The organism is Chloroflexus sp. (assembly GCF_034431535.1).
GTDB lineage: Bacteria > Chloroflexota > Chloroflexia > Chloroflexales > Chloroflexaceae > Chloroflexus.
In genome coordinates, this window is sequence record NZ_DAOUDC010000012.1 from 230687 (window position 1) to 288357 (window position 57671).

Consider the following 57671-nt stretch of genomic DNA (forward strand, 5'->3'; position numbering starts at 1 on the left):
ACGCCGCCGATATCGATCTGCTCTTGGGCTTCGGCCATAGTGACGCCGGGCCGGGCGATCGTTGCCGCGAACGGGTAGAGATTGACCACCACCAAATCGATTGGTTTAAGGCCATGCGCAGCCAGTTCGTCGATATGCGCTGGCAGATCACGGCGGGCGAGCAGACCGGCGTGGATGGCCGGATGCAGCGTCTTGACACGACCATCGAGAATTTCGGGGAAACCAGTGACCTCGCTGACCGCTAGCGCCGGAATGCCGGCTTCGCGGAGCACACGCTGCGTTTGACCAGTGGAGATAATCTCAACACCTAATGCATGCAACGCCTGCGCAAACGCAACGATGCCCGACTTATCGTAGACGCTCATTAATGCGCGCACGATACGCTCCTCAATACACAACTGCGGCACCTAGAATCAAAAACCTGCCCGAAGCGACGGGCAGGGTCGCGCCTTGCCATTGTACCATAGATCAAACGAGCAACTCGCGAGCGCGCTCGCGGAGTTGGGCAGCGGCTTGACCTGCCCGATCGGCGCCGATCAACCGGCGCGCTTCAGCTTCAAACGCATCAGCGGCGGCGAGCATCTGGGCAGCCGAAGCGCGCAAGGGGTCAGTCACGCCGGCGATCCGGTACGCTTCTTGCAACAGCACATTCGCGCCGGCGCCGAGGTAGCCGGCAGCAATCTGCTCAAACTCCGGCGCCAACGACTCGCCGGCAGCCGCCTCGCGCCGCTCGATCAGTCCGCTCTGCATCAGCTTGGCGATAATCTCGCACGTGCGCACTTCGCCGAGGCCGCTACGCTGGGCGATTTGACCAACCGTCTGCTTGCCGTTGATCATCGTCAGCACTCGCCACTCTTCCGCGCCGAGGCTAATCTCAACGTTGCCGGAGGCCGGGTTCGGCACCAGCCGAGGCACCATCGCCAGCGTTGGCCCAGCCTCTTGTTGCTGAGACCACGTCTCTTGGCGATGCACCCCCTCCATAATGATCGACTCATTACTCGCGGTAATGGTGACCTGCGGCGACGTTACCCCTTCGTGGAAGCGGAAGGGGCCACTCGTGACCGTAAAGAAGGCATAGACAGCTTCGAGCGGCTCGAGACCGGGCAATTTCGCATCGACAATCTTGCCATCGCGAAAAAAGATCCAGCCGGTCAGTTTTTGCCCGCCACGGCGGCCATCAATCTCAACCCCGCCGGTCTTTTTGCTCAACTGTAACAACTGGATAATATCGGTGAGCGAGAACTCACTCAGATCGCCTGCCAGCGCCATAGCTGCGCCTCACCTCATCTACCGGCTGCCACACTGCTTTGGCCAGCGCTACAGCTTACTGATTACCACCCGGCTGATGGCGCGCAACGTCTCGAATACCCCCACCCCTTTGGTTGCGATCGCCTCAATTCGCGGCCAATTCATCTTGCTCACGCCGAGGAAATGATCCATCATCGCCACCGGAGCCAACACATCGGGCGGCAAATCACGCTTGTTGTATTGCAATACGATCGGGAAATCAGCAAATCGCTTATTTTGGCGCGTGATATTCTGCGCCAACTCGCGCAAGCTATTGATGTTCTCTTGCATCTTGCCCTTGTGCGAATCGGCCACAAACACCACGCCATCGGCGCCATTCAACACCGCGACGCGGGTTCGTTCATAAAGCACTTGCCCCGGCACCGTGTACAGGTGAAACCGGGTCTGAAACCCGCGCACCTTACCAAGGTCAAGCGGCAAGAAATCAAAGAAGAGCGTTCGTTCCGTTTCAGTCGCAATAGAAAGCAGATCGCCTTTCACTTCTTTCGGCACTTGGCTGTGGATGTACTGCAAGTTGGTGGTCTTGCCGCACATACCGGGGCCATAGTAGACGATCTTGCAGTGTATTTCACGCGCAGCGACATTAATCAGAGCCATACATTCTCTCGCGTAGCCGGTCGAACGCGAGCGCCGACACGGCCAATCGGCAGGGCAGGAGCGCGGCTAATCGCGGAACAGCAGATCGATCGTGTCTTCCATTGACGTGCGGAACGCCGAGCCAAGCACTTCATCGCGAGCCTTGTGCTGCTGGCGCACCCGCTCGAGCACGGCGGCCAACTCATCGGTCGCCTTCTTGGTCAAGACCTTCACCAAGCCAATATGCGTCCCTTTATTGAAGATGATGCACAGAATCCACTGCTCTTCGATCAGGGCGATAAAGATGTTTTCGCGCACGCCTTGTTGGAACGAGGCGCGAAAATCGCGTTCGCGCAACAGTTTGGCAACTTCGCGCGAGGAAGCGAACACGCCGGCAATCAACGCGCCGAGCGCGGTAATGTCTTGCCGGTCGCCATCACCCTTGGAAGAGATGACCTGACCGCTTTTGTCGAGCAAGAGGGCGTAATCGCTGCCGGTGTCTTCCACCAAACGGGCAAGACACTCTTCAATCTGAGCGATCTCTTCTGAGGGCACGATGATACTTGTCAACTGAGGATCCATCGCAGCCTACCTTCACGTCTGAGAGTGGCGAGAGTCGATGCGTCGCTTTTCAAAATTATAGCATACCCGTTGTCAGATTGCGCTCAGCGCATCGATCATCTCGTCGCGATATTTGGCGGCGAGAAACCGGAGCAAGCCAAGGTCATCGCGCGAGTTCGTCAGTAACAAGAGCATGGCGTCATCGCTGATCGGCTCGATCAAGACCAACCCGTCATCGTATTCCAACACTGCCTGCACGGTGCTGCCTTTGGCTACTTCACGACCTAACGCATCAGCCATGGCTAGCCCGTTGGAAGCCACGGCGCCAACGGCATCGATATCGACACCGGGGCGGGCCACGCTTTCGATCAATAACCCGTCGGTGGCGACCACGGCGGCTGCTTCTACGCTCTCGACCGCCCGGAACCGGGCGAGAAGCTCTTTCAGCCCACTGCTCATGCTGCCTCTCTCTCGCGCCGGGATACCTCCCTCTGCGCATCAATACCTATTATACACTGTCGTGGAACCATACCATTTCCAACGTGCCCTATCACTCGCTGAGCGGGCTTGTGCGCTCGCGATCTTTGGGTGGCCGGCCAGTGCGAATGTTGCGCAACGAGTCGATGGTGGCGGCCAGCGCCCGATCGGCCCAGCCGTAAATGGTCGGACGGCTCTTGCGCAATTCGTCGGCGATCTGGGTCACATTCGCCCGGTAGCCGGGATCAAAGGTGGCGAGGTTGATCCGGGCAGCCGCCACAATCTGCTGGATCTCCTCGGGGGTGAGATTGTGTTCGCGAATCAGCTTCTGTGCGCGCTTGCCGCTCAGGTCCAACTTCATGCCGCCTCTCCTCGTGTTAGGCGATGGCGCCCGTTTCGCGGCATCGCCACCGGATTCAGCTCAGCTTGGTACGGGTGGGTTGCACTATTGCTATAGCGATGGGGTAGGCAATCGCCTGCTGTGGTTCCCGATCGCCTGGCATTGTTCGCGCCATCAACGAACAGTGTGCGAAACCAAGTTTCCGTATTGGGGTGTAATTTTTTATTATCATATCATGCAGAACTAGGATTGTCGAGTCGGTGTGTAAATAGTAACAATGTCATATTGCTTCGCCGGCATAGCCTCTGCGTTGGGATAGCGCATGAGATCAAGCTCGCTGTCGTGTTCGAGGAAATCTGCGCTTGCTGGATTCTGAGTAATCCTTGACAGCCAACACGAACATGCATGCTGATGAGTGTAAAAGTTTACACTGGGTAGTGATTGCCCTAGCCCATGCCGGCTGTGGTACAATACCCAACGATGACTGATCTCCGCCTGCGCCAACGCGAATACCTGTTGCAGATTAGCCGCGCACTGACGGCCCAGCTCGATCTGGGCAGTGTGCTCAATCTGGTTATCACCTACGCCGTCGAGTTGCTGGCCGGCACGCTCGGTTTTATTGCCTTGTTCGACGAAGAAGATGGGATGTTGCGCATCCGGGCTTCCGCGCAACTGCCGCGCGAGAATTGGCCGGCGTTCACCCCCTTGCTGCGCATCCCCATCGCTGACCTTAGCCGCTTCGGCCCGCAGGCGCTGCGCGAAATCTCGCTCGACACCGGCATCCCCCTCCGCCAAATGATCGCGCTACCGCTGACGGTGCGCGAGACGCCGCTGGGCGTGATTTATGTCTTCCGCGCTGCGCTCAATGTCGCGTTTTCGGCTGATGATCGCCAGATATTGCAAGATTTCGCCGATCAGGCAGCGATTGCGGTCGGTAATGCCCGCCTCTTCCAGAGTGTGTTGCGCGAGAAGCAGCATCTCAATGCGCTGATCGAGCAGTCTGCCGATGGGGTGATGATTATCGATGGCCGCTGGCGGATTACCACCTTTAACCATACGATGGAGCAACTGACCGGCTGGTCGCGTGAAGAGGCGATTGGGCGTCCCTGCGCCGAGGTGCTCGGTATTCGCAATGCCCAAGGGGTGAATATTTGTCTCAATGAGTGCCCATTGCAACGCTACCCCGAACTGACGAACCCGGTGGTTGAGGGCCGCATTACCACGCGCGACAGGCGCGAGCTGTTTATTCAAAACCGCTACGCGCCGCAGCGCGGTGCGCATGGCTATTTGCTCAGCGCGATCGCCAATGTGCGCGATATTACGGCCCAGAAGGTTGAGGAGGAGCGCCAGAATACCTTTATTTCGGTGATTTCGCACGAGTTGCGCACACCGGTGAGTATCATCAAGGGTTTTGCCGAGACGATGCTGCGCCCTGACGGCCAGTTTACGATTGAACAGTACCGCGAGGCGTTGCAGGTGATCGGCGAAGAAGCCGACCGGCTCGCCCGCCAAATTCAAGACTTGCTTGACGTGTCGCGGATTGCCGCTGGCGGCTTGCGCCTCGAACGGAGTGATGTGTCGCTGCGCCTGCTGATCGAAGAGGTGGTACGCCGCTTTGCCGCACAGGTTGGCGAACGGATTGAGTTTGAGATCCGGGTGTCTGATGATCTGCCGCCGGTGTATGCCGATTACGAGCGGCTGCGGCAAGTGTTCACCAATTTGATCGAGAATGCGGCCAAGTATAGCCCTAACGGCGGCACGATCCGGATCGGCGCTCGCGCTGAGGGTGAGATGGCGATTGTCTATGTCTCTGATCAGGGGATCGGGATTCCACCCGAAGAGCAGGAGTTGATCTTCGAGCGGTTTTACCGCGTTGATACCCGCCTGCGCCGCGATCAGCCGGGCAGCGGGTTGGGTCTTTTTATTACTCGCGCCATTGTTGAGGCCCACGGTGGCCGGATCTGGGTCGAAAGCCAAGTCGGGCGCGGTTCGCGCTTTTTCTTTACCTTGCCGCTCAGCCGGCACCGTCTGCCGGGAGAGTAACGGATGGGAAATGGGACACGGATACCCACGGATGTAACGGATGCGCACGGTTTGAGAGTGGTGATAGGACGGAGGCCTTCATTTTTTTGCCCGATCCGTGCCAATCCATCGTACCCGTGTCTATCCGTGTCCTTTTCAATTGACTACGGAAACAAGCATGTGCAACGAGGCTGCCCGATCTGTGCCAATCCGTTACCCCCGTGTTTCGTCGTGTCATATTCTCTTGCTGCGCAGTCGTGCAATGATGTTATCGCACCATGATTCCTGCCCTTTTCGCTATTCTGATCCTCGCCGTGCTCGCGCGCCAAGCGGCATTGGCGCTGCTGGCCGTCACCTTATTAACTAGCCTCGGCGCGGCCCGCCTTTGGCAGCGATGGGCATTGCGCCGGGTCGACTATCGCCGTGAGCTGAGCCAGACCCGCGCCTTTCCCGGCGATGAGGTGATGCTGACTATCACCATCACGAACCGTAAGCCATTGCCGCTCGCCCAAATCCAAATCTTCGACGCTCTTCCCAACGGCTTGCACGCGCTCGATGCCCCGGTCATCTTCAGCGGCAGCCGCCAGACCAGCCTGCTCCGCCGCAGCACCGGCCTGCGCTGGTATGAGCGGGTGATCTGGCGTTACCGGCTACGGTGCGAGCGGCGCGGCGCGTTTCACTTGGGGCCGGCCCAAGCCCAGAGCGGTGATCCGTTTGGTCTTTATCGCAGCGACGCGACCTTCCCAGTCGATGCGACGCTGCTCGTCTACCCGCGTCTGTTGGCGCTGGCCGAACTCGGTCTGCCGGCCCGCGATCCGCTAGGGCTGATGCGCGCGCCGGCGTTGCTGCGCGACCCGCTGCGGGTAGTTGGCGTGCGCGACTATGCGCCCTCTGATCCGCTTAAGGATGTGCATTGGGCGGCGACGGCGCGCACCGGCACGTTGCAGACCCGCGTCTACGAGCCGACGACATCGCATACACTAGCCCTCGTGCTTGATCTCGACACCTTTGAGTTCTATTTTCAAGGTATCGATCCCGAACTGGTGGAGCATCTGATCAGCGTGACGGCAACTCTGGCCCGCAGCAGCCTTGCCGCCGGTCACGCGGTTGGTCTCTACGCCAACGGTGCGCCCGCCGCCGATGAACATCTCGTCCGACTGCCACCCGGTCGCAGCCCCAACCAACTGAGCCAGATCATGGAAACGCTAGCCCGGCTGACGGCCTACTCGGTGTTGCCCGGCGCGCGCTTGCTCCGCCTCATTACCCCCGAACTCCACCCCGGCGCGACGATTGTGTTGATCGGCGCCGTGGCCGCCGAGCCGATCCGAGCGACGCTCCTGCGCTTGCGGGAATTGGGCTTCCGGGTCGTGTGGATCTACTGCGGCGCTGCGCCGCCGCCGGCGGTGCCCGGTGTGCAGATGCATTGGGCGCCACGGAAGGGTGAAGGAGTGTAGGATACGGATGAACAGGGAGCGACGGAGGTCTGGCAACCATCCGCCTCTCTATTTGCCGGCAACTTTGCCAAGACCTATAATGATACAGGAATACATTAAAAACGCTGCGCTTTAGAAGCGCTTCTCACCCGCTCATATCGCCCTATGCGTATTCTCCTCGTTGAAGATGATGCGAGCTTGTTGCAGTGGTGCGGCAAGGTCTGGCCGAAGCTGGTTTCACCGTTGATGTCGCCGCTGATGGGCTAGAGGGCCTGGCGGCGCTACGGGTGGCGACCTACGATGTTGTGATCCTTGACGGGATGCTCCCCGGCCTTGATGGCTTACACGTGCTGGCTGAGCTGCGCCGTTGGAGCGTGCGGACGGCGGTGCTCTTCCTTACGGCGCGTGCAACTGTGGATGACCGCGTCGCTGGGTTAGAAGCCGGTGCTGATGACTATCTGACCAAACCGTTTGCCTTTGCCGAGCTGCTCGCGCGAGTGCGCGCACTGCTGCGCCGCCCGCCGTTGCAAGCGAATCAGGTGCTGCGGGTGGGGAATCTCGAACTCGATCCCTTGCGGCGCAGTGTTCGCCGGGATGGCGTTCCGATCGAACTGAGTGCGCGTGAGTTCGCGCTGCTCGCCTATCTGATGCGCCATGCCGGCCAAGCATTGACGCGCACCCAGATCGCCGAGCACATCTGGAGCCTTGATTATGCCGGCGACTCCAATGTCGTCGATGTGTTTGGCTACTTACGCCGCAAACTCGCGCTAGGCCAAGGTGATCTGCGCATCCAGACAGTGCGCGGCTTCGGTTACCGGCTTGTGGGGGAGGCTGATGATGCCTAATCGTCAGCCTCTGTTTGGCGTCCCGTTACGCTTCCGTCTCACCGCGTGGTATATTGCCCTGCTCGCGCTGACCCTCCTTGCCTTCTGCGGCTACCTCTACATCAGTCTTGAGCAAAGCTTGTTGGCGCAGCTTGATGCGGCCTTAGCCGTTGCCACCACTCAAGCGCCGCTGGCCTTTGACGGCGCTGGGCCGCGCTTTGATCGCTCGACCGATATTGCGCGGCAACTCGCCAACGCCGGTTTTGGGTTGCGTTTGATCAACGACAACGGCCAGATGCTTGATACGCTGGGGATTGCCGATGCTCCCATCCGACCAACACTGGGGGCCGGCTATGCAACGTTGGAAAGCGATGCGGCGCGCTGGCGAATCTATGCGCAGCCAATTGTTGGCGTTGATGGCACGATGGTGGCGTGGTTGCACGTGATCCAACCGCTCAGCCCGGTGCAAGCGGCGTTAGAACGGCTCAGCGCGCAGATGTTGTTCGGTTTTCCGTTAGTGCTGATCCTCGCCGCGGCCGGGGGTGGTTTCTGGCGCAGCGCGCGCTTGCCCCTGTTGATCGCATGACCAGCACTGCGGCTGCGCTCAGCGCGAGTGATCTGACCCATCGCATTGGCTATACCGGGCCTGCTGATGAGATAGGCCGCTTAACGACCACCTTTGATGCAATGCTTGATCGGATTGCGGCCGCTTTACCCGCGAACGGCGTTTCACAGCCGATGCCGCCCACGAGCTCCGGACACCGTTGGCTGCTTTGAAAGGCCGGATCGAAGTGGCCTTGCACCAGCCGCGTTCCACTGAGGAATACGTTACGTTTCTCCAAGCACTGGCAAGCGATGTTGACCGGCTTGTCCGATTGAGTAACGATTTGCTGCTGCTGGCCCGTCTCGACGATGGCGAGCTGCATACCGCTAAAGAAACTCTCCGGTTTGATGAACTGTTGGCTAGCGTTATCGAGAGCGTGGGCGATCTAGCCGGAGCGCGTGGGATAGAACTGCGCGCTGAAGCTATGGAGCCGTTGTTGGTGACCGGTGATCTCAGCCAGCTTGGACGGCTGTTTCTTAATCTGTTGGATAATGCGCTAAAGTTTACGGCGGCTGGCGGCAGCGTGACGGTGCGTCTCCGTCGTGAGGGGACATGGACGGTTGCCACTGTGACCGATACCGGTCAAGGCATTGCCCCAGAGCATCTGCCATTCCTTGGTCAGCGTTTCTACCGTGGTGCGGCTGATCGGTCGCGGAGCATGGGTGGTAGTGGGTTAGGTCTCGCGATCGCAAAGGAAATAGTCCGCACGCACGGTGGGACACTGGCGATCGATAGCGTCGCCGGCAAAGGAACAACGGTGACAGTCCGTCTCCCCTTGTTCACAACTGCACCCGAATCATGAGAGTGTTCTTACCATCTTCTTAACCGTGGTTCATGGAACAGCGATAGAGTGCCAACAAGAGGCTGGTTGGAGGAGGTTTATGATCACTCTATCGCGTGTTCCATCTGTTCCGTTCCTTGATATGCTGCGCCGGTACACCCCAGCGACGCTCGCGATCTATGCCTTGTGCGGCTATGTGGTATTGGTGTCGCTCTACAATGTGTGGCTGGCGATTGATGTGCGGATTGCCGACTCAACCCTCACGCTTCCCGGCAATACTGCCGACCCGCTCTATGAATTGGGCACCTCGCTCGGTTTTTGGGGTTTTCTGCTGTTTGGGCTGAACGTTGTGCTTGCCACGCGGTGGCGCTGGGTCGAACAGCTCTTCGGCGGTCTTGACCGCGTCTACGCCTTGCACGGATTACTAGGCCGTTGGACGCTCACCCTCATTCTGCTTCACCTCGGCATCCTGCTGGCGCAAGCGTTGCCTGATTGGGGCCTTGCCGCCACCTATATCATTCCCGGCCTTGACCTCTCATATACGCTCGGTGGCGCTGGGGTGGTGTTGCTGACTTTGCTGGTGGTAGCGACGTTTTGGGTACGCTTTCCGTATCAACGCTGGCTAGCCTCGCATCGCTGGATGGGGGTGCCATACCTCTTCGGCGGCACGCACGCGATTGTTGCTCAAGGCGACTGGTATCTGTGGCTGCTTACCATTATCGGCGGTTACGCTTGGATCTACCGGTTACCGGTCGTTCCTCTACCACCAGTGGGGGCCGCGGCGCCACGGGACGATTAGCTGGGTTACGCGCTTCCACAACGTCACCGAATTGACGCTGACACTCGATCAACCGCATCAGTTTCAGCCGGGCCAGTTCGTCTTCTTGGCGGTGACGCACTCGCAAGCTGGTCTGCCAGATGAACAGCATCCCTTCTCGATTCTCTGCGATCCATAATGAGCGAACGATCCGCCTATCGGCTAAGCGCCTTGGTGATTACACTGCTCGCTTGGGCGAACTCATGCCCGGCGATCAGGTCGTGGTGTTCGGTGGATACGGGACGTTCGGGGTGCGCGGCTTGGCGGCAGCCGGGCCTGCCATCTGGATCGCGGGCGGGATTGGCATTACGCCGTTCCTCAGCCTATTGCGCCACATTGCTGAGGGTCAAGCAGCTTATGCTGGCAACATGACCTTTATCTGGACAGTGCGCGAACCGGATGACGCAATCTATCTCGACGAAATTATGGCGCTGACTGCACGGACGCCGCAGATCCGGTTTCACCTGCATGTGGCGTCCAGCGATGGATGGCTCACAGCGGAACGGGTGGCGGTATTGGCCGGCGATCGGCTCGCAACAGCTCGTATCTTGCTCTGCGGACCGCCGGCGATGATGCATGCCCTCACCGATCAGTTCGTTGCGCAGGGGTTCAGCGCAGCCAGATCATCAGTGAAGAGTTCACGCTGCGTTAAGCACGTGGATTACTGTCCTGCGTCCGTTTGGAAATTGGCTACGGATACCCACGAAGCTGGCAATCGGAGACGGCTGTTGCACCCGCGCGAGTCTGTGATCTAGGTGAAGAGGACAGTGGGCGATGGATGCACACGAATTGGGTGATTGTGCGAATCCGTTCACCTCCACACCTTTGAAGGGTTGATAGAACGTTTGAATGCTCGCAATCGTTGATCACTGTGTGATGCCTCACAGCTTAGTTCTACACTCCCCTCTCCTACACCAGTGGCTTGAGGGGCGGATAGAACATCTGATTGAGTACAACGGTTGATCGCTGTGCAATGCCTCAATGCCCAGTGCTACACTTCCCGCTCCCGCGCCAGTGGGTGAGGAGCTGGGGGTGAGGGCAAAATGGCTCATCACAATGCCTCCAACCACATCTGTGCTCATGTATTCTGTCTGCTCTTGAACACCAGTGGAAGAGGGGTTAGGGGTGAGGACTATTAGCCCGCGCCGCGGGCTCCGTAACCCTAGCCCGGCCATCAGAACCGGGTGCCGGTCAAATGTTTCGTGCTCCCCGCTCCCGCTGGTGCGGGAGCGGGGCTAGGGGTGATGGTACACCAGTGCATCGCAATGCCATCAGCACATGTACGCTCGTGGGTTCTTTCTACCCTTGAACCCCCATACCCCTGGGGGGTAATCTAGATTACAGACAGACGATACCGGGGTATGGTATACTCCCTGTTGTGAGCGACGCGACGCCTGCCGCGCCGCTGGCTTGATCTGTGTGTGATTGCGCAAAGGCGAGGAGATTATTCGTTATGCATCACAAAGTTGTTATTATCGGTTCGGGGCCAGCCGGTCTGACGGCTGCCCTCTACGCGGCGCGCGCCAACCTTGAGCCGCTGGTGATCCGCGGGATGCAACCCGGTGGTTTGATTGCGACCACGAGCGAAGTCGAGAACTACCCCGGCTTCCCCGAAGGCATTGGCGGCTTTGAGCTGGCTGAGGCGATGGAGAAGCAAGCTGCTCGTTTCGGCGCTCAATATCTGGAAACGATGGTAACGAAGGTCGAGGTTGATCAACGCCCCTTCGTGATTCATACCGATAGCGGCCAGACCATCACGGCTGATACAATCATCGTCAGCACCGGCGCGTCGCCGCGCAAGCTGGGCGTCCCCGGCGAGGAAGAGCTAGCTAATCGTGGCGTCAGCTATTGCGCTACCTGTGATGGCTTCTTCTTCCGCGGCAAGAAGGTGGTGGTCGTTGGTGGCGGCAACAGCGCGCTCGATGAAGGGCTGTTCCTCACCCGCTACGTTGATGAGCTGTTCATCGTGCATCGCCGCGACAGCTTGCGGGCCGATCCGGTCTTGCAAGAGCGCGCCTTCAGCAACCCCAAGGTGCGTTTCATCTGGAATTCGGTGGTCGTGGCGATCAACGGCAAAGACAAGGTCGAGGCGGTGACGCTGCGCAACCTGCAAACCGGCGAGATCAGCGATCTGGCGGTTGATGGCGTCTTCCCGTACATTGGCCACGTGCCAAACACCGAGCTGTTCCGCGGGATCCTTGAGCTTGACGAGGGCGGCTATATTGTGACCGATGGGCGTACCCGCACCAATATCCCCGGCATCTTTGCCGCCGGCGATGTGGCCGATCACATTTACCGGCAGGCGATCACCGCGGCCGGTGATGGGTGCCGCGCTGCGATGGAAGCGACGTGGTACCTTGCCGAGCAGGAGCATGCCCGCGCCAAAGCGACTGCAACCGCTACATCGTAACGAGTGGGTAGCCAGTAACGGCGGGTTTGAAACCCGCCGTTACTTTACAGATAGTTGTGAACTTTTTTCTCAACGCAGCGCACCGGCATGTTATAGTAAAGACATCAACCCACACCAGGAGGTGCGCTATGGCAACGACGCCCCCCACAAATCCTGAACTGACCGACACCGGTGCTCGTGAAAGCTACGAACACCTCGAGCAAGCCTACATTCTGGAGTATCTGCGCAGCCAAGGGCTTACGCTCGAGCAAGTGCGTGCCATGCCAGCAGAGCAGGCGAAAGAGATTATGCGCGCTGCTTCACTTTACGCTTCGACCCAGATGGCCACGGTCGAGGCGCGCGCGCATCTGGTTGAAGAACTCCATGGCGGACCGCGCGCATTGTAAGGTGTGATTGCCGGTCCGCAGCGAAAGGGAGGGCACGTTTACTATTAATGCCCTCCCTTCGTGTTTTACCGCCAACTCATGCCCTTAGCCTAACACCGCCGCTAGCACGGCGTCAGTATTGCTCAGGTCGGGCAAGAGCGCATCAGGACGGTGATCGGCCAATTCGGCCACCGAGAAGGGGCCGGTGGCCACTGCGACCGTGCGCGCGCCAAACGCCTTGCCGCAGGCGATGTCGCGCGGCGTATCGCCGATAATCACCACTTCAGCGGGGGTAAAGGCGCGCCGGTAGCGAGATTCGGCGCGGCGCGCTGCGATGGGCGGCAAGGCCAACCGGTCGAAGTGGTCATCGCCATACGCGCCGGCGTCGATATCGAGCCATGGCAATAGGCCGGTGCATTCGAGCTTGATTCGGGCCGCGGCGGCGACATTGCCGGTGAGCGGGGCTTGGTACGCATAGTCGGTCAGCGTGCTGATTGCGGCTATCACGCCGGCAAAGACGGTCGAACGCGCGATCAATGCCTCGCGTTGCGCGGTGAGTTCGGAGACGTATAGGTCAATAAACTCGCGCAACCGGGCTTGAATCGTTGCTTCGTCCAACGAAGGTAGACTATCGCGCACGATTTGCCAATCGGTCTTGCCGGCATACGAGGTGCGCTCGATCCGAACCTCTGGCCCAACCAACTGCCGCAACGCGGCGCGCATCGCGTTCGCGGCGATCCCGTCGGTCGAGAGCAAGGTGCCGTCAACATCCCACAACACTAACCGCTTCATCATCACTCCTGCTGAGACGCAGCCTACCGTTCCGGCGCGCCTCCCAACAACTCAGTAATCGTCAGGATCAATTCATCAAGATCGGTCGGTTTGGTCAGAAAGCGATCGAAACCGGCCGCGATCGCCAATCGCCGATCGCTTTCGCCAAGGCCGCTGAGCGCGATGGCCGGGCAGTGGCGCAGCTCAGGGCGGGCGCGCAATTGGCGCAAGAGATCGTATCCATCACAATCGGGCAAGCGTAGGTCGATGAGAAAGAGCGCCGGTAATGAAACCGGTGCGGCCAATGCCGCCGCACCGGTGGCGGCGACCGTCACCTCAAAACCCTGCCCGCGCAGGAAGATCGCAAACAATTGTTGCATCAGCGGATTATCCTCAACGAGCACAATTTGCATACGGTCTCCTGCGCTATCAGCTCAAACCGCCACGATGCTCAGCGTCGTTGGCAACAACTTTGCGTGCCAGCGCCGGTCTTCGCTTAGTATCGCGGCGGCTTGGCATTCATCATGGATACACCCCACGGGTCGCATTTGCATCGGCCACCCGCTGCACAGCCAGCAGATAGGCCGCAAGGCGCAGCGGCACCCGACGCTGCTCGGCCATGGTTGTCACCTGCTGGAAGGCACCAACGATAATGCGTTCCAGCTTCTCGTTGATGTCTTGTTCATCCCAGAAAAACTCTTGCAGGCCCTGCACCCATTCAAAGTACGAGACGATCACGCCACCGGCATTGGCTAGAATATCAGGCACAATAACAATGCCGCGTTCACCCAAAATCGCATCTGCTTCTGGCGTCGTTGGCCCATTAGCGCCTTCGACAATCAGCTTGGCGCGGATGCGCTCAGCGTTCGCGCCGGTAAGCTGATTTTCCAGCGCCGCCGGAATCAAGACATCGCATTCGAGTTCTAGCAACTCACTGCCGCTGATCCGTTCAACGCCGGGTGCGCTATAGCCTTCCAGCAAGCGGAACGGATGGCGGTCGGCGTAGGTGCGCATGGCCGGAATATCAAGCCCATGTGCGCAGTAGTAGCCGCCTGACGCATCAGCTACGCCGATGATCGTACAACCGAGCTGATGGAGCAGATACGCCGCTGTGCTGCCGACATTACCGAACCCTTGCACCACAACGCGCAACCCCGCTAGCGGCTTATTGAGCTTACGCACCATCTCGCGCACCATCAGCATCACCCCGCGCCCGGTCGCCTCAACGCGGCCCAGTGATCCACCGACGTTCACCGGTTTGCCGGTGATCACCGCCGGCACCGTGTAGCCGCGGTGCATCGAGATGGTATCCATAATCCACGCCATCGTCTGGGCATTGGTACCGACATCAGGCGCGGGAATATCCTTTTCAGGGCCGAGCAGGATGCTTATTTCGGTGGCGAAGCGCCGCGTCAGCCGCTCAAGCTCGCCCGGCGAGAGCTGCTTGGGATCGACGATCACGCCGCCCTTGGCGCCGCCGTAGGGAATATTGACCAGTGCGCACTTCCACGTCATCCACATCGCCAGCGCGCGCACTTCGTCAATGTCAACGCTGGGATGATAGCGAATGCCGCCCTTCACCGGCCCCCGGCTGAGATTGTGCTGCACACGATAGCCGGTAAAGACGCGAGTCGAGCCGTCGTCCATCTGCACTGGAAAATTGACTGTCAATTCGCGTTGAGGCACGCGCAGAATCGCCCGCACATCATCGGGCAGGCGCAACATATCGGCAGCCTGATCGAACTGCTGTTGAGCGACGTGAAACGGGTTGATCTGGTGAGACGTCATTGTCTTCCCCTCTTCATTGATCTTCAAGCTGTATCTCCTCTCGATCAGGCCAGATTCTTGCGCATATAGATCCAACCGTCCTGACCGAAGAACAACCGGGCGAACAGTGAGCGGCGGATATACATTACCTGAAAGCCAAGCCGCTCGTAGAGCGCACGGGCACCGTGATTGCTCTCGCGCACGTACAACCCTAGATAGGCGAGGGAGCGGGCGCGGGCATCATCTTCGGCGCGTTGCAGCAGCGCGCGCGCGATGCCGCGCCGCCGCCAGTCCGGGGCAACGGCGACATCGGCGATAAACCCTTCACCACGTTCGATCTGATGGTCGAGCAGCGAGAGGGCAAAGAGCGAACGCAACGCTCCCCAGACGCCTAATGTCTCAAAAAAGGCCGACTCGGCAAAGCCGCCGCCATCGCCGATCATATCGCGGGTGCGCAAGCTGGTCGTACCGATAAGCTGGCCGGCGTATTCCGCCACCAGCATGCCACGCAGCGCCGCTGGCCCTTGCCGCCGCCAGCCGGTCGCCAACGCTTGCGCGCCGCGTTCCCGATCGCGCGGGCCAAACGCTGCGCCGAACGTGTCGGCAAATGCTTCGCGGTGGAGGGCGACGATCGCGTCAATATCGCTCAGGCGGGCCGGTCGAATCACTACATCATCGGACGGCGCGCCAATTGGAGGAGCTGCGACGGCGTACATTGCTACGCCTGCTTAGCGCGCCGTCAGCTCGGCCACGCGCAATTCCAGCCGGCTGGCAATATCGCGGTACATATCACCGCGCCGCTCGGCGACGGTCAACTTTCGCTGCAAAAAGACGATATAGCCAAGAGCTGCCAACAGCGCCACCAGTGTTACCCAACGCATAGTTCCTCCTTGCTCTACCGCACTGTATTCTAGCGCAGGCTCGGCGAGGCTTCAAGTATGAGTATGAAGTCCACGTCAGCCGGCTTCTGCGATCGCTGGCACGATTATTCTGCTACCGAACGGAAGCGTTGCCGCCATGCGTGGTACAGCGCAATGCTGCCGGCCACGGCGGCGTTGAGTGATCCCACTTGACCAACGATCGGCAACCGCACGAGAAAATCGCACCGTTCACGCACCAAGCGGGCCATGCCGGTGCCCTCGGCGCCAATGATGAGGGCGAGCGGCAGATCAAGATCAACCGTGTCGATATCTTTGGCCGCTTCATCTTGATCAAGTCCGGCCACCCAAATGCCGGTGCGCTGCAATTCTTCGATCGTTTGGGCCAAATTCGTCACCATCGCCACCCGCAGGTGTTCTACCGCGCCGCTGCTGGCATTGACCACTGCCGGCGTAATTTCGGCGGCGCGCCGCCCCGGAATGACGACACCGTGGCAGCCGACTGCTTCGGCAGTGCGTAACAGGGTACCGATGTTTTGCGGGTCTTGCAGATGATCCAGCAACAAGAGGAGCACAGGCTCGCGCCGGTCAGCCGCTGCTCGCAGGCAGTCGTCGAGTTCGACATACGGATAAGGGCCAGTTTCGAGCATAACCCCCTGATGGTTCGCATCGCGCAACTGGCGGTCGAGCGCCTGCCGCTCGATCCGCTCCACCGGCACGCCGGCCTGTTCGGCCAGCCGGATAATATCGGCGATAATGCCGCTCTCTTGCACACTGCGCGAGACAACTAAACGGCGCAACGCGCGGCGGCGAGCGCGGAGAGCCTCGCGCACCGCGTTGCGCCCATAGAGCAACTCGGTCGTCATAATCTACTCACTCGCTGTTACATACGGTCACAACCGTGGCTGGATCGTTTCCATCCGGCTACAATCCCAGCGCATCTTTGATATGGCCGAACAACCCTTTATCGCCGTGGTCGCCATCAGGCGAGAAGGTTTGCGCCAGTTCTTGGAACAGCCGGCGCTGTTGATCGGTGAGCTTGGTTGGCACCTCGATCCGGATGACCACGATCAGATCGCCGCGACCTTGTTGGCGCAGGTAAGGTACACCTTTGCCGCGGATGCGGAAGGTTTGGCCGTGCTGGGTGCCGGGCGGCAGGCGCAGCTTCTCGGTGCCTTCGAGGGTAGGAACGCTGACTTCGCTTCCTAAGGCCGCTTGGGCGACATTGATCGTCAACGGCAAGATAATGTCATTGCCGTCGCGCTCGAAGATCGGATGCGGTTGAATATCGAGCGCCACGTAGAGATTGCCGGGCGGCCCGCCGCGCGGGCCAGCTTCACCCTCGCCGCTGATCCGGATCTGTTGCGACCCGTCAACACCGGCGGGCACGCGGACGGTAATCTTACGCGACTTGCGCACCCGCCCCTCGCCGCGACATTCGCGGCAGGGAATGGGAATGACATAGCCGGTGCCGCCGCAGGTGTCGCATGTTGTCACCGTCACCATATTGAAAATCGGCGCGCGCTGGCGAATCTCGCCGGTGCCACCGCAGCGCGGGCAGCGCGCCGGCTCGGTGCCCGGTTCGGCGCCGGAACCGTGGCATGCGCTGCAGGTTTCCAATCGGCGGAACTCGATCTCCTTTTCGGTGCCGAACACCGCTTCTTCAAAGGTCAGGCGCAGCGTATAGCGCAGATCGGCGCCGCGCAATGGCCCGCGGGTGCTGCGCCCCGCACTGGCCCCGCCGAAGAATGCGTCGAAGATCGAGCTGAACGGATCAACGCCGCTAAATGGATCGCCACCCATCCCGCCAAAACCGGGCGGGTTGTGGCCGAAGCGGTCGTACATTGCCCGCTTTTGCTCGTCAGAGAGCACCTCGTAGGCTTCGTTGATCTCTTTAAATTTCGCCTCAGCCTCAGGCGATTTATTGACATCGGGGTGATACTGGCGGGCCAGCCGGCGAAATGCCTTCTTGATCTCGTCGGGCGTCGCACTGCGACTCACCCCGAGCACCTCGTAGTAGTCACGTTTGGCTCCCGCTGTCATACGGTTCCCTCGTTACGCACGCTGCCGGCCGGTGTCCCGATCGCTACCGGCCCGCCATCGGCTACTCTTCGACCTTTTCGCCATCAACGACGCCGGCAGGGCCATTGGGTGCGGCGGCCGTCACATGTTGCAATGCCACCGCCAATTCAGCAATCCGATTGCGAATCGCCTGCTCGTCATCGTCAGCGAGCACGCTGCGCAGGGCCATCGCCTTCTCTTCCACATTGCTGCGAAGCGCCGGATCAAGGTTTTCGCCGGCTTCACGCAGGGCTTTTTCGGCAGCGTACAACACGCTATCGGCCTGATTGCGGGCCGCGATCAACTCGCGCCGCCGGCGATCCTCTTCGGCGTGCAGCTCGGCATCGCGCACCATCTGCTCGATCTCGTCTTGCGAGAGGCCCGACGAAGCGGTGATCGTGATCCGCTGTTCTTTGCCGGTAGCCTTATCGCGCGCGCTCACGCTCACGATGCCATTGGCGTCAATATCGAACGTCACCTCGATCTGGGGCACGCCGCGCGGCACCGGTGGAATGCCTGACAGCTCGAAGCGGCCAAGGCTCTTGTTATAGCGCGCTTCGGCTCGCTCGCCTTGCAAGACGTGAATCTCAACGCTGCTCTGATTATCGCTGGCGGTCGAAAAGACTTGGCTCTTGCGGGTAGGGATGGTGGTATTGCGCTCGATGATCGGCGTCATCACGCCGCCGAGCGTCTCGATGCCGAGCGTTAGCGGCGTCACATCGAGCAGCAGCACATCCTTCACTTCGCCGCCGAGCACGCCGGCTTGGATGGCCGCGCCAATCGCGACCACCTCGTCGGGGTTGACGCTGCGGTTCGGTTCTTTGCCAAAGAAGTTGCGCACCGCCGCCTGAATGGCCGGCATACGGGTTTGGCCGCCGACCAGAATAATCTCATCGATCTGGCTCGGTTGCAGACCAGCATCGCGCAGGGCTTGCCGCACCGGCCCCATGCTGCGCTCGATCAGATCGGCGCAGAGCTGTTCGAGCTTGGCGCGGGTCAGGGTTGCGCTCAGGTGCTTGGGACCGCTGGAATCGGCGGTGATGAAGGGCAAACTAATCTCAGTCTGCATCAGCGAGCTGAGCTCCATCTTTGCCTTCTCAGCCGCTTCTTTCAAACGTTGCAGGGCTACCCGGTCGTCGCGCAAATCAATGCCGTGCTCTTTTTTAAATCCTTCGGCCAGCCAATCAATAATCCGCTGGTCGAAATCATCGCCGCCAAGATGGGTATCGCCACTGGTCGCCTTCACCTCAACGACGCCTTCGCTCAGCTCAAGAATGCTAACGTCGAAGGTGCCGCCACCCATATCATAGACGACCACCAATTCATCTTGGCCCTTCTTGTCAAGGCCGTAAGCTAGCGCGCTGGCAGTCGGCTCATTGACAATGCGCAGCACTTCAAGGCCGGCGATCTTGCCGGCATCTTTGGTGGCCTGCCGTTGGCTATCGTTAAAATAGGCCGGTACCGTAATCACTGCCTGCATGACCGGCTCACCCAGATAGGCTTCAGCATCAGCCTTGAGCTTTTGCAGCACCATCGCCGAAATCTCCGGCGGGGCATACTCGCGGCCTGCCATCAAGACCCGCACATCACCATTCGGCGCCGCGGTGAGCTGGTACGGCACCAGATCTTTATCGCGCTGCACCGACGGATCGGTGAATTTTCGCCCGATAAAGCGCTTGACTGAGAAGACCGTATTTTCGGGGTTGGTGACGGCCTGCCGGCGAGCGACTTGGCCGACCACCCGTTCACCTGACTTCGTGATCGCCACGACCGAGGGGGTGAGGCGCGCGCCTTCGGCGTTGGGGATGACCACTACATCGCCGCCTTCGACGACTGCTACGACTGAGTTGGTTGTGCCTAAATCAATCCCAATAACCTTCGGCATGGAAAAACCTTTTACAATATGCGATACCTCAGAGTGTTATCGTGATTCTCGTTACCACATAGGAAGCAGCGGGTTTCAAACCTGCCGGCACGGATGGGTGTACAGGCGGGAGTACGAGCGGGATGTACGGGCGGGTTTGAAACCCGCCCGTACCTATAGACCGCTATACCACCCCGCTCAGCCCAACACCACCATCACCCGCGCCCGACCTTGACCATACTCGGCCGGATCACGCGATCGTGCAGCAGGTAGCCGCGCTGCAATTCGGCGATCACCTTACCTTCTTGCCCTTCCGCCTCTTCGTAGATCACCGCCTCGTGCAGATTGGGGTCAAAATCTTGCCCCAACGCCTCGATCGGCTTCACCCCTTCGCTTTCCAGAATAGTACGCAACTTCTGGGCAATCAGTTGCGTTCCCTGCCACCACGGCGTGCCCGCGATCTCAGGCGGAATGTTGGCGATGGCGCGCTCGAAATCATCGAGCACCGGCAGCAGCTTGAGGATCAGGGCCGCGCCGGCGTTGCGGATCAGTTCGGCCCGTTCGGTATCGGTGCGGCGCTTGAAATTACGATAATCGGCCACCGCCCGCATCCACTGATCCTTATATTCAGCCGCCTGCGCCTCAGCCTGTGCCAATCGGTTTTGCAGATCGGCAATCACCGCCGTCGGATCAGCCGGCGTCTCAACGGTTGCCGTGTCTGGCGTCGTCGCAGCGGCACCATTGCCGGTCGTGGCGGTTGTGTCGGGGTTGACTTCTTCCGGGTTCGACATAGCTTCCTCGTTCATAGACAATCTGTTACGCGCGCTGATCACCGTTGGGATCGGTCTCGACATCAGAGGGACGCACATTGACGTTATAGAGTTCGGCCAGTAAATTGCTCATCAGTGACGCGATATAGCGTACAGTCGAGATCGAGCGTGGATAGGCCATCCGGGTGGGGCCAATCACGCCGAGCACGCCGGCAATCGCGCCTTCGACGCCATAGCGGGCAAGGATCACGCTGTAGTCACGCATCGCATCTTCGCCGTGCTCGCCACCGATAATCACCTGCACGCCGCCTGAAGCCAGCGCCTGCAGGATCAACGGGCTCAGGCCGCGCCCGCTCTTCAAGATTTCGAGGGTGCGGCGCATCCGCTCAATCGCGCGTTCAGCGTCATCACGCCCGCTCGCCGGCAAAAATTCCGGTTGGCTGAGCATTTCGAGCAAGCCATCGGAATAGATTTGCTCTTGCGCTTGCTCTTCAAACGCCTGCATGGCCCGCACTACCAGATCGACCAGCCCGCGCTCGAAATCGCTGAGCGTGATACCGTTAAAGGTCGCCGTCGCCGCGATCTCTTCGGCCCGGCTCAGGGTCGTGTCAGTCAGCAGATCGCTCACAATGCCGGCGGCGCGGCGCAAATCCTCTGGCGTGCGGCCCGGCTCGATCGGCAGCGTCTGCTGCTTGACAATCCCGCCGTGGAAGACCATCACCGCCAACGCCATCGTCTCGTGGATCGCGATCAGATCGAGGCTCTTGAAGCGGAGCTGCTCGGCGCGCGGCACAGTTGCCACCGAGGCGTTGTGCGCCGCGCGGGCCAGCACCGCACAAGCAAGTTGCACCCACTGATCCAGCTCGCCGCGCACTTGGTAAAATTGGTGGCGGATCATACGCTGCTCGGCGGATGACAGCGACGTGCGCTCCATGAGATTTTCGACAAAAAAGCGATAGCCAGCATCGGTCGGGATCCGCCCGCCCGACGTGTGCGGGTGGGTGAGAAAGCCCAACTCTTCGAGCGCGGCCATATCGTTGCGCACCGTCGCCGGTGAGACGGGCAGGCGATATTTGCGCACCAGCGTCTCGGATGCGACCGGCGTAGCCGTGTCAACAAACTCCTGAACGACCAGCTTGAGTATCGTCTGCCGGCGTTCGGTCAGAGGTCCGCTCATCGCTGTGTTCTGCCTCGCTGGTCGGTGGTTAGCACTCGTGAGGCGAGAGTGCTAAGGCTTCTAACGTAAAAGGTTGGCGTGCATCAGATGCACGCCGATAAAGAGTATACCATAAGTTATGGCGATTGTCACCCCCCTATGCGCCCCACTCCCGTGCCAGCGACCCCTCGTTATCACCAAGCAGATGGCAGGTAGCTGGCGCATGCCAAGCCGGCATCGTTCGTAACGCTAGCGCGAGCATCACCAGATCGTTTGGGTGTATGATCCGGAACCAGAGCGGCAATTGGATCACGCGCAAGTCGCGTTGGCGCATCTGTTCCATCCACGGCAGTAATTCGCCGCCGCTGAGCGGGATGTAGGCCGCCAAGCTCGCTTGGCGCAGGCCCAAGATGTACCAACTGCCCCGATCACATGGCCCGACCACCACATCATATCCGCTCTCGAGCAAGGTAAAAGCATCGCGAATCCGCGTTTCTGGAATGTGCGGCGTGTCGCCGCTGATGATGACAAATGGCACCTCGATGGTCTCGGCGGTGATGTGGATGGTTGAAGTGACCTTTGCGACAACGCCGGTGATGCGCATCACTAATGCCTGTGTATCGGCCAGAAACGCGCTTGACCACCAACTCGCTTCAATGCCGAATGTTTCCCGCAGAGCGGCGGTTCGCTCGAGGATCAGGGTTGTGCGCTGCATGCGCTGCTCCATCTTTGCAGTGCGCGAAATCGTACCTATTATAAAACGTCGTATTGGGTTGAACTACAGAAATAACGCCCTAAAGTTAAACATTCGATGGATCTTTTCCGGGCAGAATGGTCTCAGAATGAAGCAATTATTACTGAAGGTTGCCTGAGTTGCATCTGAAGCGTTGCCGCTCTACTTCTATACTGAGTGAAGCAGGCAGTGTTTTTTCCTGCATACAGCCAAGGAGGCAGCGATGGGATCACGGCGTGTAACGCTTGATGGCAATGAAGCGGTTGCTAACGTTGCCTATCAACTGAGTGAAGTGATAGCGATCTATCCAATTACCCCTTCGACCCCAATGGGCGAGCAGTCCGATGCGATGGCCGCCGCCGGCAAGACCAATCTGTGGGGAGTCGTGCCAACCGTATATGAGATGCAGTCAGAAGGCGGCGCCGCCGGTGCGTTGCACGGCGCGATGCAGACGGGCACGCTGATCACGACGTTTACCGCCTCACAAGGGCTACTGTTGATGATTCCGAACTGGTTTAAGATGGCCGCCGAGTTGAACCCCGGCGTGTTTCATGTGGCCGCTCGCGCCCTTGCCACGCAGGGTCTGTCGATCTTCGGCGATCACTCGGATGTCATGGCGGCCCGCGCAACTGGCCTTGGTATGCTAGCCTCAGCTTCGGTGCAAGAGGCGCAAGATTTGGCGCTGATAGCGCACGCCAGCTCGCTGGCTGGCAAGTTACCGGTGATCCACTTCTTCGACGGCTTCCGCACCTCGCACGAGGTCAACTCGATTACGCTGCTCGAAGAAGAAGAGATTCGGGCGATGATCAAAGACGAATGGGTGCATGAGCACCGCGCCCATGCCCTCTCGCCCGAACATCCGGTGATCCGCGGCACGGCCCAGAACCCCGATGTCGCTTTTCAAGCCCGTGAGCGCATCCAGCCGATTATTGACGCTTTCCCCAGCGTGGTGCAGGCGCAAATGGATCGCTTCGCCGAAATCACTGGCCGCCGCTACCACCTGTTCGACTACTTCGGCGCGCCCGATGCCGAGCGGGTGATTGTGATCATGGGTTCGGGCGGCGAAACCGCGCGCGAGACGGCTTTCTATCTCAACCAGCAGGGCGAGAAGGTAGGTGTGGTGCAGGTGCGCCTCTTCCGGCCCTTCGCCGCCGAGGCGTTCTGCGCCGTGTTGCCGCCGAGCTTGAAGGCGATTGCCGTTCTTGACCGTACCAAAGAACCCGGCGCTTCCGGCGAGCCGCTCTTCCTTGATGTGGTGCATGCGCTGCGGGGGCAACCGATCACAATTATCGGCGGACGGTACGGGTTGTCGTCGAAGGAATTTACACCGGGCATGGCAGCCGCCGTCTTCGCCGAGCTGGCCAAAGATCATCCCAAAGAGCACTTTACCGTTGGCATCAACGATGATGTGACCAACAGCAGCCTCAGCTACGATCCCGACCTCTGCATCGATCCACCCGGTACGATGCGCTGTGTCTTCTGGGGGCTTGGCGCTGATGGCACCGTCGGCGCGAACAAGAATAGCATCAAGATTATCGGCGATAGCAGCGAAGGCGAGGCTGAACGCCACGCCCAAGGCTACTTCGTTTACGACTCGAAAAAGTCGGGGTCGGTGACGATCTCGCATCTGCGCTTCGGCCCATCGCCGCTAGCGACGCCGTACCTGATCGGCAAGGGTCAAGCCCAATTTGTCGCTTGCCACCACTTTAGCTTCCTCGAACGGTTCGATGTCTTGCAGTACGCTGCGCCCAACGGCGTCTTCTTGCTCAATAGCCCCTACGGCCCCGATCAGGTCTGGCATCAGTTGCCAACCGTCGTGCAGCGCAAGATCCGCGAACTCAATCTGCGCCTCTATGTGATCGACGCTACCGCGGTGGCGAATGAAGTTGGCATGCGCGGGCGCATTAATACCGTGATGCAGACCTGCTTCTTCGCGATCAGCGGTGTGTTGCCGCGCGAAGACGCGATTGCGGCGATCAAGCAGTCGATTAAGAAGACGTATGGCCGCCGTGGTGAAGCCGTGGTCAAGCAGAATTGGGCCGCCGTCGATCGCACCCTCGACCGGCTCTACGAGGTGCCGATCCCGCCGCCGAGCGAAGACAACGGCTTGTCGATGCGTCCGCCGGTTGCGCCCAACGCACCGGAGTTTGTGTGTGACGTGCTCGGCATGATGATCGCCGGTCGCGGCGATGATGTGCCGGTGAGCGCCATCCCGCTCGACGGCTCCTTCCCCACAGGCACCACCAAGTGGGAGAAGCGCAATATCGCCCTTGAGATACCGGTCTGGGATCCGAATATCTGCATCCAATGCAATAAGTGTGTCTTCGTCTGCCCGCACGCCACCATCCGGGCCAAGGTCTATCCCGAAGAGGCGCTGGCTGGCGCGCCCGAAGGCTTCCGCAGCGCGACGGCTCGCTTCAAAGAGTTTCCTGAGCAGCGGTATACGTTGCAAGTCGCACCCGAAGACTGCACCGGCTGCGGTCTCTGCGTTGAGGCTTGCCCGGTCAAAGACAAACGCGCGGTAGGGCGCAAGGCGATCAATATGCAGCCGCAACCGCCCATCCGCGCCCGCGAAGCCGAGTACTGGGACTTCTTCCTCAGCCTGCCCGATGTCGATCGTACCCTCATCCCGGCAGGAAGCGTCAAACATACGCAGTTGTACGTGCCGCTGATGGAATTTTCGGGTGCATGCGCCGGGTGTGGCGAAACACCCTACCTCAAGCTGCTCAGCCAACTGTTTGGCGACCGTGCGATCATTGCCAACGCCACCGGTTGTTCGTCCATTTACGGTGGCAACCTACCGACTACCCCGTGGACGACCAACGCCGAGGGACGTGGGCCGGCATGGTGCAATTCACTGTTTGAAGATAATGCCGAGTTTGGTCTTGGTATGCGGCTGAGCATCGACCAGCAACTCGCCCATGCCCACATGCTCCTCAACCAACTCCGTCCTGTCCTTGGTGCTGAGTTTGTCGAAGACCTGCTCAACGCCGATCAGCACACCGAAGTTGGCATTCGCGAACAGCGTGAACGAGTAGCCATCCTCAAGCAGCGGCTCCGTGAATTGATCGACAGCAACCCGCCAGAGGTGAACGCGATGCGTGACCTGCTGGCACTGGCCGATGTGCTGATCAAACGCAGCATCTGGATTGTTGGTGGCGACGGCTGGGCCTACGACATCGGCTTTGGCGGTCTCGATCACGTCTTCGCCTCAGGGCGCGATGTCAACATTCTCGTGCTCGACACCGAAGTCTACTCCAATACCGGCGGGCAGGCGAGCAAGTCAACCCCAACCGGCGCCGTTGCCAAGTTCGCTACAAGTGGCAAGGGTGGGGTGAAGAAAGATCTGGCCCAAATCGCCATGACCTACGGTGATGTCTACGTGGCGCGCGTTGCCTTCGGTGCCGACGACGTGCAAACCTTGCGCGCCTTCCAAGAGGCCGAAGCCTACCCCGGCGTTTCACTGATTATTGCCTACAGCCACTGCATTGCCCATGGCTATGACCTGCGCCGCGGGCTTGAGCAGCAGCGGTTGGCGGTTGAATCGGGGATCTGGCCGCTCTACCGCTACAATCCGGCGATTCACGAAGGTTCGCCGCTGATCATCGACTCGAAAGCCCCCAGCATCGATCCCGAAGTCTATGTGCGCGGCGAGGGTCGCTTCCAGATGCTGCAACAGGCCAACCCGGCCCGCTACGAGCAATTGCTCAATAGCTTGCGCCGGCAAGTGGCGTTGAAGTGGGCGCATTTGCAATGGATGGCCAATGAGCTGACTGCCGAGACGAAGGAGGGGCTGCGATGATCGATCTGAGTACCACGTATCTGGGAATGCGGCTCCGATCGCCGCTGGTTGCTGCCGCATCACCCATTAGCCGTAATGTCGAACTAGCCCACCAGCTCGAAGAGGCCGGGTTGGGCGCGATCGTGATGTACTCGCTCTTTGAAGAGCAGATCATTCACAACAGTCTCGAACTCGATCGGATGCTCAGCCATGGGGCCGAGAGCTTCGCCGAGGCGCTCAGCTATTTGCCCGAACACGGCGCATATAGCGTTGGCCCCGAACGCTATCTCGAGCAGGTCACGGCTTTGAAGAAGGCGCTGAGCATTCCGGTGATCGGCAGTCTCAACGGCGTCTCGGCTGGCGGTTGGGTGCATTACGCGCGCCTCATCCAAGACGCCGGCGCTGATGCCATCGAACTGAATATCTATTTTGTGCCGATTGATACCAACCTCACCAGCGCCGAACTCGAAAACATCTACGTCGAGCTGGTGCGCGCCGTACGCGCCGAAATCAGTATCCCGCTGGCGGTGAAGATTGGCCCTTACTTCACCGCCCTGCCCAATTTTGCGTGGCGCTTGATGGAGGCCGGGGCAAACGCGCTAGTGCTGTTCAACCGCTTTTACCAGCCTGATCTTGACCTCGAACAGCTCTCGGTGCGGCCCAACCTGCAACTAAGCACCTCGGCTGATCTGCGCTTGCCGTTGCGCTGGATTGCGCTGCTCTATGGGCGCATTCCGGTCGAGTTCGCCATCAGCAGCGGCGTGCATAGCGCCATCGATGCGCTCAAAGGGTTGATGGCGGGGGCAAGCGTCGCGACAATGGCCTCGGCGCTGCTGCGCGGGCGCGCTCCCGATATTGTGCGCAACGTGCTGCGCGATATGGAGTCGTGGCTGACCGAACACGAATACGAATCGATCGAGCAGTTGCGCGGCAGTATGAGCCAGCGCGCCGTCGCCGAACCGGCAGCCTTCGAGCGGGCGAACTACATTCGCGTCCTCGACGATTACCGGCCACCTTACGCCATCGGTAGCCATAACGACCTGACCGGGCGCATGTTGTACCCCTTCCTTGGTGATGAGGCGTAACGCGGTGCTGATCCGATAAGTTGGGCAGAGTGCAACGCCACGGATAACCTCCGTGGCGTCTGTTCTTATCTTTGCCCTCTGTCTGCCCTCTGTCAGTGTGCGTCTCCGCTCCCCCGTATGTCATTGCGAGCGAAGGCGCAGCGACACGCTCCGCCCCATGTCATTGCTTCGCTGCGGGGCAGCACGTAGCACTGACCCGTAGCGAAGCAATCCCCCACGAGGACGAAATGGCTGTTGGACACGCCCCGTCACTCGCCAGTTGTTACGACATGAAACTATTTCAATATATCCGGATATTTATATACTCAGATGACACTTGACAATATCGAAGGATTCGGGTATATTCATCTTATCGGTTCCCAATCAATAGAGATAGATGTATTTTGCGATCGAAGAGAGATAGCTTATTCCGATCGGTGAAGAACATTGATCTTCACCTGACTCGGCATTCGATGGAACTCTGCCTCTATCGCAAGGAGGATCAAGGCTCTGTATCGTGAGGGTTGGCCGGCCCTTGCTCGTTGTTGCATGCGCTCCAACGGTTTGCCGCCCTGCGTTATGAGCCCGTTCTTGTCGATATCTGGTATTCACCGACGAAGGGAGAGGCTTATGAAGTATTGGTTGCTGTTGCTCGTGCTGTCGCTCGCGTTGTTTCCGCTCACTGCCTGTAGCCGCCGCCAAACGCCGGCGACCGTGATCGATGTTGTGATGAAAGATTATCAATACGAACCAAAAGAAATCCTGATCCCACCGGGTCAAGAAATAACGCTCAATATTACAAACAAAGGCGCTGTCGAACACGAATTTGTGATCATGAAATATGGTACGACGATCGGTGAAAGTTTTGGCAGTGAAGATGAAGATAATATTTATTGGGAGATCGAAGTTAAACCGGGCGAGACGGTGAGTGTCACTTTTACTGCCCCTGAGCAACCCGGCCAGTACCAATTTGTGTGTGGCATCTTAGGTCACTACACCGCCGGCATGGCGGGCAAATTGCAAGTCGTGCAGCCGTAACCAGAGGGGTACCACGCCGCTGTGTCACTCAGGTACAGCGGCGCGGCATTGCTACCGGTGTACCTCTTGACATGGGTAGCCTAACCTCACTATACTAGCCATATTCCACCAAACGATTGATGACATGCGATGACGCAATGACGAGCTACATTCCGGTCAGCAGCCAATTTGAGCGCACCCGGCGCCGCTCCATAGGCAAAGAGCGGGCGCCAGCATAATGTTGCGCTGGGCGATCTACATCCTCCACTTGGCGCTGTGGGTGTAAACGCCATTCTATGTTGGAAATCTAGCGTTATGGAACAACCCGCTGACACGACACCAAGCGCCAGACGCATGTTGGCTGCGGCAACGGCGCTGTTTGCCGGCTATGGCTATCACGGTATGTCGATGCGGGCGTTGGCTGCTGCGACTGGTCGCAATGTTGCTACGATCCATTACCATTTTGGCAATAAGCTCGATCGCTACCGCGTCGTCTTTCGCCGCTTGGCCGAGCGTAAATATGCGCTGATCGCGGCTCATATCGGTCATCTGCCGGCACAGAAGGTTTCGCTGCCGCTCGATACGCTGGCACTCGATCGGTTGCAACAAGCGCAGACCGCCGGTGCAATCGCGCCGGCGGTACCCGATCTGCGCCTCATCCTCCCTAGCTTTACGTGGATCCACTGCAGCTACGTTGCCGGTGGCCCGTTCGATCCAACCGGAACCCGGCTGGCCCTCGCTGATCCGGCCCGCATGGCTGACTTGAAGCAGTTTTTGCACCTTTACATTGCCCGGCTGCTCGGTCTGTCCGATCCGCCGGCTGCTGATGACCGCGATCGCGCCTGATGGAAAGGGGACGGAGGCATGAACCGGCTGCTGCGCTATATCACCTATTCGATGGGCAATTTCGCGAACACTATTGCCTATCAGGTCTTTGGCAATCGCATCCAGTTTTACTATGTCGATATTCTTGGCTTGAATGCGGCGGTGGCCGGGATTATTTGGACGATCTATGGTCTATGGAATGCGATCAACGATCCGCTGATGGGCCAGTTGTCTGACCGCACCCGCACGCCGATGGGTCGCCGGGTGCCGTATGTGGTGTTTGGCGCTGTACCGCTAGGTCTAGCGTTTTTCTTTCTCTGGACGCCGCCGGGCCAGTCGCCGTGGCTGCTGGCTGCCTATTTTCTGGTCATTCTCTTTATGTTCGATACGCTCTACAGTTTGACCATTATTGCCTACAATGCGCTCTTTCCCGAAGTTGCGCCCACCTTGCGCGCGCGGATCGATCTGTCGGCGACCCGCGAAATTTTAGCAACGATTGCGTTGCTGCTGTCGTTTATTCTTGCCCCCATCCTAGCCGAACAGGTGGGTTATGTTTGGATGGGTGCGATCATGGGAGGATTAGTTGGCGCCGGTTATCTGATTGCAATGATCGGTGTGCGCGAGGATCCAAGCAAGATCGGGAATGATCAGGTCAATTTATTGGCGGCGCTGCGCATCACGCTCGCCAGCCGGCCCTTTCGCTGGTTTATCGGCGCTAATATCGCTAAAGAGTATATCTGGCTGGCACTGGCGGCGATGTTGCCTTTTTGGCGCAAATATGCCCTCGGCATTCAAGGACCGGTCGAGGTGGCCGGCATTCGGCTCAGCGGCGGTGATGCCGAGGCACTCTTGCTCGGCATTCCGATTGTGTTGACCATTCCGATGCTGTTGGTGTGGCGGCCCATGGTGGCCCGCATCGGCCCGCGCCGGTCATGGATCATCACCAGCCTCTGTTTTATTCCCGGTTTTGTCGCCATGATGCTGGCGACCGATTTTCTCACTGGCTTGATCGGTACGCTGCTGGCTGTGCCGGGGTTGGCCGGCTCAATGCTGATGCCGTTCCCGCTGATCGCCGAGGTAATCGATGACGATGCCGCTCGTCACGGTGCTCGCCGCGAAGGGATCTTTTTCGGTATGAATGGCGGCATCACCAAGTTGGCGTTTTCAGCCCAAGGCGTGCTCTTCACCACAGTGCTCTCGCTGGCCGGTTATGTCGCCGGTAGTGACCTCCAAACCGAGAGCGCCATTTGGGGGATCCGGTTTCTGATCGGCGGCACGACGATCATTGCTGCGCTGGTGATCGTCGTTTGTATGTGGAAGTATCCGTTGCAACGCGCAGCGAAGGTTGAATTGGCGCCGGAAAGGATTGTGCCGTGAGTTTTCCTGCCGAGGGGTTGCCTCCTGCCGAGATTCTGGCTGCGTTGCGCAGCTTCAAGACTGCCGATCTCGATTGGCAGCGGGGCCGGGTGTGGGCGTATATCTATCAGCCTGATGCAGCGGCCACTACGTTGATCGAACAAGCCTATCTGCTCTATTTGAGCGAGAATTGTCTCGATCCGACCACCTTCCCTAGCACGGCTCGCCTTGAACAAGAGGTGGTGCGGATGGTGGCCGATCTGCTCGGCGGCGACGAGCAGGTGTGCGGCAATGTGACATCAGGCGGCACCGAGAGTATTTTGCTGGCGGTGAAGACGGCCCGCGATTGGGCACGGTTGCACCAGCCTGCGCTCGATCAGCCTGAGATGGTGTTATCACGCACCGCTCACGCTGCATTCCACAAAGCTGCCCACTATTTGGGGCTAAAGCCGGTGTTAGTTGATTTCGACCCGGCGACCTTCACGGCTGATGTGCAAGCGATGCGATCGGCGATAACCGATCGCACCATCTTGTTAGTGGCGTCGGCTCCGTCGTATGCCCAAGGCGCGCTCGATCCGGTGCCGGCTATTGCTGCGCTGGCCCAAGAATACGGCGTGCTCTGCCATGTTGACGCTTGTGTCGGCGGGATGTATCTGCCCTTTTTGCGCCAGCTTGGTCGCCCGATCACGCCGTTCGATCTGAGTGTGCCGGGGGTAACGTCGCTTTCGGTTGATCTGCACAAATACGGTTACGCTGCCAAAGGCGCGTCGGTCATTCTCTACCGCAATCGCGAGCTGCGCCGCTGCCAGTTGTTCGCTTCGACCGATACCACCGCTTATACCCTGATTAATCCCACCGCGCTCAGTTCGCGTTCGGCAGGGCCGCTGGCGGCGGCGTGGGCCTTGTTGCGCTATCTTGGCGTAGCCGGTTATCGCCAGATGGTGGCGACGGTGCAGGCCGCAACCGAACGTCTGATCGCCGGTATTGCTGCTATTCCCGGCTTGGAAGTGCTTGGCCAGCCGGTGATGAGTATGCTAGCGGTGGCTTCGCCTACGATCAATGTCTTCCAACTGGCCGATGCGCTACGCCGGCGGGGGTGGTATGTGCAGCCGCAATTGTCTACACCGCATTCGCCGCGCAATATCCATATTTCAGTCTCGTATGGCGTGGCCGGGCAGGTTGAGGCGCTGCTGGCCGATCTGGCCACCTGCGTCGCCGCAGCGCCCCAGTGGCCGCCTGTCAATCGCGAGTTGGTCGAGATGGCAGTGACTATGCTGATGAACGACCGTTCACCGGCGGCGTTGCAGCAGCTTTGGCAGGCGATTGGATTGCGCACCGGCGAGCTGCCCGCTGAGATGGCCCTGATCAACGAGGTGCTTGATGCGCTGCCCGATGCTATCGCCAACGAGCTCGTGATCGATGTGTTCAATACCTTGTTTTAGGGTGCAACCAACCTCAAAGAGTCGCCTATTGTCGAGCACCTGAGAGGAGAAGTGCCATGAACTCAGCCACGACCGCTCTTGCCTATCTGGCCGAACACCGCGCTCGTCATCTTGATGACCTGTGCGAATTCCTCAGCATTCCCAGCGTGAGCATAGATCCGGCTCATCGCGCTGACATGAACCACGCCGCTGAATGGCTGGACACCTATCTCCGCCAGATCGGTATGCTCCATACCGAAATCATTACCGAGGGCGGTCTTCCCATCGTCTACAGCGAATGGCTCGGCGCTGCGGCAGCGCCTACCCTGCTCATCTACGGCCATTACGACGTTCAACCTGCCGATCCGCTCGCCGAATGGCGCACACCGCCCTTTACCCCAACTATCATAGGCGACAACCTCTACGCGCGCGGCGCTTCTGACGATAAAGGGCAGGTGATGGCCGTGATTGCCGCCCTCGCCGCGTGGTTGCAAACCAGTGGCCGGCTGCCAGTCAACGTCAAGCTGCTGATCGAAGGCGAAGAGGAAGTCTCTAGCACTGCGCTTCACCGCTTTGTCGCCACGGCTGCCGAGCGGCTGCGTTGCGATGCTGTGCTGTTAGTCGACTCGATGATGCTCAGTCCGCAACAGCCGCTCATCCTCTACGGCACGCGCGGCAACTGCTACCTCGAAGTGACGGTGCGCGGCCCGGCGACCGACCTCCATTCGGGCACCTTTGGCGGGGTGGTAGACAATCCATTCAATGTGCTGGTGCGCCTACTGGCTGCCCTGCAAGACGGCGACACGCGGCGTGTGTTAGTGCCCGGCTTCTACCACAAGGTGCGCGAAGTTGATGACGCCGAGCACGCATTGATCAACCAACTGCCGGTGAGCGAGCAGGCATGGCTAGCGTTGACCGGCGCACCGGCATTGGCTGGCGAGAGCGGGTTCACCGCACTCGAACGGGCCAGCATCCGCCCGACCCTCGACATTCACGGCATCGGCGGCGGCTTTACCGGGCCGGGGAAGAAAACGGTGATTCCGGCCCAAGCGGCCGCCAAGCTCTCAATGCGACTGGCGCCCAATCAGGACCCGCATGAGATTGCTGAACTCGTACAGGCGTTTTTGCAACGGCTCGCGCCGCCTAGCGTCACGCTCACGGTCGCGGTGCTGAGCGCCTCGCATCCGGTGCTGGTTGATTATCGCCAACCAGCCGTGCAAGCCGCTTCGGCAGCCTTCGCCGCTGCCTTTGGCAAGCCGGCGACCTTCTCGATCGGCGGCGGCACGTTACCGATTGCGGCGACGTTTCAGACATGCCTGCGCGCGCCGTTGATCATTACTGGTTTTGGTTTGCCCGACGACAACCTGCATGCCCCCAATGAAAAAATCTCGCTACCATGCCTGTTCGGCGGTAGCGAGATGGTAGCGCACTATCTGGTTGAATTAGCTGCTATCACCTAATCAGCCGCCATGACCCGTTCTTTTTCAACCACCGTCAAACCGAGCTGTTCGCGCAACGGTGTGCGCGGGCGGGCGTAATTGCGTACCTCGCTGGCAATAATCTCGGCAGTCATGCGCAACTGGGACAGCCACGGCGCCGGGGCCATCTTTTTGTGCATGTAGCTGTCGAAGGTGAGCCGCTGCACATCGTAGTTGCGGCACATTTCGGTAAAGACCTCCATCTGCCGCTCGTTGCCATAGCCCCAGATCTGCAAGAAGCGCAGGAAGCGGTACATCGTGCCGTACTGCTTCCACCAGCGCCGTTCGTAGTGGCGCAAATTAGCCGCACTCGGCGCGTCGAGATACTCGGCCAGCGTTTGCGCCGCCATCTGGCCGCTCTTCATCGCCCAATAGATGCCTTCACCCGACGTATGCACCACCAGTCCAGCCGCATCGCCGATCAGCATTGCCCGGTCAAACGCCATGTGCGGGCGCGGTTCCATCGGCAGGGCGTGAGCTTCGCGTAGAATCACCTGCCCACCATCGAGTGCCGGGCCAAGCCGCCGTTTGAGATTGGCCAGCAACTGCTTGGCTGCCGAGCCATGGCCGGGGCCGGCGCCAATCCCGACCGCGATATGGTCGCGTTTGGGGAAGGCCCATGCGTATAGGTCAGGGCTGACTTCACGGCCAAGGTACAGGTCAGCCGTCTCTTCCCAGCGCGCCATCTTATTGGGCGGCAACTTGATCCGCTCTTGCAGCGCCACTGCCCGCGGCAAGTTGGGCAGGCCGAGGAATTTGGCTGTTGGCGAGTAGGCGCCGTCGGCTCCGATTACCACATCGGCCCACACCGACCCTTCGTGGCCGGAGGGCGTGCGGTACGTCGCCTCAACACCACGCCGATCAACCCGCAGGCCGATCAGTTGGGCGTGGATCAGCTCAGCGCCGCGTTCTTGGGCGCGCCGGCGCAAAAAGCTATCGAACACCTCGCGCCGCACCATCGCCACATAATCATCATCGCTCGGAACCGTCCCCGCCACCGGGACGTGGGTCTCTTGACCAGAGGGGGATACGATCAGACACTGGCGCACCTTGCGGTCGATCAAGCTGGTTGGCAAATCAAATTCGCGGAAGGCCGCCGGAGGCACCGCACCACCGCATGGTTTGGCCTTCACCAACTCTTTCTCGATCATGATGGTCTCAATGCCAAACGACCGCAGCGTGATTGCTGCGGTCGCCCCGCCCACCGATGCGCCAACGACGAGAACTCGTGGTGCCATTCACATCACACTTCTAGGGGCTTACGCCCATCAGGCCGCCAGACCGATCGCCGCCGCCAGCATACCCCAGACGTAGAGCATAATGGCGGTCGCGTTGAAGAAGACCTCGTTGTTTTCCGGGTCGCGGATGAAGCGCGCGTTAGGAATGCTCTGCACCGCCAGCAAGATCAAGACCACAGTGGCTGCAACCGGGTGGCCCCAATGGTAGAGCAACCCAATCACTGCGATTTGGGCTACACCCATGGTCGTCACCACCATGCGCGCCGCCATCACCTTGCCGTACTGCACCGGGATCGAGCGGATGCCCATCAGGGTATCACCCTTGATGCTCTTGAAATCATTGACCGTCATAATCCCATGCGCGCCGAGCGAATAGAGCAGCGCAACCGTCACGCTCTCGCCGGTCAGCGGGGCAAACGCGGCATGCCCGGCCATCCACGCCAATCCTTCGTACGAAATCGCCACCAGCGCATTCCCGATCCAGCCATTGCGCTTGCCGCGCACCGGACGCAGGCTATAGGCCAGCGCGAAGACTAGGCCAAGAGCGACAAAGAACGCGACGTTCCGGCCAAGGAAGAGCGCGATACTCGCACCAATCCACGTCAAGACGGCGGTCAAAATATAGACGTGGCGCAGCGAGACTTTACCCGAAGGAATCAGCCGGTGCGGTTCGTTAATCGCATCAACCTCACGGTCGGCGTAATCATTCACGACCTGCGACAAGCCGCACAACACCGGCCCAGCCATAAACATACCGAGCAGCAAGCGTCCGATTGACTCATCCCATCCGAGCGCACCGCTCGCGATCGCGCCGCACAGAAATGCCCACGTCGGTGCGAACCACGTGACCGGCTTCATCAATTGGATCGAGTTACGAAGCCACGACCAGCGTGATTGGGATCGATCGGTTACCGGCAGTGACGAAGGTGCAGTTACGCTGGTGCGGTCGCTCGTATCGCTCATAGTGCGTACTCTCTAGCTTAGCAAGAATCGTTGCCTGACACTCCACGACAAACGGGCCAGCGTCCAGATTGGCTACCGCCTAGATGGGGGCAATCCGTTCATGCGGTAGAAACGGGAGGGGCTAGTACCCCTAGCCCCTCTATGCAACGACCGTCGTGTCGCTAATTCCCACGAATCTGCGGCGGCAACACCACAACACCGGCATCACCGGCCGGGATATTGGCCTGATTAATCGAGGCGAGTGGGATATTATTACCACGGTGACACGTATAGCAACCGGGGATGTTGTAAACTTGCCCATCACCGAGGCGGCGATACGAGTAAGGGCTTGCCGCATCCTTACCGGTCGGCACTTCTGCCTTACCAATCGCACCATAGCGCGGCCAATTCTCGGCCAGCCACGTTGTCAGTAACAACATCCGTTGTGCCTTCAACTTATTGTAGGCATACGCCGGATTGAGCACATTGTCACCGGCAGGGTTCAGCTCATAGGCAACAAAGTTACGCGAGTTGTGGCAGAAGGTGCAACCGACCCCAAGCGACCACGACTGGTAATTCATCACATTCTGATTGATCGTCACCTGATCTTGCGTGCGTCCCCCCTCGTAGGTCAGTGCCAGCGAACCACGCCCACTTGCCGGATCGGCCGGATCGAACGGTTTCCAGACCTGATAGTTATAGACGTAGTACAAGATAGCATCCTTGAGCAGTACCTGCCCGCGGATCGCTTCCGGCTTCTGGGCCGGATCGAGAATCGGCTGCCCGTTGGCATCGAGCGGATCGACGGTCACCTTAATCGGCGGCACCGAATTGATAAACTGCGATCCCACTGCCTCCATATTCACCGGTGCATTGTTATGACAGGTCGCGCACTGGACGTAATTCCCCTTCCACGCCGGCAGGTTAACGATAAATTGCGCGTTAATATCACGCACAAGGCGCAACATATTACGCGCTGCGATCTTCTGGGGATACTCATCGCTGGCGAAATTGTTGATATTATGGCAATACTGACAGCCAACCCCCAACCCACCAGAGACGTACTGCTGCATGTACGTCCAGATCTGGGCCGAACTCATCCCAACGAGCACCTGCACATTAACGGTATTCGGAAATTGCTGGACCCACGCTTGTCCGGCTTGTACGCCTTCATTCCAAGCTTGCTGGCCCAACCAATTCTGCCGGCCATCGGTGGGCGTGATCGGTTGTGACTCGGTTATCACTTTGATACCGTCACTTGAGCTCCAACGGGCGCCGGCCGTCTGTGCCGCCGCCCGTTGCGCGCGGCCCAACGTCAGATCGTAGACCCACCAGAAGGTGGCTGTGGTAACGACTGCGACAATAATTCCCACCGCCACCGAGACAACGATCGCCAATTGTCGATCACTTGGTCGTGACGATTGCATGGGTCTCTCCTGCTCCAGATCGGCTGCCCGACGATACCGGCGCCGATGCAAACGTGAGATCGCGGCGGAAGGGCTACGCCGCCCATCACTTCAATCCTGACCTTTAGTATACACGAATTGGTTTAAAAGGTCAATTTTTTATCTATGTGCAAAAAGCGTAGATTCCCTCCCGCTTGCGAACAACAACCGCCAGCAGCGTCTCTGCTGGCGGTTGCCGTCTCACGCGAGCCGTGGCCGGCCCGCCATCGATCAGATCCCGAACAGCGACCGCGCTGTGCTCAGCAACAGAGCGCCGCCCGAATCCGACAGCCAGTTGTACTCGGGGCTGCTCAGCACGATGAAGTGAATGAGCAACGCCACCACGAAACCGAGAATGGTAAAAATGACGATATTCGTCCGCACCGGGCTGCGAGGCTGCATGAATTGTCCCTCCTCACACTATACGGCCATTGCTTAGGGGAGCCACGGCTTCCACAGATAGACCAGCAAGTGCGCGATCACCGCGATGACGCCGAAGCCGTAGAACGACTTCACCACGATGTCATGCAGCAGCCAGTCCTGATTGTTGAACAGAGAACGCCATTTCGGTGGAACCAGATCGTCATCGTCGCGCATGGGCGAACCTCCACTCTTCTGCTACCAACACGACTTCCTTTGACACCCGGCTAGTCTTCCACAAAGCTTCCGCTCTCCTCTGCGCCCTTCAGCGGCGTTTGGTGAAGACCATGCATCAGTGGTGTGTTGTCTGAATTATATAGAAGTCAACGAAAAATGTCAATCCGTTGCTTTTAAGAAAAAAGACAATTGTAGGTTGCGATTTGCGTGGCTTATCGCAACTCGCTTCCGCCTTGCGACTGACGACACCCGGTTGGCAATCTTTATATACTGAAAGGACGATATTTGCTTTGTCAGGAGTTGCTATGCCTCACCTGCGCCTGCTGGTTCCTTATCTGCGCCGTTACCGCCGCCGGCTGCTGCTCGGTGTGCTGGTCGCTGCGCTTGGCGCAGCGGTTAGCGCCCTTGCCCCGCTCGTCTTGCGCATAGCGGTGGATAGTGTCGCTAACGACCATATCTCCCCGCCGCAGTTGCTTTGGTTTGGCGGCGCGTTGATTGGTTTGGCTGTTGCCGATGGGGTGATGAAATTCGCCCAACGGATGTTGATTGCCGTCACTTCGTACTATATCGAGAACGATTTGCGCGCTGATCTGTTTGACCGCTTGCTGAGTCTTGATCAGGCGTTTTATCAGCAGCATTACACCGGTGATTTGATGGCTCGCATGACCAACGATCTCAGCGCCGTGCGCCAGTTTCTTGGCCCCGGTCTCAATGGTGCGGCGACCGCCTTGCTGACCTTTCTGGCCGCGGCGGTGCTGATGCTGGTTGTTCAACCGTTGCTGGCCCTGATTGTCATCTTGCTGTTGCCGCTCGCGACCGTGGTCTTCGTCGCGATTGGCAGCCGGATGCGCCAGATTTTTCACCGCGTGCAAGATCAGTTTGGGGTGCTGTCAACCCGCGCCCAAGAGAATTTTGCCGGCATTCGCACGATTAAAGCCTTTACCCAAGAAGAGGCCGAAGTTGCTGTCTTTACCGCCGATAACGAACGCTACCGCGATCTTAATCTGCGCTATGTGCTGCTCTCTGGCTTGTTGTGGCCGGCGATGACCCTCTGTCTCGGCCTGATTGCCGCGCTGATCTTGCTGGCCGGCGGGCGGATGGTGGCTGCCGGGACGCTGACGATCGGCGAGTTGGTGCAGTTTAATGCCTACTTGGCGCTGCTAGCCTTCCCGATGATCATTCTGGGGTGGATGGTCAATCTGTCGCAGCAGGCAATTGCCTCGCTCGAACGGCTCGGTGAGGTGTTGCGCCGCCAGCCGGCGATTGCGTCGCCGCCTGCGCCACGCCAGCCTGCCGGCCACGGCGCGATCGAGTTTCGCAATGTGGGCATCCGCGCCGATCATTCCGCCGATCGCTGGTTGCTGCACGATCTGTCATTTACCTTGCCCGCCGGCCAAACGCTGGCGATTGTTGGCGCTACCGGTGCCGGCAAGACAACGCTGGTGCATCTGTTGGGGCGGGTGCGCGACCCTGATGAGGGGCAGGTGTTGGTCGATGGCGTTGATGTGCGGGAGTTGGATCTAGCTGCGTTGCGCCGCATGATTGGCTATGTGCCGCAAGAGAGTTTTCTGTTTAGTATTCCGCTGCGCGACAATGTCGGCTTCGGCGTCGAGACGATCGATCCTGCCCGGTTGGAACACGTGATAGCCGTGTCGCGCCTTGTGAACGATCTCGACCAGTTTCCCGGCGGGTTGGAGACGATGGTTGGAGAACGTGGCGTGACGTTGTCGGGCGGCCAAAAACAGCGGGTGGCGATTGCCCGCGCGCTGATGCGCGATCCGCGCATTCTCATTCTCGACGATGCGCTGAGCAGTGTTGACACCCATACCGCGGCCCAGATTCTGGCCGGCTTGCGCGCTGAAATGGCCGGACACACGACAATGATCATCGCACAACGGATCGCCACCGTGCGCGACGCCGATCAGATTATCGTGCTCGATGAGGGCCGGATCGTCGAACAAGGGTCGCATCAGGCGCTGTTGGCGCTGAATGGTCGCTACGCCGCGATGTATCGCCGTGAGTTGCTCGCCGCTGAACTCGAACGCGAGGAATCGTAGGGATACAGCGGTGCTGTATCCCTACGAATACGAAACACATATCGGAGTTACTCATGTCACACGGGTTTGATGACGATACCATCCTTGGCAAAGCCTACGATGTCCGGCTGGTGCGCCGGTTGGCCGGCTACGTGATCCCGTACTGGGGCCGGTTGAGCGTTGCCATTGTGCTGTTAATCGGCGCGATCTTGACCGATCTGCTGCCGCCGTTGCTCATCCAGCAGGCGATCGACGGCCCGATCAGCGCCGGTGCGGTTGATGGCGTCTGGCCCTATTTCGTCGCGTTTCTCGGCGCGCTGGCGGCTAACTTCGCTTTTCGTTACAGCCATTCCTATTTCATCAACAGCGTTGGCCAGCAGGTGATGAAAGACTTGCGGGTGGCGATCTTCCGCCACATTCAGCACATGAGCCTGTCGTTCTTTAACCGCAACCCGGTGGGGCGCTTAATTACCCGCATCACCAACGATGTCGATGCGCTCAACGAGTTTCTCACCCAAGGGGTGGTTATGATCGTGGCCGATCTACTCACTCTGATCGGGATTATCGTGGTGATGTTTGCGCTCAACTGGCGGCTGGCTTTGATCAGCATCGCCACCTTGCCGGTGCTGGTGGTGATCGTTGCGATCTACCAGCAGTTTATGCGCTCGGCGTACCGGCTGGTGCGGCAACGGCTGGCCCGCATCAACGCCTTCCTGAGCGAGCAGATCAGCGGCATTCTGGTGACGCAGCTCTTTAACGGCGAAGGGCGCAGCCGCGCCGCGTTTGCCCGCCTGAGCGACGATTATATGCAGGCCAACATTCGCTCGGTCTTGATCTTTGCCATCTTTATCCCGTCGGTCAACCTCTTGGCGGCGATCGGCACCGCGGCGCTGCTGTGGGGTGGCGGCAACGGGGTGCTGGCCGGTTGGGCTTCGCTCGGTATGCTGGTGGCCTTTATCCAGTACCTTGAGCGGGCATTTCAGCCGATTCGCAACCTCGCCGAGCGCTATACCGTGCTGCAATCGGCGATGGCTTCCGCCGAGCGAATCTTTGCCGTGCTCGACACCCAAGCCGAGGTGCGCGATCCGGCCCATCCCCGCGCGCTGCCTACGCCGGTGCGCGGCGAAATCGAACTGCGCAATGTGGTGTTCGGCTACGATCCGGCGGAACCGGTGCTGCGCGGGATTACCTTACATATTCCTGCTGGCCAATCGGTCGCAATTATCGGTGCGACCGGCGCCGGCAAGAGTTCGCTGGTCGGCCTGCTGGCGCGTTTCTACGATGTACAAGCAGGGAGCATTACGCTCGACGGCATCGACATCCGTGAGCTTGCGCAAGCCGAGTTGCGCCGTCACATCGCCGCCGTGCCCCAAGACCCGATTTGTTTCAGCGGGACGATTACCAGCAATATTCGCCTGCACAACCATGCGATTAGCGATGAGCAGGTGCGCGCCGCTGCCGAACTGGTCGGCGCGCACCGTTTCATCGAGCGACTGCCCGGCGGGTACGAGCACGAAGTGCGCGAACGCGGCGCGAATCTCTCGATCGGCCAGCGCCAGTTGCTGGCCTTTGCGCGGGCGATTGCCTTTAACCCTGAAGTGTTGCTGATTCTCGATGAAGCGACCAGCAGTGTCGATACCGAAACCGAGGCGTTGATCCAAGAGGCCTTAGCTCGCTTGATGCGCAACCGCACCAGCATCATCATTGCCCATCGCCTCAGCACCATCCGCCATGTGGATCGGATCATCGTGCTGCACAAGGGGCGGGTGGTCGAAGACGGTGCCCACGACGAGCTATTGGCCCGGCGCGGTTACTACTACCGGCTCTACCAATTGCAATTTGCCGACGTCGGGGTATAACACCGTTATGCCCGTAGGCATAGCACTGCTATGCCCCGACCGACCGGCGCGGGATGGCAACGGTAAACGCGCTGCCTTCACCCGGTGCGCTACGCAACGCGATTTGGCCGCCGTGCGCCTCGACGATATGGCGCACGATCGCTAGCCCAAGCCCGCTGCCGGGGTAGCCGCGGGCCAGCGAATGGTCAACCTGATAGAAAGGGAGAAAGATCTTTTCATGCTCAGCGGGCGCGATCCCAATGCCAGTGTCCTCTACCCGAACAATCAAGCGGGTTGGCTCATCGCGCACCATCAAGCGCACCTTCCCGCCCGGCTTGGTGTACTGGAAGGCATTATCGAGCAAGTTGCGCACTAAATGCTCAAAAGCTGAACGATCAACCTCAATCGGTTGAGTCTCTGTCAATACCGCCTCGAACTGCAACTGCGCTTGCGCTGCTCGTTCACGGAACATTGCAATCAGTGGCCGCAACACATCAAGCGGCTGCAAGGCCACAAAGTTGAGCGAGCGGCTGCGGATCTCTTGAAAGTAGAGCAGATTGTTGAGCTGGCGCGCCAAAATCTCGCCGCTGCGCCGCATCACGCGCACCGCCTCTTCTTGTTGTGGATTGAGCGGGCCGAGCATGCCGCGATCAAAGAGTTCGAGATAGCCAAGCAGCGAGGTAAGCGGGGTGCGCAATTCGTGCGAGAGGGTGGCGAGGAACTGATCTTTGAGCCGGTCGAGGTCTTGCAATTGGGCATTGGCGATTGTCAACTCCCGCACCCGCGCTTCTAGCCGCTCAACCAGTTTTTGGTTATACGACCGCAGCAGCTCGGTCTCCATCGTTTCCGGCAACCGCTCACGTCTGCCATCGATGAATTCGGCGATTTGGGCTGGCAATGCACGGGCATCAATCGGCTTGCTCAAATACCCGTCACACCCTGCCACCAAGGCCCGCTCACGCGAACCCGGCGACGCATCGGCGGTCAAGGCAATAATCGGTACGCCGTGCATATGCGGCAGCGAGCGCAGGCGCGTCGTTGTTTCGTAGCCATCGAGGCCGGGAATGCCAAGATCAACTAACACAAGCGCCGGATGACTCGTGCGGGCTAGCGCCAACCCGTTTGGACCATCTTCGGCAATCACTACCTGATAGCCGCGGGCGCTGAGCACGCGCTGCACGAGACGTTGATTATCTGGATTGTCTTCGATGTAGAGGATCTGTGCTGGCTGGTTCATGGCATTGCGACATGGGCCCAACCGGCGCAGCAAGCAACGCTGATTGGGCGACGGGTAAGGTGAAGGTAAATGTTGAACCGATGCCCGGTGTGCTGTCAACCCAGATCCGTCCGCCTTGCGCCAGCACCAGCTTGCGGGTAATCGCCAACCCAAGCCCTGTGCCGCCGAGGCGTGAACGCCGACCATGGAGCTGCACAAACTCGCCAAAGATATCTTGTTGCCGTTCGAGCGAAATGCCGATACCGGTATCAGAGACGCTCACCGCCACATACCGCTCAATTTTACCATCGCCGTTGACCTCATCGTACAGTTGCGCGCTTACTGTAATCGTACCACGTTCGGTAAATTTGATCGCATTCGAGAGCAAATTAAACAGAATCTGGCGCAACCGGTCACTATCAGCCGCTACCACGGGTAGCATCGCCGGTAAGGCGTTGCGCAGCGTGACCGGACGGTTGCGCAACAGCGTCTGCACCGTGTCGCACACTTCGCTAGCCACCTGTTGCAGATCAATCGTGCTAATCTCCAGATTCAGGTGACCGGCCTCAATCCGGGCCAAATCAAGCAATTCATTGATCAAGTGGAGCAAGAAGCGCCCGTTGCGATTGATGCTCTGCACGTCTTCGCGCTGGGTCGGCGTCAGCGGCTGGTCGGTATCGTCGAGCAAGACGGTCGAAAAGCCAATGATCGCGTTCAGCGGCGTGCGCAATTCATGGCTGATGCTGGCGAGGAAATCGCTCTTGCGCCGGTCGGCGAGTTGGGCCCGTTCGAGCGCAGCGCGCAGCTCTTCGGTACGCTGCGCTACTTGTTGTTCGAGTTCGTTGTACAGTTGCACGTTCTCAATCGTCAAACCGACCATGCTGGCAAAGGTCAGCAATTGGGCGGCGTCGCGAGCCTGCACCGGGCGCTGGCTCAGTTTGTAATCGGCGGAAATAATCCCGATCACCGCATCGTTGCGCCCAAAGATAGGGGCTTGCACATACGACCGGCTGGCCGAAGCAGCCTGCTTGGTCTTATCAACCCGTGGATTATTCCATGGGTTATCGATAATTATCGCCTTCCGGCTGCGCACCACATCCGCTTCGACGCTGCTGCCATCGAGCCGCAGCGGTTGCGCGTTTGCCACTGCCAGAAACTGCTGCGCTTGCAACTCGTCGCCGGGGCCAAATGAGGCGCTGACCGCGCGCAAAACATCGCCATCAACCAGGTAGAGTACGGCCTGATCGAAGCCAAATCGTTCGCATACGGCCTTGGGAATCGTTTCGAGCAAGACTGGCCACGAGAGAATGCCCTTCAATTCGTTCGAGACGGCATTGAGGGTGGCTAATTGGCGGGCGTTTTCTTCGAGTTCGGCAATCTTGCTTTGCAAGGTGTCGGTCATGCGGTTAAAAGCATCGACCAACTGCCCAATCTCGTCGCTGCCGGCAGCGGGCAGGCGCTGGGTCAGATCGCCGCCGGCCACCGCTTGCACACCTTCGCGCAAGACGCTGATCCGGTTGGTGAACGAGAGCGAGAGCAAGAGGCCAAGCATACTGATGGTGATGATGATCATCAGCAGCACCGCCACCAATTGGTTCCACAGCCGGCTCTGGCTCTCGCTGAGGCGCTGGCCGGTGGCAAGAGCAGGGGCGTCAATTTCATTCGCCGGAACGATCAGAGCCACACTCCAGCCGGCAGTGGTGATTGGCGCAAAGGCAACGTAGCTCGCCTGATCCTGCTCTTGGATCAATTGCACCCCTGATTGGCGGCTAACCATCAGTTCCGCCACGGCGCGCAGATCGGCATTGGTTGACTCGAGCAGACTCTCGGTGCGGTATGGTTGATCCCACCGCACATCAGCTTGCATATCCGGGCGCACAATCACATCACCATTGGTGTTGATCAGCAGCGCATACCCGCTCGAACCAACATCAACCGTGAGGAGATCTTGCTGGATGGTCTTGAGTAAGAGATCAAATGCGACGACCCCGATAAACCGACCCTGCCGGTCGTAGAGCGGGCTGGCGCAGGTTGTGGCGAGCAACCCGGTATTGGCATCAACGTATGGTTCCGTCCACACCGTTGCGCCGGCGTCACGCGCTTTGAGATACCACGGGCGAACCCGCGGATCAAAGGCTTCGAGCGTCAATAATTGGTCAATGACTGCTTCGTTGTCAAACGCAAGGATGCCGCCCTCTTCCAGTGCAATGTACCCAATGTTGACGAGCGGATTCTTCGCAACCATCTCGCGCAGGATGGGGATGATCTGGCGCACGTAGGCCGCTTGATTGGCGTATTGGCGCAGCAGGTCATCGGCGGGGCGCGGCGCGATCCACACCCGATCGCTACTGAAGACCGTGACCGGCATGTTGTAGCGATCAAGCGCGTACCCGGCCACCGTCTCGACTTGCTGCTGTACGCTCATCAACGCTGTATCGTACAACTGCGCTTTGTCAGCGGCGCGCTGGCGCAAGTTGACGGTGGCTTGTTGGCGGAGACCGTTCGTGCCTTCGATCACTGCCGTTTCGCGAGCAATATTCAAACTGCTCAGTCCGAGCCAGCCGACGATAATCAGCGGGGGTAAGGCAAGACCGAGCAGCAACAGCAGGATTTTGAGTTGAATACTTGAGCGAATGGCGTTCATAAACGCTGGCAGGTATGGCGACGAAGCTCAGAGCACGGTTTGGTGGACTGGTTACTTAAACCGTTATGTATGGTAACAGAAGTTGCCCCAATCAGCAATTGGGTGCAGATGACGGATGGCTTACAGGGTGGCTGTCATCGATTCGTCACCCTAGCCTATCGACTGTACGACACCATATCGTTAGAATCAGGTCGGATATAGATCATAGTCACCGAGGTGTGCGATAATTATGCGCATTCGTCTTCTCCTCTCCATCGGCCTCCTCTGGGCGCTGCTTCTGCCGTTGACGCCGGCGCCGGCAGCTCCGGCTGCCACTGCTGATGGCCGGCCCGATACCCAGCTCTTTGCCACCGATATGACCACCGCACCAGCAGATGCGCTGCCTCTGTTGGCTGCCACTGCCGGTTATCAAACCGCTCCTAGCCGCGCGCCACGCCCATTTACCCATGTACTGCTGAGCTGGACGGCTGATCCGGCTACGGCTCCGGTCGTGGCAGTGCGGGTGAGCGGCGATGGCGTGACGTGGAGCGATTGGGCGCCAGTGGCAGATGATGAGGAACTCTGGCAGGCCGGTGATGGCGCTGATCGGCGCTGGAGCGAGATTGTCTATGCCGGTGAAGACCGGAACTGGTATCAGGTGCGGGTTGAAACCAGTGATCCTGCCGCGTTCCGCTCGGTTGCGGTCAACACGGTTGATAGCCGGTTTGGCCCGGCTTCTCCCGTGGCTGAGCCGTCAGCCGGCTTAACCGCCGTCTCACGCCCGCCGGTGGTGAGCCGCACAGCGTGGGGCAATCCCCAAGGCCAGACCAGCCCGCAAGCGCCGCCGGCCTATTACCCGGTGCGCCATTTGGTGGTTCACCATACCGCCGGTTCAAATACCTTGGCCGAAGGCCAGACATGGGCTGATGTGGTGCGTTCGATCTGGTCGTTTCACACCTACACCCGCGGCTGGGGCGACATCGGCTATAATTATTTGATCGACCCCAATGGCGTGATCTACGAAGGGCGGGCCGGCGGCGACGATGTGGTTGGCTTTCACGATACGGCCAATTACGGTTCGATGGGGGTTTCGCTGATCGGCTCTTATAGCACGGTTGAGCCAACCGCGGCTGCGATTGATTCACTTGTGGCGTTGTTGGCGTGGAAAGCCGACCAGAAGCGGATCGATCCGACGGGGCGCACCTTCTACTACGGCTGCTCGATTTCGCACTACTGCGCTCCCTTCAATCCCGGCGCCGTGATTGATCACATCAGCGGCCACCGGCAGGTCACTCCCAACGGCTACACCACCTGCCCCGGCGACCGGTTATTCAACCTGTTGCCGCTGGTTCGCCAGCGGGTGCAGGCCCGTCTTGCCGGCGAAAGTCAACCCGACAACGGCGATCTGGTGATCGAAGAGCACGAGAGCGGCTTTACCCGCAGCAACGCTACGTGGTATCCGAGCGCCTGCGGCTACGGCGGCAGCGCGCTCTATACCTACGCTACCGATCGACAGGCCGAAAGCACCAACTGGGTAACGTGGCGGCCCAATCTGCCAGCCTCTGGCATCTACCGGGTGCTGGTGCATATCCCGGCCAACTGCACTGGTTTAAATCCTAGCCGGCAAGCGCGCTACCGGATTACCACCGCTAGCGGGGTCGTCGAACGGGTGGTTGATCAGACGGCCCAACAAGGTTGGGTTGATCTTGGATCGTACAACTTTGCCGCCAGCACTGCGAGCGTATCTCTTTCCGATCTGACCGGCGAACCGTTGAGTACACGGCGGGCCGTGCTGTTTGACGCCGTGCAATGGCAACCGGTTGATACTGCTAACCAACGTCTCGAACTGGTATCGGTGGAGTATGGCGCTACAACAATTGCCGCCGGTGAGGTATTGCCGGTGCGCTTTACGGTGCGCAATGCCGGCACCGTGCCGATCTACGGCCAAGACCCGCCGGGAGGCAGCGTATTTGATCTTAGCGCCGGCCCGTTCGAGCGCGAAGGGTACGTCTACGATGAAGGCGAGTGTCTCCTTGGCGCCGTTAATCAGAGTTACCCGACCTTTCCCAAAGAAGCGGGACGCTTCCGGGTGATGTTGGGGCCGGCGGATCGCGAAGTAAGCTGCGCCGGCGCTACCGGCGGCTACCCGTGGCGGTGGGGAATCAGCGGGAGGCTCGACCCCGGCCAAACCCAGACTATTGTTGGCTACGTGCGGTTCCAGGCGCCGGGAACGGTCACACTGCGGGCCGGCGCGATCCACGAGTATGTGGCCTATGTGGCCACTGTGCAGGCCGAGCAGCAGATCACGATCACGCCGGAACGGCAACCGCCGCAACCGGCCCGCTACAACGAGGGCTTGCAACCGCTAGCGATGGTGTATGAGCTGGCAAATACGCCCGAGTCACTCTTGGCCCGCACCCACAACCCGCTCAGCATCCGGCGCGGCGCCTTGATCGGTAGTTTCGTCTGGCACGGCGACTTGCGCGATTGGGGTGGCGGTGGGCCGTTGCCCGGCCTAAGCAACCATTTCCTGATCGAACAGACCCGCACCTTTATCGCCCCGGTCAGCGGCGAATATACCTTTGAGCTAAGTAGCGACGACGGGGCATGGCTGTGGGTGAACGAGCAACTAGTGGTTGCGAACGCCGGTATCCACCCCTTTACGACCGTGACCGGCACGATCTCGCTTACTGCCGGCTTGCATACGCTTGCGATTAAATATTTTGAGCTGGAAGGCGGCGCGGTTGCTGGCTACCGGGTTAAAGCGCCGGGAGCTGACGATTTCGAGCTGGTGCGCGATGGCTTGGCCCAAGGCGAGGGGGTTGGATCACAGTTCCGCACGCTTACCAGTCTGCGGCTGAGCGCATCGGATCTAGGCGGCGGCAGCGCGCGACTGCGCTACTCGTGGGATGGCGAGACGTGGATCACCTCGACCGATAACGTGATCGAAATCGGGGCGTTGGCCGATGGCGAATACCGCTTACGCTATCAGGCCCTAGATAGCAACGGCAACGAGAGCGAAATGCTCTCGTTGCCATTGCGGGTCGATAGCGCGATGACGATCTACCGCACAATGTTGCCACTTCTAACAAGATAGTACGAGCACAGCAACTTATAGCGAGATACGTACGGGCACAGCGCTGCTGCGCCCTTCGCACCGCTGTGCCCCTCGCAGCACAGCGGTGCTGTGCTGCTACGGATGGCTCTCGCGCACATCAATGACCTTCGCCACCACTGACGTAATCACTTCGCGCACCTGATCCATCGTTATCCCGCTGACCTTGAAGGTCACTTCCGACATAGCCGCCGTTTCACCGGCGAAGGTGCCGAGCGCAATGATATTGCCGCCACTATTGGCGATCGCCGCCGTGAGTTTGGCGAGCGATCCCGGCTCATCGGTCATGCTCACCGTCACCCGGATGCCGGGGTTGCGCGCCCCCATCAGCTCAAGGAAGATCTTGAACAGATCGGTCTCGGTGATGATGCCGACCAGCTCATTCCCGCGCATCACCGGCAACCCGCCTACCCGCCGGTCGGCCATAATCCGCGCCGCTTCCTCGATCGGCGTGTCAACTGAAACCGTATAGACATCGCGGGTCATCACGCGGTCAACTGTCAGTTTGCTCAACAGGTAATTCAATTCCCACACGCTCAGCGTCGTTGCCGGCGAAGGCGAGGCGTTGACCAGGTCTTTGAGCGAGACAATACCGACCAGATGACCGTGGGAAACCACCGGTGCGCGCCGGATATGTTCGGTGCGCATCAGGTGCATTGCATCGTGGATCGATGTTTCCGGAGTTACCGTAATCGGGGGATGCGACATCCGCTCGCCAACAAACATAAGGCTACCTCCCTGACGCCTCGTCACGAGCAGCACCTTCGCTGCTCTCTATCTTCAACTATACCATGCGCCTGCATTTTGCGAAGTAAACGGGTAACAACTTTCACGGGTATGTTACAATCCGAATCAAAGATCGGTACGGGCAGAGCGGCGCTCTGCCCTCGCCGCCATCCGTATTGTACGGGCAGCACGCCGCTCTGCCCTTGACGAATACCATGATCTCAATCGAAACAACTGCGCTCACCATCCAACGTCTCAGCCGCCGATATGGATCGCTCACGGCGGTCAATGAAGTCAGTCTCGATCTAGCTGCCGGCAAATTCATGGCCTTGCTCGGCCCGTCGGGCTGCGGCAAGACCACCCTGCTGCGCCTGATTGCCGGTTTTGAGCAGCCCGATAGCGGGGTGATCATGATCGGCGGGCGCACGGTGGTGGGGCCATGCGGCGCTGGCATCCCACCTGAACAGCGCCGGGTCGGGATGGTGTTTCAAGATTACGCCCTCTTCCCCCACCTCAGTGTGGCGCAAAATGTCGCGTATGGTTTGCCGCGCAGTCCCGAACGCGAGCCGCGGGTGCAAGAGCTGCTGTCATTGGTGGGGTTGGCCGATGCTGGCCGGCGCATGCCGCACGAATTGTCGGGCGGGCAGCAGCAACGGGTGGCACTGGCCCGCGCCTTGGCTCCTCGTCCGGCCCTGATCTTGCTCGATGAACCCTTCTCGAACCTTGATGCCGGCTTGCGCATAGCAGTGCGCAACGAGGTGCGCCAGATTTTGCGCCGCGAAGGCGCGACGGCCCTCTTCGTCACCCACGATCAGGAAGAGGCGCTGAGCATTGCCGATCTGGTCGGAGTGATGATCAACGGGCGGATTGTGCAGGTCGCGCCGCCGCGCGAATTGTACGAGCGTCCGGCCTCTCGCGCCGTCGCTGCCTTTGTCGGCGCTGCCAATTTCGTTCCGGCGGAAGCGCACGGTCTGGTTGCGCAGAGCGTGATCGGGCGCTTGCCGTTGCTGGCCCCGCACCACGGGCCGGTCAGCGTAATGATCCGGCCCGAAGCGGTCGAATTGGAGGCCGATGATGAATCGCCGCACCAGATCGTCGAGCGGAACTATTTCGGCGCCGATGTGCGGTACGAAGTGCGCCTGAGCGACGGCACTATGCTCACTGCGCGCCTTGCCCCATGGCACGATGTGCCGGTTGGCGCGCGCGTCAATATCGTGGTGCGGGGAGCATTGGTCGCCTTTACCGAGTAATGCGGACAGGCGCCGGTACCGGTGTCGTTTCCAGCATCATTTCGTATGCCATCCTTGTCGCATTGACGCTTTGCAGCACGAATGCTATGATCGGCCCAGTTCCGGTCGCCGGCATTTGTGCGGAGAAAGGCAATGGAGCAAGAGCAGATTATCGCAATCCGCGAGATCTACTGGAACATCGACCATACGATTGGCGCAACGTTCCTCTACTTGACGGTTCTGATTACCACTGCGGTGATGGCATGGGGCATCCTGCGCGACATTGCCCGTTGGCGGCGCGGGCGGCCCGCCAACCGGATCGGCAATCCGATCACTCGCTTGCTTGAGTTTACCCGCCAGAGCCTCGGCCAAAAGAAGGTGCTGCGCGACCGCCGGGCCGGCGTGATGCATGCCCTGGTCTTCTTTGGCTTTCTCACCCTGTTTATCGGCACCGATATTATCGCGGTCGAAGAAGATTTCACCATTCCGCTGATGGGTGAGCAGGCCGGCAAGATTTTAGTCGGCGATTTTTACAAGAGCTACGAGTTCATTCTCGATACGCTGGGCTTGGCCTTCGTCGCCGGCTTGTTGTGGGCGACGTGGCGGCGCTACCGCACCAAACCTGACCGGCTCGATAACCGGCGCACCGATGGCTGGGTGTTAGGGGTGCTGCTGTTTTTGGGGATTGGCGGCTTTCTCATCGAGGGGTTGCGGATCGCGAATCAGACCATTGGCGGCGTGCCGGTCTACGAGCAAGAGTGGGCCAAGCTGGCGTATGTTGGCTTTGCGCTGGCCACCATCTTCCGCGCGATTGGTCTTGGCGACGGCAGTCCGGTCGCACTCGCCATCCATCCGGTGCTCTGGTATACCCATGCTGCCACGACCGGCCTGTTTATGGCCTCGCTGCCGTTCAGCAAGTTCCGCCATATTGTCTACACGCCGCTGAATACGCTCTTCCGCGATTTGCAACCGAAAGGTGCGCTCGATCCGATCCCTAACCTTGAGGCTGAGATCGAGAAGGACGAACCGCGCCTCGGTGTGACGGCGCTGGCTGATCTGACGTGGAAGCGGCGGATGGATCTCGACGCCTGTATGCGCTGCGGTCGCTGCCAGAGCGTCTGCCCGGCCCATGCCAGCGGCGCGTTGCTCTCGCCGAAGTACATTATCACCAAGCTAGCCGACTTGCAGCGCGGCGATCCGATCCATTTCAAAGATGGGACGGTGCGCACGCTGGCCGAATTAAACGGTAACGGCGCGACTGCCGAGACGCTGCCGCTGATCGGCACGGTGATCGAGGCCGAAGAGCTGTGGGCTTGCACCACCTGCAACGCCTGCGTACATGAATGCCCAGCGATGATCGAGCACGTTGATGATATCGTTGATATGCGCCGCCACTTGACGATGATCGCCAGCGAGGTACCGCAAGGCGTCAAGCGGGTGCTCGAGGGGATCGAGCGGCAGAGCAACCCATGGCGGTTGCCGGCCCGCGAGCGCACCGCGTGGACAGAAGGACTCGATGTGCCGGTGTTGGCCGAGAAAGAGCAGGTCGAGGTGCTCTATTGGGTTGGCTGCGCGCCGAGCTACGACGAACGATCGCGCAAGGTGGCGCGGGCGATGGTGCAACTCTTGCAAAAAGCTGGGGTCGATTTCGCCATCCTCGGCGAAGAGGAGTGCTGCACCGGCGACCCGGCTCGCCGCATGGGCGAAGAGATGCTCTTCCAAGCCCAGGCCCAACAGGCGATCGAGACCATGCACCAGTACAAGTTCCGCACGGTCGTCACTACCTGCGCCCACTGCTTCAACAGCATCAAGAACGAGTACCCGCAGTTTGGCGGGCGGGCCGGCATCGATTACGAAGTCGTCCACCACACCGAGTTTTTGGCTCGCTTGGTGCGCGAGGGCAAACTCAAGCCGGCCAAAGCGGTGAGCGAGCGCGTAGTCTACCACGACCCCTGCTACATCGGGCGCTACAACGACATCTACGACGATCCGCGCAGCTTGCTGAGCAGCATTCCCGGCCTTGAGCTAGTCGAAGCGCCGGAGCGCAACCGCGAGCGGGCGATGTGTTGCGGCGGCGGCGGCGGCAACGTCTGGCTGGAACGCTGGGGTGAGCGCAATGTGAACGTGATCCGGCTCGAACAGCTCGTGGCGTCGCAACCGCAGACGCTGGCAGTCGCCTGCCCGTTCTGTATGGTGATGTTTGAAGATGCGGCCAAGAACACCGGTCGCGCCGAGACGTTGCAGCGGCGCGATGTGGCCGAAATTTTGTTAGAGAGCGTCAACGGCGCCGCGTCCGGCGATTAAACGTTCAGCCAGTAGAGACGGACGGCTATCCGTCTCCCCACGGCGCAGAGGGGGCAGAGGCGCAGAGGGTGAAACGCAAAGGCGCCGAGGACGCCAAGGGCGCAAAGGGTTGATACGAATGCCCCCTCCCCCAGCGGGGGAGGGGTAGGGGAAGGGGGCACACACCGCGCTAATTGCTATCCCCAAATATCCTTCGCGTTCTTCGCGCTCTTTGCGCCTTCGCGTGAAACATCATGACCGCACCGCTCGTTTCAATCATCTTACCCATCCGCAACGCCGCAGCGACCTTACCAGCCTGTTTGCGCTCGTTGGCCCGGCAAACCTTCTCCGATTACGAAGTACTGGCGATTGACGATGGTTCCGACGACGAATCGCCGGCCATCGTCGCCGCAGCGGCGGCCTGTGACGCGCGGATCGTGCCGGTCGAGGCGGGCCGGATCGGGTTGCCGGCGGCGCTTAATCTTGGCCTTGGGTTAGCGCGCGCGCCGATCATTGCCCGGATGGATGCCGACGACTTGATGCACCCGGATCGGCTGGCGCTGCAATATCAGGCGCTGAGGGCGCAGCCGCAGCTCGCCCTGATTGCCAGCCGGGCAGTGGCCTTTCCGGCGCGGGACGTGCGGGCCGGTTTACGCGAATATCTACGCTGGCAGAATCGAGTGCTGACGCCGGAACACGTGGCCGCCGAGATCTACGTCGAGGCACCGTTTGCCCACCCCACGGTCATGTTCCAGCGCGACATCGTGCAGGGATTGGGCGGCTACACTAACGAGTCGTGGCCCGAAGACTACGAATTGTGGCTGCGGATGCATGCGGCGGAGTTGCTGATGGCCAAACTGCCGCGCAACCTGTTAGCATGGCGCGAGCGACCCGATCGCGCGACGCGCACCGATCCGCGTTATGATCGTGCCGCCTTCGACGAATTGCGAGCACGCTTTTTGGCTGCTGATCCGCGTCTGCAGAGCGGAAGGCCGCTCGTTTACTGGGGGGCAGGCCGGGTCACGCGTCAGCGGGCACGGCGGCTGATCAAACGTGGCTTTCCGCCGGCAGCGTGGATCGACATTGATCCGGCCAAGATCGGCCAAACCATTTGGGGAGCACCGGTGCATGCACCGCAGTGGCTCGATCGCCGGCCACGGCCATTCGTGCTGGTGTACGTCACTAACCATGGCGCGCGCGACCTGATCGATGGCTGGCTAGCAGCAATGGGGTATCAACCGGGTCGGGACTATCTTGGCGTAGGATAAATGCAAGTCTTAGCCGTCCGCCTTTTGCCCCTTGCGATCATCTTCGACCGGCGCAAGCAATCCGCTGTACAATGAGCGGAGTAATTCGCGCAATTGCTGCACTTCGTGCTCAGAGAGCGAACGCATCCGCTTGCGCAAGCGTTCGTGATGGCGCGGGCGCAGATTGCGCAACTTCTCGGCGCCGGCTTCAGTGAGGCAAATCAGGCTTACCCGGCGATCGTTCGGATCAGGGCGGCGCTCGACATAGCCTTTCGCAATCAGGCGATCGACAATACCGGTCAGGTTGGAATTATCGCACATCATGCGCGCGCTAATCTCGCTGAGCGGCACCCCATTGCGCGAAGCATAATTCAGGATCATAAATTGTGGAACAGTCAAATCCTCACCGCGCAGATCGTAGCGATTGTACGTCTCGAGCATCGAGTGAACCTGACGCAGCAAGGTGTAAGCCTCAAGCTCAGGCGTCGTCTCACTACTCTGCTGCCATCCGATAGGCTCGGTGGAGAGGCTCATCGCTGTCTCCTCACTAGTGCGCTGGAGGCGCAGGGGTAGGAGTCCAATAAAATATTATCGCTAGGCAAACAGGAGTGATAATTGTCTACCGTATAATTCCTGCTACATGCAACTATAGCATGACTATGACCAGCATGTCAATATTGTTTCAAATGAAACAGTTTCAACTTATCTAAGGAGATCCGGGCGTGCAATCACCACAACCACGTTACGAGCAGATTGTCACAATTGCGTTTATCGTCACGATCGGGCTGGCAATCGTCTTCCTCATCGACAGCAGTACGGTCAATCCACGGTTTGCCTTCGGCGGTGATCTGCCAGAAGTCAGCTTATCGTGGCTATTAATCGGCTCACTCGCATTGTTGGCGGCAATGGGAGCGGACTGGATCGCGCGCTCGCATCCGCACCCGATGAACTGGATTATCCGTTCGTTCGGGCCGTTACGCAACGTAACTCCGGCATTCTGGTTCTTGCCAGGGCTGAGTATGGTGGCGGCCTACGCCTTCTGGCAACTCTTCAATCCAGTGTTAGGCGGGACGGCCTTCTTGCTAGCGTTGATAGTCACTGCCGGGATGTTAATCGTGACGCTCGCGGCTCAATATTTCAGTCTCGATCGGCGAGCCGAGATACATACGCCGGCGCAGATTGTGTTGCACATCATCGGCTATCTGATCGCATTTGGCAGCTTTAGCGCGATTTACTACACGCGCTCTCGCACGCTCTATTCAGCGACAATGGTGGCGTTGGTATCCGCATTCCTCATCTATGCGCTGCTCAACATCCAGCGCCGGCCGATTGCGGTTGGGGTAGCGCTGATTGCCGGCATCGGGATCGCCGAGCTGATGTGGGCGCTCAACTATTGGCAGACCACGTTTCTGTTAGCGGGGGTCGTGTTGGTGACGATATTGTATGTGGTCGTCGGATTGTTGGGCTATGCCTGCATCGGCCAATTGAATCGGCGGCTGTTACTTGAATACAGCCTTGTGGGGATAGCATTGGTAGGCGGGGCGGCGTATATGTCGTTGCGGTAGGACGACTACGCCGGGCTATGGCTGAGATTGATGATGGCTGCAACAAAGACTCCTAGCGCGATGTTTGTCTCTTGGTTATGATCGCTGAAGCGTCATCTGATAGAGTCGGCGCTCGGCAGCATGGATCTTCCATAAACGTCGTGAAGATCGGTCTTGCCGCGTTGCAGGCTTTCTGCTACACTTACTCATGCTTTATTGATCGTACCCCAGCTTCATCGCGGCGACCTCATCCTTCCGGCCGCCGCCGGGAGAAAGCGCGTGCGACCCATGATTGACAAGTGGAGACAGCGCCTCAACCCCGTCTTTCTCTTTGCCGGTTATCGCTGGCTAGCATGGCTCATTGCCGGGCTTGCGTTGACCTTACCCGGCTACGCAGCTGAGCGTCTTCCCCAACACGCTAGTCTTTTGCTGGTGGTATTGCTGGTCACACTTGTAGTTACTCGCCAAGCAGGGGGCTATCTACACTTGATGCAACGCCGGCCAGTGCTGCTCACCCTTGATATACTGTTAGGCTGGCTGGTGGTCGTCTTGAGTGGCGGCGGCTTTCTGCCGTTCGGGCCGTATGCCTTGGGCAGCCTGATTGCGCCGGCGTTGCTGTTTAGTTGGCAAGGCGCGCTGATCAGCGGGATCGGGGCCGGCGTGTTGCATTTGATCAGCGGCTCCATCCTTGGTGTCGCCGATCCGTCCGGGATGCGGGCCGGCGTGCCGCTGCTCTTCGCGCTGGGTTGGGCTGCGTTTGCGGCATGGCGACGCATGCCGCCAGATCGCGCACAGGGGCGGATGTTGCCGCACCTCGATGCTTCAGCGCCGCCAGCGGCGTTGCGCCGACCAACGTTGCCGGGCAGCGAGCAGATTGGGTCAGCGCCCGAATGGTATCCGCCATCAATGTCCGGATCTGGCAGCCGGCGCGGGGCCGAATTAGCGCCCGCCGTCTCGTTACGGCCAGACCTACGCCTTGCCATCACCCAGTTGGTTGATGGTGAACGGCAACGCGGCGGGTTGCAAGTGGCGTGCCAGATTGACGGCGCGGTACAAAAGCTCACGGCGGCCCAACAAGGGGTGTTGTTGCGCGCCGCTCAAGAAGCATTGGCGAATGTCCGCCGCCATGCCCATGCCTCGTCGTGTAAAGTTTGGCTCCATATTGACGATCAGGCGGCGACGTTGCAAGTCGAAGATGATGGGGTTGGTTTGCTCGATGGCACCTACGAGCGCCCGCATTTGCATGCGCTGCGCGCGCTGCGCTACCGAGTCGCTGAATTTGACGGCCAGCTTGCAGTCTTTGAAGGCGAACAGGGTGGTCTCACCGTGCGCGTCACGCTTCCCCTCGAACCATGAAGTTGCGGTATCATGCCGGTAGGCACTCGCTGCGCCCGCAGTGGAGGAATTGGCGAGGAATTCTAAACGCATGAGACCACGCCGTTTTTGGCATGCGCCGGCGCTCGTCTTGACGCTGACGTTATTAGGGTATGGCATCTTCCTGCCGGTTGAGCAAGAATCCCGTTGGTTGCTCTTCCTCTGGATTGGTGGGCCATTGGCCGGCTTCGTGTTGATCAGCCGGTTGAGTGACACCTCGCCGGACGGTGATCTTGCCCGCACCGTTGCGCGGGTGGGGGCAGGGGTGATTGTCGGTTTTCTAATGCTGAGCCTGCAACTGCTCCGCCAACAGTTTGTGCAGGCCGGCGTGATCAGCAACTATATCGTCACGAGTGCCGATGGCAGCACTACCAGCAATGTTCGCCCAGTTTTAGCGACGCAGCGTGTGTTGCGGGGCGCGATTCTCGACCGGCGCGGACGTACCCTCGCTGAGAGCGTTATGGTTAACGGCATTGCCCACCGCACCTATCCGCTCGCTTCCCAATACGACATGACCGCCTTTGGGCAGGTGTTAGGTTTTTTTAGCCCTCGCTACGGGCAAAGCGGTCTTGAAGCCACGTACAATGCTTATCTTTCGGGTGAGCGTGGCAACGAGTGGCAGATGCTGCTCAGCGAATGGACGGGGGAAGGGCAGCGGGGCAACTCGCTGACCCTAACGCTCGATGCCGAGTTGCAAGCGCGAGTCGCAGCGTTGCTGGGTGATCGGCGCGGCGCGGTGGTTGTGCTTGATCCGCGTA

Annotated in this window: 52 protein-coding genes and 1 pseudogene (2 of these 53 running past the window's edge); 27 read left to right on the top strand and 26 right to left on the bottom strand. The window is 59.6% G+C overall.

The window, feature by feature from the left end:
• The 6 genes from purH to U9R61_RS03275 all read right to left on the bottom strand — a co-directional run.
• Positions 1-377, bottom strand: partial view of a bifunctional phosphoribosylaminoimidazolecarboxamide formyltransferase/IMP cyclohydrolase gene (gene purH / locus U9R61_RS03250; RefSeq protein WP_322487386.1) — the 5' end (the start) only. The gene continues 1141 nt to the left of window position 1, outside the view; the window shows 377 of its 1518 coding nt (coding positions 1-377); its start codon is at positions 375-377; its stop codon lies off the left edge, out of view.
• Between the two features lie 91 nt (positions 378-468).
• Positions 469-1269, bottom strand: coding sequence for a DUF4388 domain-containing protein (locus U9R61_RS03255; RefSeq protein WP_322487387.1), 801 nt, complete (start codon positions 1267-1269; stop codon positions 469-471).
• Between the two features lie 48 nt (positions 1270-1317).
• Complete coding sequence (locus U9R61_RS03260) at positions 1318-1905, bottom strand: GTPase domain-containing protein (protein ID WP_322487388.1); 588 nt, start codon at positions 1903-1905, stop codon at positions 1318-1320.
• 66 nt (positions 1906-1971) lie between these two features.
• The gene (locus U9R61_RS03265; protein WP_015941405.1) at positions 1972-2466 is read right to left on the bottom strand and encodes a roadblock/LC7 domain-containing protein; all 495 of its coding nucleotides are present in this window, start codon (positions 2464-2466) and stop codon (positions 1972-1974) included.
• Positions 2467-2538: 72 nt separating this feature from the next.
• Positions 2539-2904, bottom strand: coding sequence for a roadblock/LC7 domain-containing protein (locus tag U9R61_RS03270; RefSeq protein WP_322487390.1), 366 nt, complete (start codon positions 2902-2904; stop codon positions 2539-2541).
• Between the two features lie 91 nt (positions 2905-2995).
• Positions 2996-3283 carry a helix-turn-helix domain-containing protein gene (locus U9R61_RS03275; protein ID WP_322487391.1) on the bottom strand — a complete coding sequence of 96 codons (288 nt, stop codon included), beginning with the start codon at positions 3281-3283 and terminating at the stop codon, positions 2996-2998.
• A gap of 459 nt (positions 3284-3742) precedes the next feature.
• Between U9R61_RS03275 and U9R61_RS03280 the strand changes: the two genes are divergently transcribed.
• From U9R61_RS03280 to U9R61_RS03325, 11 genes and pseudogenes are all read left to right on the top strand, one after another.
• On the top strand, positions 3743-5305 hold the full coding sequence (locus tag U9R61_RS03280; protein ID WP_322487392.1) for an ATP-binding protein: 1563 nt from the start codon (positions 3743-3745) through the stop codon (positions 5303-5305).
• Positions 5306-5562: 257 nt separating this feature from the next.
• Entirely contained in the window at positions 5563-6738 is a 1176-nt protein-coding gene (locus tag U9R61_RS03285) for a DUF58 domain-containing protein (RefSeq protein ID WP_322487393.1), read from the top strand.
• A gap of 185 nt (positions 6739-6923) precedes the next feature.
• Entirely contained in the window at positions 6924-7562 is a 639-nt protein-coding gene (locus tag U9R61_RS03290; protein ID WP_322487394.1) for a response regulator transcription factor, read from the top strand.
• Positions 7552-8127, top strand: a complete 576-nt coding sequence (locus tag U9R61_RS03295; protein ID WP_322487395.1) for a hypothetical protein — start codon at positions 7552-7554, stop codon at positions 8125-8127. Before U9R61_RS03290 ends, U9R61_RS03295 begins: the two co-directional genes overlap by 11 nt.
• Complete coding sequence (locus tag U9R61_RS19900) at positions 8124-8318, top strand: HAMP domain-containing protein (RefSeq protein ID WP_416208811.1); 195 nt, start codon at positions 8124-8126, stop codon at positions 8316-8318. The genes U9R61_RS03295 and U9R61_RS19900 overlap by 4 nt, the downstream gene beginning before the upstream one ends.
• Positions 8273-8446 (top strand): annotated as a pseudogene (locus U9R61_RS03300) (histidine kinase dimerization/phospho-acceptor domain-containing protein); the annotation flags it as partial. The gene U9R61_RS19900 and the pseudogene U9R61_RS03300, both read left to right, overlap by 46 nt.
• Entirely contained in the window at positions 8429-8947 is a 519-nt protein-coding gene (locus tag U9R61_RS03305; protein ID WP_416208817.1) for a sensor histidine kinase, read from the top strand. The pseudogene U9R61_RS03300 and the gene U9R61_RS03305, both read left to right, overlap by 18 nt.
• Positions 8948-9026: 79 nt before the next feature.
• A complete protein-coding gene (locus U9R61_RS03310) occupies positions 9027-9725 on the top strand; it encodes a ferric reductase-like transmembrane domain-containing protein (RefSeq protein ID WP_322487396.1) in 699 nt (232 codons plus the stop codon).
• Between the two features lie 119 nt (positions 9726-9844).
• Positions 9845-10498 (top strand): hypothetical protein, encoded by a 654-nt coding sequence (locus U9R61_RS03315; protein WP_322487397.1) that lies wholly within the window; start codon positions 9845-9847, stop codon positions 10496-10498.
• A gap of 698 nt (positions 10499-11196) precedes the next feature.
• Complete coding sequence (gene trxB, locus U9R61_RS03320) at positions 11197-12153, top strand: thioredoxin-disulfide reductase (RefSeq protein WP_322487398.1); 957 nt, start codon at positions 11197-11199, stop codon at positions 12151-12153.
• Between the two features lie 128 nt (positions 12154-12281).
• Positions 12282-12539, top strand: a complete 258-nt coding sequence (locus U9R61_RS03325) for a hypothetical protein (RefSeq protein ID WP_322487399.1) — start codon at positions 12282-12284, stop codon at positions 12537-12539.
• An 84-nt stretch (positions 12540-12623) separates the two neighbouring features.
• On the opposite strand, the gene U9R61_RS03330 is transcribed toward U9R61_RS03325, so the two are convergent.
• From U9R61_RS03330 to U9R61_RS03380, 11 genes are all read right to left on the bottom strand, one after another.
• Positions 12624-13310, bottom strand: a complete 687-nt coding sequence (locus tag U9R61_RS03330) for an HAD family hydrolase (RefSeq protein ID WP_322487400.1) — start codon at positions 13308-13310, stop codon at positions 12624-12626.
• Positions 13311-13333: 23 nt separating this feature from the next.
• Positions 13334-13702: a response regulator gene (locus tag U9R61_RS03335; protein WP_322487401.1), complete on the bottom strand. Its 369-nt coding sequence runs from the start codon at positions 13700-13702 to the stop codon at positions 13334-13336.
• A gap of 109 nt (positions 13703-13811) precedes the next feature.
• Positions 13812-15077, bottom strand: a complete 1266-nt coding sequence (locus U9R61_RS03340) for a Glu/Leu/Phe/Val dehydrogenase (RefSeq protein ID WP_322487458.1) — start codon at positions 15075-15077, stop codon at positions 13812-13814.
• Positions 15078-15121: 44 nt separating this feature from the next.
• Complete coding sequence (locus U9R61_RS03345; protein WP_322487402.1) at positions 15122-15772, bottom strand: N-acetyltransferase; 651 nt, start codon at positions 15770-15772, stop codon at positions 15122-15124.
• A 12-nt stretch (positions 15773-15784) separates the two neighbouring features.
• Positions 15785-15937 (bottom strand): hypothetical protein, encoded by a 153-nt coding sequence (locus tag U9R61_RS03350; protein ID WP_322487403.1) that lies wholly within the window; start codon positions 15935-15937, stop codon positions 15785-15787.
• Between the two features lie 104 nt (positions 15938-16041).
• Positions 16042-16800: a 23S rRNA (guanosine(2251)-2'-O)-methyltransferase RlmB gene (gene rlmB / locus U9R61_RS03355; protein ID WP_322487404.1), complete on the bottom strand. Its 759-nt coding sequence runs from the start codon at positions 16798-16800 to the stop codon at positions 16042-16044.
• Positions 16801-16858: 58 nt separating this feature from the next.
• Positions 16859-17977, bottom strand: coding sequence for a molecular chaperone DnaJ (gene dnaJ / locus U9R61_RS03360; protein WP_322487405.1), 1119 nt, complete (start codon positions 17975-17977; stop codon positions 16859-16861).
• Between the two features lie 61 nt (positions 17978-18038).
• The gene (gene dnaK / locus U9R61_RS03365) at positions 18039-19880 is read right to left on the bottom strand and encodes a molecular chaperone DnaK (RefSeq protein ID WP_322487406.1); all 1842 of its coding nucleotides are present in this window, start codon (positions 19878-19880) and stop codon (positions 18039-18041) included.
• Positions 19881-20074: 194 nt separating this feature from the next.
• Positions 20075-20650, bottom strand: coding sequence for a nucleotide exchange factor GrpE (grpE, locus tag U9R61_RS03370; RefSeq protein ID WP_322487407.1), 576 nt, complete (start codon positions 20648-20650; stop codon positions 20075-20077).
• Positions 20651-20675: 25 nt separating this feature from the next.
• The gene (gene hrcA / locus U9R61_RS03375; protein ID WP_322487408.1) at positions 20676-21806 is read right to left on the bottom strand and encodes a heat-inducible transcriptional repressor HrcA; all 1131 of its coding nucleotides are present in this window, start codon (positions 21804-21806) and stop codon (positions 20676-20678) included.
• Positions 21807-21942: 136 nt separating this feature from the next.
• Positions 21943-22500 (bottom strand): DUF2064 domain-containing protein, encoded by a 558-nt coding sequence (locus tag U9R61_RS03380; protein ID WP_322487409.1) that lies wholly within the window; start codon positions 22498-22500, stop codon positions 21943-21945.
• A 241-nt stretch (positions 22501-22741) separates the two neighbouring features.
• Between U9R61_RS03380 and nifJ the strand changes: the two genes are divergently transcribed.
• From nifJ to U9R61_RS03415, 7 genes are all read left to right on the top strand, one after another.
• On the top strand, positions 22742-26320 hold the full coding sequence (gene nifJ / locus U9R61_RS03385; protein ID WP_322487410.1) for a pyruvate:ferredoxin (flavodoxin) oxidoreductase: 3579 nt from the start codon (positions 22742-22744) through the stop codon (positions 26318-26320).
• Positions 26317-27384, top strand: a complete 1068-nt coding sequence (locus U9R61_RS03390) for a dihydroorotate dehydrogenase-like protein (RefSeq protein WP_322487411.1) — start codon at positions 26317-26319, stop codon at positions 27382-27384. Before nifJ ends, U9R61_RS03390 begins: the two co-directional genes overlap by 4 nt.
• A gap of 609 nt (positions 27385-27993) precedes the next feature.
• A complete protein-coding gene (locus tag U9R61_RS03395) occupies positions 27994-28401 on the top strand; it encodes a cupredoxin domain-containing protein (protein ID WP_322487412.1) in 408 nt (135 codons plus the stop codon).
• A 294-nt stretch (positions 28402-28695) separates the two neighbouring features.
• Positions 28696-29226 carry a TetR family transcriptional regulator gene (locus U9R61_RS03400; RefSeq protein ID WP_322487413.1) on the top strand — a complete coding sequence of 177 codons (531 nt, stop codon included), beginning with the start codon at positions 28696-28698 and terminating at the stop codon, positions 29224-29226.
• 18 nt (positions 29227-29244) lie between these two features.
• Entirely contained in the window at positions 29245-30582 is a 1338-nt protein-coding gene (locus tag U9R61_RS03405; protein ID WP_322487414.1) for an MFS transporter, read from the top strand.
• A complete protein-coding gene (locus U9R61_RS03410) occupies positions 30579-32003 on the top strand; it encodes an aspartate aminotransferase family protein (protein ID WP_322487415.1) in 1425 nt (474 codons plus the stop codon). Before U9R61_RS03405 ends, U9R61_RS03410 begins: the two co-directional genes overlap by 4 nt.
• 56 nt (positions 32004-32059) lie before the next feature.
• Positions 32060-33442: a dipeptidase gene (locus U9R61_RS03415; RefSeq protein ID WP_322487416.1), complete on the top strand. Its 1383-nt coding sequence runs from the start codon at positions 32060-32062 to the stop codon at positions 33440-33442.
• Here U9R61_RS03415 and U9R61_RS03420 read toward each other — a convergent pair.
• The 5 genes from U9R61_RS03420 to pufB form a co-directional block, all read right to left on the bottom strand.
• Positions 33439-34698, bottom strand: a complete 1260-nt coding sequence (locus U9R61_RS03420; RefSeq protein ID WP_322487417.1) for a geranylgeranyl diphosphate reductase — start codon at positions 34696-34698, stop codon at positions 33439-33441. The two genes, U9R61_RS03415 and U9R61_RS03420, sit on opposite strands and share 4 nt — an antisense overlap.
• 30 nt (positions 34699-34728) lie before the next feature.
• Entirely contained in the window at positions 34729-35661 is a 933-nt protein-coding gene (chlG, locus tag U9R61_RS03425; RefSeq protein ID WP_322487418.1) for a chlorophyll synthase ChlG, read from the bottom strand.
• Between the two features lie 161 nt (positions 35662-35822).
• Complete coding sequence (gene puf2C, locus U9R61_RS03430; RefSeq protein WP_322487419.1) at positions 35823-37067, bottom strand: cytochrome c-554 Puf2C; 1245 nt, start codon at positions 37065-37067, stop codon at positions 35823-35825.
• A 249-nt stretch (positions 37068-37316) separates the two neighbouring features.
• The gene (pufA, locus tag U9R61_RS03435; protein ID WP_322487420.1) at positions 37317-37487 is read right to left on the bottom strand and encodes a light-harvesting antenna LH1, alpha subunit; all 171 of its coding nucleotides are present in this window, start codon (positions 37485-37487) and stop codon (positions 37317-37319) included.
• Positions 37488-37520: 33 nt separating this feature from the next.
• Positions 37521-37682 carry a light-harvesting antenna LH1, beta subunit gene (gene pufB, locus U9R61_RS03440; protein WP_318774595.1) on the bottom strand — a complete coding sequence of 54 codons (162 nt, stop codon included), beginning with the start codon at positions 37680-37682 and terminating at the stop codon, positions 37521-37523.
• Between the two features lie 305 nt (positions 37683-37987).
• On the opposite strand from pufB, the gene U9R61_RS03445 reads away from it, so the two are divergent.
• Together U9R61_RS03445 and U9R61_RS03450 are read left to right on the top strand one after the other, a co-directional pair.
• A complete protein-coding gene (locus U9R61_RS03445; RefSeq protein ID WP_322487421.1) occupies positions 37988-39739 on the top strand; it encodes an ABC transporter ATP-binding protein in 1752 nt (583 codons plus the stop codon).
• A 53-nt stretch (positions 39740-39792) separates the two neighbouring features.
• The gene (locus U9R61_RS03450; protein ID WP_322487422.1) at positions 39793-41577 is read left to right on the top strand and encodes an ABC transporter ATP-binding protein; all 1785 of its coding nucleotides are present in this window, start codon (positions 39793-39795) and stop codon (positions 41575-41577) included.
• 28 nt (positions 41578-41605) lie between these two features.
• Here U9R61_RS03450 and U9R61_RS03455 read toward each other — a convergent pair whose 3' ends face one another.
• Positions 41606-42793, bottom strand: a complete 1188-nt coding sequence (locus U9R61_RS03455) for a hybrid sensor histidine kinase/response regulator (protein ID WP_322487423.1) — start codon at positions 42791-42793, stop codon at positions 41606-41608.
• Positions 42747-45416, bottom strand: a complete 2670-nt coding sequence (locus U9R61_RS03460; protein ID WP_322487424.1) for an ATP-binding protein — start codon at positions 45414-45416, stop codon at positions 42747-42749. Before U9R61_RS03460 ends, U9R61_RS03455 begins: the two co-directional genes overlap by 47 nt.
• A gap of 229 nt (positions 45417-45645) precedes the next feature.
• Here U9R61_RS03460 and U9R61_RS03465 point away from each other — a divergent pair, with 229 nt between their 5' ends.
• On the top strand, positions 45646-48492 hold the full coding sequence (locus tag U9R61_RS03465; RefSeq protein WP_322487425.1) for an N-acetylmuramoyl-L-alanine amidase: 2847 nt from the start codon (positions 45646-45648) through the stop codon (positions 48490-48492).
• 96 nt (positions 48493-48588) lie between these two features.
• Here the strand turns inward: U9R61_RS03465 and U9R61_RS03470 are convergent, their stop codons facing one another.
• The gene (locus U9R61_RS03470) at positions 48589-49236 is read right to left on the bottom strand and encodes a CBS and ACT domain-containing protein (RefSeq protein ID WP_322487426.1); all 648 of its coding nucleotides are present in this window, start codon (positions 49234-49236) and stop codon (positions 48589-48591) included.
• A gap of 215 nt (positions 49237-49451) precedes the next feature.
• Between U9R61_RS03470 and U9R61_RS03475 the strand changes: the two genes are divergently transcribed.
• The 3 genes from U9R61_RS03475 to U9R61_RS03485 all read left to right on the top strand — a co-directional run bounded on the left by U9R61_RS03475 (position 49452) and on the right by U9R61_RS03485 (position 54016).
• The gene (locus U9R61_RS03475) at positions 49452-50486 is read left to right on the top strand and encodes an ABC transporter ATP-binding protein (RefSeq protein WP_322487427.1); all 1035 of its coding nucleotides are present in this window, start codon (positions 49452-49454) and stop codon (positions 50484-50486) included.
• 132 nt (positions 50487-50618) lie between these two features.
• A complete protein-coding gene (locus tag U9R61_RS03480; RefSeq protein WP_322487428.1) occupies positions 50619-52769 on the top strand; it encodes a heterodisulfide reductase-related iron-sulfur binding cluster in 2151 nt (716 codons plus the stop codon).
• Positions 52770-53002: 233 nt separating this feature from the next.
• A complete protein-coding gene (locus U9R61_RS03485; protein ID WP_322487429.1) occupies positions 53003-54016 on the top strand; it encodes a glycosyltransferase family 2 protein in 1014 nt (337 codons plus the stop codon).
• A gap of 9 nt (positions 54017-54025) precedes the next feature.
• Here the strand turns inward: U9R61_RS03485 and U9R61_RS03490 are convergent, their stop codons facing one another.
• Complete coding sequence (locus U9R61_RS03490) at positions 54026-54529, bottom strand: MarR family transcriptional regulator (protein WP_322487430.1); 504 nt, start codon at positions 54527-54529, stop codon at positions 54026-54028.
• Between the two features lie 188 nt (positions 54530-54717).
• Between U9R61_RS03490 and U9R61_RS03495 the strand changes: the two genes are divergently transcribed.
• The 3 genes from U9R61_RS03495 to U9R61_RS03505 all read left to right on the top strand — a co-directional run.
• Positions 54718-55560 (top strand): hypothetical protein, encoded by an 843-nt coding sequence (locus U9R61_RS03495; RefSeq protein ID WP_322487431.1) that lies wholly within the window; start codon positions 54718-54720, stop codon positions 55558-55560.
• A 267-nt stretch (positions 55561-55827) separates the two neighbouring features.
• Entirely contained in the window at positions 55828-56895 is a 1068-nt protein-coding gene (locus U9R61_RS03500; protein ID WP_322487459.1) for an ATP-binding protein, read from the top strand.
• Between the two features lie 70 nt (positions 56896-56965).
• A protein-coding gene (locus U9R61_RS03505) for a penicillin-binding protein 2 (RefSeq protein WP_322487432.1) crosses the window boundary here: on the top strand, positions 56966-57671 show its 5' portion. It continues 1016 nt past the right edge of the window; the window shows 706 of its 1722 coding nt (coding positions 1-706); the start codon lies at positions 56966-56968; the stop codon falls past the right edge of the window.

Bases quoted from the DNA above. Each gene is read 5' to 3' on its own strand.
- U9R61_RS19900 (WP_416208811.1), top strand. From the start codon at position 8,124: ATGACCAGCACTGCGGCTGCGCTCAGCGCGAGTGATCTGACCCATCGC.
- U9R61_RS03315 (WP_322487397.1), top strand. From the start codon at position 9,845: ATGAACAGCATCCCTTCTCGATTCTCTGCGATCCATAATGAGCGAACG.
- trxB (WP_322487398.1), top strand. From the start codon at position 11,197: ATGCATCACAAAGTTGTTATTATCGGTTCGGGGCCAGCCGGTCTGACG.
- dnaJ (WP_322487405.1), bottom strand. From the start codon at position 17,977: ATGACAGCGGGAGCCAAACGTGACTACTACGAGGTGCTCGGGGTGAGT.
- U9R61_RS03455 (WP_322487423.1), bottom strand. From the start codon at position 42,793: ATGAACCAGCCAGCACAGATCCTCTACATCGAAGACAATCCAGATAAT.
- U9R61_RS03445 (WP_322487421.1), top strand. From the start codon at position 37,988: ATGCCTCACCTGCGCCTGCTGGTTCCTTATCTGCGCCGTTACCGCCGC.
- U9R61_RS03405 (WP_322487414.1), top strand. From the start codon at position 29,245: ATGAACCGGCTGCTGCGCTATATCACCTATTCGATGGGCAATTTCGCG.
- U9R61_RS03255 (WP_322487387.1), bottom strand. From the start codon at position 1,269: ATGGCGCTGGCAGGCGATCTGAGTGAGTTCTCGCTCACCGATATTATC.
- dnaK (WP_322487406.1), bottom strand. From the start codon at position 19,880: ATGCCGAAGGTTATTGGGATTGATTTAGGCACAACCAACTCAGTCGTA.
- nifJ (WP_322487410.1), top strand. From the start codon at position 22,742: ATGGGATCACGGCGTGTAACGCTTGATGGCAATGAAGCGGTTGCTAAC.
- U9R61_RS03450 (WP_322487422.1), top strand. From the start codon at position 39,793: ATGTCACACGGGTTTGATGACGATACCATCCTTGGCAAAGCCTACGAT.
- U9R61_RS03325 (WP_322487399.1), top strand. From the start codon at position 12,282: ATGGCAACGACGCCCCCCACAAATCCTGAACTGACCGACACCGGTGCT.
- U9R61_RS03395 (WP_322487412.1), top strand. From the start codon at position 27,994: ATGAAGTATTGGTTGCTGTTGCTCGTGCTGTCGCTCGCGTTGTTTCCG.
- U9R61_RS03415 (WP_322487416.1), top strand. From the start codon at position 32,060: ATGAACTCAGCCACGACCGCTCTTGCCTATCTGGCCGAACACCGCGCT.
- U9R61_RS03470 (WP_322487426.1), bottom strand. From the start codon at position 49,236: ATGTTTGTTGGCGAGCGGATGTCGCATCCCCCGATTACGGTAACTCCG.
- hrcA (WP_322487408.1), bottom strand. From the start codon at position 21,806: ATGAGCGGACCTCTGACCGAACGCCGGCAGACGATACTCAAGCTGGTC.
- U9R61_RS03485 (WP_322487429.1), top strand. From the start codon at position 53,003: ATGACCGCACCGCTCGTTTCAATCATCTTACCCATCCGCAACGCCGCA.
- U9R61_RS03275 (WP_322487391.1), bottom strand. From the start codon at position 3,283: ATGAAGTTGGACCTGAGCGGCAAGCGCGCACAGAAGCTGATTCGCGAA.
- U9R61_RS03280 (WP_322487392.1), top strand. From the start codon at position 3,743: ATGACTGATCTCCGCCTGCGCCAACGCGAATACCTGTTGCAGATTAGC.
- U9R61_RS03260 (WP_322487388.1), bottom strand. From the start codon at position 1,905: ATGGCTCTGATTAATGTCGCTGCGCGTGAAATACACTGCAAGATCGTC.
- U9R61_RS03270 (WP_322487390.1), bottom strand. From the start codon at position 2,904: ATGAGCAGTGGGCTGAAAGAGCTTCTCGCCCGGTTCCGGGCGGTCGAG.
- U9R61_RS03350 (WP_322487403.1), bottom strand. From the start codon at position 15,937: ATGCGTTGGGTAACACTGGTGGCGCTGTTGGCAGCTCTTGGCTATATC.
- U9R61_RS03480 (WP_322487428.1), top strand. From the start codon at position 50,619: ATGGAGCAAGAGCAGATTATCGCAATCCGCGAGATCTACTGGAACATC.
- U9R61_RS03310 (WP_322487396.1), top strand. From the start codon at position 9,027: ATGATCACTCTATCGCGTGTTCCATCTGTTCCGTTCCTTGATATGCTG.
- pufA (WP_322487420.1), bottom strand. From the start codon at position 37,487: ATGCAGCCTCGCAGCCCGGTGCGGACGAATATCGTCATTTTTACCATT.
- U9R61_RS03380 (WP_322487409.1), bottom strand. From the start codon at position 22,500: ATGCAGCGCACAACCCTGATCCTCGAGCGAACCGCCGCTCTGCGGGAA.
- U9R61_RS03295 (WP_322487395.1), top strand. From the start codon at position 7,552: ATGATGCCTAATCGTCAGCCTCTGTTTGGCGTCCCGTTACGCTTCCGT.
- U9R61_RS03460 (WP_322487424.1), bottom strand. From the start codon at position 45,416: ATGAACGCCATTCGCTCAAGTATTCAACTCAAAATCCTGCTGTTGCTG.
- U9R61_RS03420 (WP_322487417.1), bottom strand. From the start codon at position 34,698: ATGGCACCACGAGTTCTCGTCGTTGGCGCATCGGTGGGCGGGGCGACC.
- pufB (WP_318774595.1), bottom strand. From the start codon at position 37,682: ATGCGCGACGATGACGATCTGGTTCCACCGAAATGGCGTTCTCTGTTC.
- U9R61_RS03330 (WP_322487400.1), bottom strand. From the start codon at position 13,310: ATGAAGCGGTTAGTGTTGTGGGATGTTGACGGCACCTTGCTCTCGACC.
- U9R61_RS03500 (WP_322487459.1), top strand. From the start codon at position 55,828: ATGATTGACAAGTGGAGACAGCGCCTCAACCCCGTCTTTCTCTTTGCC.
- puf2C (WP_322487419.1), bottom strand. From the start codon at position 37,067: ATGCAATCGTCACGACCAAGTGATCGACAATTGGCGATCGTTGTCTCG.
- U9R61_RS03475 (WP_322487427.1), top strand. From the start codon at position 49,452: ATGATCTCAATCGAAACAACTGCGCTCACCATCCAACGTCTCAGCCGC.
- U9R61_RS03265 (WP_015941405.1), bottom strand. From the start codon at position 2,466: ATGGATCCTCAGTTGACAAGTATCATCGTGCCCTCAGAAGAGATCGCT.
- U9R61_RS03390 (WP_322487411.1), top strand. From the start codon at position 26,317: ATGATCGATCTGAGTACCACGTATCTGGGAATGCGGCTCCGATCGCCG.
- U9R61_RS03345 (WP_322487402.1), bottom strand. From the start codon at position 15,772: ATGTACGCCGTCGCAGCTCCTCCAATTGGCGCGCCGTCCGATGATGTA.
- U9R61_RS03285 (WP_322487393.1), top strand. From the start codon at position 5,563: ATGATTCCTGCCCTTTTCGCTATTCTGATCCTCGCCGTGCTCGCGCGC.
- U9R61_RS03465 (WP_322487425.1), top strand. From the start codon at position 45,646: ATGCGCATTCGTCTTCTCCTCTCCATCGGCCTCCTCTGGGCGCTGCTT.
- U9R61_RS03340 (WP_322487458.1), bottom strand. From the start codon at position 15,077: ATGACGTCTCACCAGATCAACCCGTTTCACGTCGCTCAACAGCAGTTC.
- U9R61_RS03400 (WP_322487413.1), top strand. From the start codon at position 28,696: ATGGAACAACCCGCTGACACGACACCAAGCGCCAGACGCATGTTGGCT.
- grpE (WP_322487407.1), bottom strand. From the start codon at position 20,650: ATGTCGAACCCGGAAGAAGTCAACCCCGACACAACCGCCACGACCGGC.
- chlG (WP_322487418.1), bottom strand. From the start codon at position 35,661: ATGAGCGATACGAGCGACCGCACCAGCGTAACTGCACCTTCGTCACTG.
- U9R61_RS03335 (WP_322487401.1), bottom strand. From the start codon at position 13,702: ATGCAAATTGTGCTCGTTGAGGATAATCCGCTGATGCAACAATTGTTT.
- rlmB (WP_322487404.1), bottom strand. From the start codon at position 16,800: ATGACGACCGAGTTGCTCTATGGGCGCAACGCGGTGCGCGAGGCTCTC.
- U9R61_RS03490 (WP_322487430.1), bottom strand. From the start codon at position 54,529: ATGAGCCTCTCCACCGAGCCTATCGGATGGCAGCAGAGTAGTGAGACG.